Source organism: Cupriavidus numazuensis, assembly GCF_905397435.1.
Taxonomy (GTDB): domain Bacteria; phylum Pseudomonadota; class Gammaproteobacteria; order Burkholderiales; family Burkholderiaceae; genus Cupriavidus; species Cupriavidus numazuensis.
This window is the reverse complement of the sequence record NZ_CAJPVI010000006.1, coordinates 55,957-112,098: the sequence shown is the minus strand read 5'-3', so window position 1 is coordinate 112,098 and position 56,142 is coordinate 55,957. Positions and strand designations below refer to the sequence as shown.

At 65.1% G+C, this 56,142-nt stretch carries 52 protein-coding genes and 2 tRNA genes (2 of these 54 cut by a window edge); 20 read left to right on the top strand and 34 right to left on the bottom strand.

Annotated features, from left to right (window positions below; all coding sequences use genetic code 11):
• The 15 genes from KHO41_RS07110 to gloB all read right to left on the bottom strand — a co-directional run.
• Positions 1–52: the 5' end (the start) of a DUF4149 domain-containing protein gene (locus KHO41_RS07110; protein WP_211952591.1), read on the bottom strand. It extends 452 nt beyond the left edge of the window; the window shows 52 of its 504 coding nt (coding positions 1–52); it begins with the start codon at positions 50–52; its stop codon lies beyond the left edge, outside the window.
• Between the two features lie 26 nt (positions 53–78).
• On the bottom strand, positions 79–555 hold the full coding sequence (gene greA, locus KHO41_RS07105; protein WP_211952590.1) for a transcription elongation factor GreA: 477 nt from the start codon (positions 553–555) through the stop codon (positions 79–81).
• A gap of 222 nt (positions 556–777) precedes the next feature.
• Positions 778–4,026 (bottom strand): carbamoyl-phosphate synthase large subunit, encoded by a 3,249-nt coding sequence (gene carB / locus KHO41_RS07100; protein ID WP_211952589.1) that lies wholly within the window; start codon positions 4,024–4,026, stop codon positions 778–780.
• A 78-nt stretch (positions 4,027–4,104) separates the two neighbouring features.
• A complete protein-coding gene (gene leuE / locus KHO41_RS07095; RefSeq protein ID WP_211952588.1) occupies positions 4,105–4,788 on the bottom strand; it encodes a leucine efflux protein LeuE in 684 nt (227 codons plus the stop codon).
• A gap of 57 nt (positions 4,789–4,845) precedes the next feature.
• Positions 4,846–5,982 (bottom strand): glutamine-hydrolyzing carbamoyl-phosphate synthase small subunit, encoded by a 1,137-nt coding sequence (carA, locus tag KHO41_RS07090; RefSeq protein WP_211952587.1) that lies wholly within the window; start codon positions 5,980–5,982, stop codon positions 4,846–4,848.
• 331 nt (positions 5,983–6,313) lie between these two features.
• A complete protein-coding gene (locus KHO41_RS07085) occupies positions 6,314–6,724 on the bottom strand; it encodes a RidA family protein (RefSeq protein ID WP_211952586.1) in 411 nt (136 codons plus the stop codon).
• Positions 6,725–6,767: 43 nt separating this feature from the next.
• On the bottom strand, positions 6,768–7,217 hold the full coding sequence (locus tag KHO41_RS07080; protein ID WP_211952585.1) for an acyl-CoA thioesterase: 450 nt from the start codon (positions 7,215–7,217) through the stop codon (positions 6,768–6,770).
• On the bottom strand, positions 7,214–8,890 hold the full coding sequence (locus KHO41_RS07075; RefSeq protein WP_211952584.1) for an AMP-binding protein: 1,677 nt from the start codon (positions 8,888–8,890) through the stop codon (positions 7,214–7,216). The genes KHO41_RS07080 and KHO41_RS07075 overlap by 4 nt, the downstream gene beginning before the upstream one ends.
• 58 nt (positions 8,891–8,948) lie before the next feature.
• Positions 8,949–10,118: an acyl-CoA dehydrogenase family protein gene (locus KHO41_RS07070; protein WP_211952583.1), complete on the bottom strand. Its 1,170-nt coding sequence runs from the start codon at positions 10,116–10,118 to the stop codon at positions 8,949–8,951.
• A 33-nt stretch (positions 10,119–10,151) separates the two neighbouring features.
• A complete protein-coding gene (locus KHO41_RS07065) occupies positions 10,152–11,003 on the bottom strand; it encodes an enoyl-CoA hydratase family protein (RefSeq protein WP_211952582.1) in 852 nt (283 codons plus the stop codon).
• Between the two features lie 80 nt (positions 11,004–11,083).
• Positions 11,084–11,884 carry an SDR family NAD(P)-dependent oxidoreductase gene (locus tag KHO41_RS07060; protein ID WP_211952581.1) on the bottom strand — a complete coding sequence of 267 codons (801 nt, stop codon included), beginning with the start codon at positions 11,882–11,884 and terminating at the stop codon, positions 11,084–11,086.
• Positions 11,885–11,886: 2 nt separating this feature from the next.
• Positions 11,887–14,256: a bifunctional salicylyl-CoA 5-hydroxylase/oxidoreductase gene (locus KHO41_RS07055; protein ID WP_211952580.1), complete on the bottom strand. Its 2,370-nt coding sequence runs from the start codon at positions 14,254–14,256 to the stop codon at positions 11,887–11,889.
• Between the two features lie 176 nt (positions 14,257–14,432).
• Positions 14,433–16,325 (bottom strand): propionate--CoA ligase, encoded by a 1,893-nt coding sequence (locus tag KHO41_RS07050; protein ID WP_211952579.1) that lies wholly within the window; start codon positions 16,323–16,325, stop codon positions 14,433–14,435.
• 156 nt (positions 16,326–16,481) lie between these two features.
• A complete protein-coding gene (locus KHO41_RS07045) occupies positions 16,482–18,155 on the bottom strand; it encodes a transglycosylase SLT domain-containing protein (RefSeq protein ID WP_211952578.1) in 1,674 nt (557 codons plus the stop codon).
• A 154-nt stretch (positions 18,156–18,309) separates the two neighbouring features.
• Entirely contained in the window at positions 18,310–19,110 is an 801-nt protein-coding gene (gene gloB, locus KHO41_RS07040) for a hydroxyacylglutathione hydrolase (protein ID WP_211952577.1), read from the bottom strand.
• Positions 19,111–19,123: 13 nt separating this feature from the next.
• On the opposite strand from gloB, the gene KHO41_RS07035 reads away from it, so the two are divergent.
• The 6 genes from KHO41_RS07035 to KHO41_RS07010 all read left to right on the top strand — a co-directional run bounded on the left by KHO41_RS07035 (position 19,124) and on the right by KHO41_RS07010 (position 24,344).
• Complete coding sequence (locus KHO41_RS07035) at positions 19,124–19,918, top strand: class I SAM-dependent methyltransferase (protein WP_211952576.1); 795 nt, start codon at positions 19,124–19,126, stop codon at positions 19,916–19,918.
• 61 nt (positions 19,919–19,979) lie between these two features.
• Complete coding sequence (gene rnhA / locus KHO41_RS07030; RefSeq protein WP_211952575.1) at positions 19,980–20,417, top strand: ribonuclease HI; 438 nt, start codon at positions 19,980–19,982, stop codon at positions 20,415–20,417.
• A 31-nt stretch (positions 20,418–20,448) separates the two neighbouring features.
• Positions 20,449–21,162 (top strand): DNA polymerase III subunit epsilon, encoded by a 714-nt coding sequence (gene dnaQ, locus KHO41_RS07025; protein WP_211952574.1) that lies wholly within the window; start codon positions 20,449–20,451, stop codon positions 21,160–21,162.
• A gap of 120 nt (positions 21,163–21,282) precedes the next feature.
• Positions 21,283–21,357, top strand: a tRNA-Val gene (locus KHO41_RS07020).
• Between the two features lie 152 nt (positions 21,358–21,509).
• Positions 21,510–22,163 carry a hypothetical protein gene (locus KHO41_RS07015; RefSeq protein ID WP_211952573.1) on the top strand — a complete coding sequence of 218 codons (654 nt, stop codon included), beginning with the start codon at positions 21,510–21,512 and terminating at the stop codon, positions 22,161–22,163.
• Between the two features lie 231 nt (positions 22,164–22,394).
• Positions 22,395–24,344 (top strand): sensor domain-containing diguanylate cyclase, encoded by a 1,950-nt coding sequence (locus KHO41_RS07010; protein ID WP_211952572.1) that lies wholly within the window; start codon positions 22,395–22,397, stop codon positions 24,342–24,344.
• A 51-nt stretch (positions 24,345–24,395) separates the two neighbouring features.
• Here the strand turns inward: KHO41_RS07010 and KHO41_RS07005 are convergent, their stop codons facing one another.
• The 6 genes from KHO41_RS07005 to KHO41_RS06980 all read right to left on the bottom strand — a co-directional run bounded on the left by KHO41_RS07005 (position 24,396) and on the right by KHO41_RS06980 (position 30,514).
• Positions 24,396–26,111, bottom strand: a complete 1,716-nt coding sequence (locus tag KHO41_RS07005) for an ABC transporter substrate-binding protein (RefSeq protein ID WP_211952650.1) — start codon at positions 26,109–26,111, stop codon at positions 24,396–24,398.
• Between the two features lie 129 nt (positions 26,112–26,240).
• Positions 26,241–26,549: a DUF2160 domain-containing protein gene (locus KHO41_RS07000; protein ID WP_211952571.1), complete on the bottom strand. Its 309-nt coding sequence runs from the start codon at positions 26,547–26,549 to the stop codon at positions 26,241–26,243.
• Positions 26,550–26,577: 28 nt separating this feature from the next.
• Positions 26,578–27,399, bottom strand: a complete 822-nt coding sequence (locus KHO41_RS06995) for a carbohydrate ABC transporter permease (protein WP_211952570.1) — start codon at positions 27,397–27,399, stop codon at positions 26,578–26,580.
• Entirely contained in the window at positions 27,392–28,276 is an 885-nt protein-coding gene (locus KHO41_RS06990; protein WP_211952569.1) for a carbohydrate ABC transporter permease, read from the bottom strand. The genes KHO41_RS06995 and KHO41_RS06990 overlap by 8 nt, the downstream gene beginning before the upstream one ends.
• A complete protein-coding gene (locus tag KHO41_RS06985; protein WP_211952568.1) occupies positions 28,273–29,391 on the bottom strand; it encodes an ABC transporter ATP-binding protein in 1,119 nt (372 codons plus the stop codon). Before KHO41_RS06985 ends, KHO41_RS06990 begins: the two co-directional genes overlap by 4 nt.
• 1 nt (position 29,392) lies before the next feature.
• Positions 29,393–30,514 carry an ABC transporter ATP-binding protein gene (locus KHO41_RS06980; protein ID WP_211952567.1) on the bottom strand — a complete coding sequence of 374 codons (1,122 nt, stop codon included), beginning with the start codon at positions 30,512–30,514 and terminating at the stop codon, positions 29,393–29,395.
• A gap of 156 nt (positions 30,515–30,670) precedes the next feature.
• Here KHO41_RS06980 and KHO41_RS06975 point away from each other — a divergent pair, with 156 nt between their 5' ends.
• Positions 30,671–31,441: a DeoR/GlpR family DNA-binding transcription regulator gene (locus tag KHO41_RS06975; RefSeq protein WP_211952566.1), complete on the top strand. Its 771-nt coding sequence runs from the start codon at positions 30,671–30,673 to the stop codon at positions 31,439–31,441.
• A 76-nt stretch (positions 31,442–31,517) separates the two neighbouring features.
• On the opposite strand, the gene purU is transcribed toward KHO41_RS06975, so the two are convergent.
• Positions 31,518–32,384, bottom strand: coding sequence for a formyltetrahydrofolate deformylase (purU, locus tag KHO41_RS06970; RefSeq protein WP_211952565.1), 867 nt, complete (start codon positions 32,382–32,384; stop codon positions 31,518–31,520).
• 69 nt (positions 32,385–32,453) lie between these two features.
• Entirely contained in the window at positions 32,454–33,296 is an 843-nt protein-coding gene (locus KHO41_RS06965; RefSeq protein ID WP_211952564.1) for an NUDIX hydrolase, read from the bottom strand.
• Positions 33,297–33,343: 47 nt separating this feature from the next.
• Here KHO41_RS06965 and glpK point away from each other — a divergent pair, with 47 nt between their 5' ends.
• The 4 genes from glpK to KHO41_RS06945 all read left to right on the top strand — a co-directional run bounded on the left by glpK (position 33,344) and on the right by KHO41_RS06945 (position 37,438).
• A complete protein-coding gene (gene glpK, locus KHO41_RS06960) occupies positions 33,344–34,894 on the top strand; it encodes a glycerol kinase GlpK (protein WP_211952563.1) in 1,551 nt (516 codons plus the stop codon).
• A 46-nt stretch (positions 34,895–34,940) separates the two neighbouring features.
• On the top strand, positions 34,941–36,545 hold the full coding sequence (locus KHO41_RS06955) for a glycerol-3-phosphate dehydrogenase/oxidase (protein ID WP_211952562.1): 1,605 nt from the start codon (positions 34,941–34,943) through the stop codon (positions 36,543–36,545).
• A 42-nt stretch (positions 36,546–36,587) separates the two neighbouring features.
• Complete coding sequence (locus tag KHO41_RS06950; RefSeq protein WP_211952561.1) at positions 36,588–36,959, top strand: MliC family protein; 372 nt, start codon at positions 36,588–36,590, stop codon at positions 36,957–36,959.
• Between the two features lie 86 nt (positions 36,960–37,045).
• The gene (locus tag KHO41_RS06945) at positions 37,046–37,438 is read left to right on the top strand and encodes a hypothetical protein (RefSeq protein WP_211952560.1); all 393 of its coding nucleotides are present in this window, start codon (positions 37,046–37,048) and stop codon (positions 37,436–37,438) included.
• A gap of 23 nt (positions 37,439–37,461) precedes the next feature.
• On the opposite strand, the gene KHO41_RS06940 is transcribed toward KHO41_RS06945, so the two are convergent.
• The 4 genes from KHO41_RS06940 to KHO41_RS06925 all read right to left on the bottom strand — a co-directional run bounded on the left by KHO41_RS06940 (position 37,462) and on the right by KHO41_RS06925 (position 39,123).
• Positions 37,462–37,692, bottom strand: a complete 231-nt coding sequence (locus KHO41_RS06940; RefSeq protein WP_211952559.1) for a hypothetical protein — start codon at positions 37,690–37,692, stop codon at positions 37,462–37,464.
• Positions 37,693–37,834: 142 nt separating this feature from the next.
• Positions 37,835–38,236, bottom strand: a complete 402-nt coding sequence (locus KHO41_RS06935; RefSeq protein WP_211952558.1) for a YXWGXW repeat-containing protein — start codon at positions 38,234–38,236, stop codon at positions 37,835–37,837.
• Between the two features lie 118 nt (positions 38,237–38,354).
• Positions 38,355–38,558: a hypothetical protein gene (locus tag KHO41_RS06930; protein ID WP_211952557.1), complete on the bottom strand. Its 204-nt coding sequence runs from the start codon at positions 38,556–38,558 to the stop codon at positions 38,355–38,357.
• A gap of 103 nt (positions 38,559–38,661) precedes the next feature.
• A complete protein-coding gene (locus KHO41_RS06925) occupies positions 38,662–39,123 on the bottom strand; it encodes a DUF4149 domain-containing protein (RefSeq protein ID WP_211952556.1) in 462 nt (153 codons plus the stop codon).
• A gap of 359 nt (positions 39,124–39,482) precedes the next feature.
• Here KHO41_RS06925 and KHO41_RS06920 point away from each other — a divergent pair, with 359 nt between their 5' ends.
• The 3 genes from KHO41_RS06920 to KHO41_RS06910 are packed head-to-tail and all read left to right on the top strand — an operon-like array spanning position 39,483 to position 41,895.
• Entirely contained in the window at positions 39,483–40,070 is a 588-nt protein-coding gene (locus tag KHO41_RS06920; protein ID WP_244873738.1) for a YfiR family protein, read from the top strand.
• Complete coding sequence (locus KHO41_RS06915) at positions 40,067–41,341, top strand: diguanylate cyclase domain-containing protein (RefSeq protein WP_211952554.1); 1,275 nt, start codon at positions 40,067–40,069, stop codon at positions 41,339–41,341. Before KHO41_RS06920 ends, KHO41_RS06915 begins: the two co-directional genes overlap by 4 nt.
• Positions 41,338–41,895 carry an OmpA family protein gene (locus KHO41_RS06910; protein WP_211952553.1) on the top strand — a complete coding sequence of 186 codons (558 nt, stop codon included), beginning with the start codon at positions 41,338–41,340 and terminating at the stop codon, positions 41,893–41,895. The genes KHO41_RS06915 and KHO41_RS06910 overlap by 4 nt, the downstream gene beginning before the upstream one ends.
• Before the next feature lie 34 nt (positions 41,896–41,929).
• Here the strand turns inward: KHO41_RS06910 and KHO41_RS06905 are convergent, their stop codons facing one another.
• Both KHO41_RS06905 and KHO41_RS06900 read right to left on the bottom strand, forming a co-directional pair.
• Entirely contained in the window at positions 41,930–42,205 is a 276-nt protein-coding gene (locus KHO41_RS06905; RefSeq protein ID WP_211952552.1) for a hypothetical protein, read from the bottom strand.
• A gap of 55 nt (positions 42,206–42,260) precedes the next feature.
• On the bottom strand, positions 42,261–43,109 hold the full coding sequence (locus tag KHO41_RS06900) for a D-amino acid aminotransferase (RefSeq protein WP_211952551.1): 849 nt from the start codon (positions 43,107–43,109) through the stop codon (positions 42,261–42,263).
• A gap of 194 nt (positions 43,110–43,303) precedes the next feature.
• Between KHO41_RS06900 and KHO41_RS06895 the strand changes: the two genes are divergently transcribed.
• Positions 43,304–43,528: a DUF2188 domain-containing protein gene (locus tag KHO41_RS06895; protein WP_211952550.1), complete on the top strand. Its 225-nt coding sequence runs from the start codon at positions 43,304–43,306 to the stop codon at positions 43,526–43,528.
• A 30-nt stretch (positions 43,529–43,558) separates the two neighbouring features.
• Here KHO41_RS06895 and KHO41_RS06890 read toward each other — a convergent pair whose 3' ends face one another.
• The 4 genes from KHO41_RS06890 to acs all read right to left on the bottom strand — a co-directional run bounded on the left by KHO41_RS06890 (position 43,559) and on the right by acs (position 48,772).
• The gene (locus KHO41_RS06890; protein WP_211952549.1) at positions 43,559–44,212 is read right to left on the bottom strand and encodes an acetyltransferase; all 654 of its coding nucleotides are present in this window, start codon (positions 44,210–44,212) and stop codon (positions 43,559–43,561) included.
• Between the two features lie 272 nt (positions 44,213–44,484).
• Positions 44,485–44,575 (bottom strand) — tRNA-Ser (locus KHO41_RS06885).
• A gap of 59 nt (positions 44,576–44,634) precedes the next feature.
• A complete protein-coding gene (locus tag KHO41_RS06880; protein WP_211952548.1) occupies positions 44,635–46,686 on the bottom strand; it encodes a sodium:solute symporter family protein in 2,052 nt (683 codons plus the stop codon).
• Positions 46,687–46,789: 103 nt separating this feature from the next.
• Positions 46,790–48,772, bottom strand: a complete 1,983-nt coding sequence (gene acs, locus KHO41_RS06875) for an acetate--CoA ligase (protein WP_211952547.1) — start codon at positions 48,770–48,772, stop codon at positions 46,790–46,792.
• A gap of 305 nt (positions 48,773–49,077) precedes the next feature.
• Between acs and KHO41_RS06870 the strand changes: the two genes are divergently transcribed.
• From KHO41_RS06870 to murI, 4 genes are all read left to right on the top strand, one after another.
• Positions 49,078–49,986 carry a DMT family transporter gene (locus tag KHO41_RS06870; RefSeq protein ID WP_211952546.1) on the top strand — a complete coding sequence of 303 codons (909 nt, stop codon included), beginning with the start codon at positions 49,078–49,080 and terminating at the stop codon, positions 49,984–49,986.
• A gap of 104 nt (positions 49,987–50,090) precedes the next feature.
• Positions 50,091–50,624, top strand: coding sequence for a TIGR00645 family protein (locus tag KHO41_RS06865; RefSeq protein ID WP_211952545.1), 534 nt, complete (start codon positions 50,091–50,093; stop codon positions 50,622–50,624).
• A gap of 193 nt (positions 50,625–50,817) precedes the next feature.
• Positions 50,818–52,341, top strand: a complete 1,524-nt coding sequence (locus KHO41_RS06860) for a fumarate hydratase (protein ID WP_011298388.1) — start codon at positions 50,818–50,820, stop codon at positions 52,339–52,341.
• 165 nt (positions 52,342–52,506) lie between these two features.
• Positions 52,507–53,316, top strand: coding sequence for a glutamate racemase (gene murI, locus KHO41_RS06855; RefSeq protein WP_211952544.1), 810 nt, complete (start codon positions 52,507–52,509; stop codon positions 53,314–53,316).
• A 3-nt stretch (positions 53,317–53,319) separates the two neighbouring features.
• Here the strand turns inward: murI and KHO41_RS06850 are convergent, their stop codons facing one another.
• The gene (locus KHO41_RS06850) at positions 53,320–55,620 is read right to left on the bottom strand and encodes an AAA family ATPase (protein WP_211952543.1); all 2,301 of its coding nucleotides are present in this window, start codon (positions 55,618–55,620) and stop codon (positions 53,320–53,322) included.
• A gap of 412 nt (positions 55,621–56,032) precedes the next feature.
• Between KHO41_RS06850 and KHO41_RS06845 the strand changes: the two genes are divergently transcribed.
• On the top strand, positions 56,033–56,142 hold the beginning of the coding sequence (locus KHO41_RS06845) for an energy transducer TonB (protein ID WP_211952542.1). Its footprint extends 541 nt past the window's final position; only the first 110 of its 651 coding nucleotides appear in the window; its start codon is at positions 56,033–56,035; its stop codon lies off the right edge, out of view.

Genomic DNA, 56,142 nt, shown 5'->3' with positions numbered 1-56,142 from the left:
GGAAGATACGGTGGGGCAGCGGCGGCAGACTGGAGTAAGAGGACGAAAACACTATCCGGTTCCGTGAGCCTTGCGGCCTCAGACGTAACGGACGGTGATGACTTCGTACTCGCGTTCGCCGCCCGGGGCCAGCACGGTGGCCACGTCGCCTTCGAACTTGCCAATCAGCGCGCGCGCGATCGGCGAGCTGACGGAGATCTTGCCGCTATCCAGATCGGCCTCATCATCGCCGACGATCTGGTAGCTCACGGGCTTGCCGGATTCCAGGTCTTCCAGGTCAACGGTGGCGCCGAACACAATGCGGCCATCCGTGTCGAGCTGGGTCGGGTCGATCACCTGCGCGGTAGACAGCTTGGATTCGACTTCCAGGATGCGGCCCTCGATAAAGGCCTGCTTTTCCTTGGCGGCGTCGTACTCGGCATTTTCGGAAAGGTCGCCCTGCGCGCGGGCCTCGGAGATGGCATTGATCACCGCGGGACGTTCGACGGCCTTCAGGCGGTGAAGCTCTTCCTTCAGGAGCTCGGCGCCGCGCTTGGTAATCGGAATGGTGCTCATGTCTTCGTTCAACAAAAAAATGAGCCGCAGCGGAGCTGGAACCGTGCCTGGCAACTGGCCAGGGCACTCCCGCTCAACCGCGGCTTTCGGATGGGAAAGGCGCCCGGAATACGGGCGCCGATCGACGAATTCGGAGTAGTTTAGGCCAAGAAGCCCGCTGACAGCAACACCGGCGGGCTCAGTGGCCTTGACGGAGCGCAAGCGCCCCGCCGTGCCGCAATGTTACGCCAGCGACGCATGCAGACCTTGCAGGTCGTAGACCTCCAGGCTCTGCATGTGCTTCAGGCCCTCCACCGCGGCGCTCGCGCCGGCGATGGTGGTGTAGTACGGCACGCGGTTGGCCAGCGCGGAGGTACGGATCGAACGCGAATCGGCAATCGCGCCGCGGGTCTCGTCCACCGTGGTGAACACCAGCGCCAGTTCGCCGTTCTTGATCATGTCCACGATGTGCGGACGACCGTCCTTGACCTTGTTGACCACCTTGACCGGAATGCCGGCGGCTTCGATGGCCGAAGCCGTGCCGCGCGTGGCGACGATCGGGTAGCCCATGTCGTGCAGCATGCGGGCCACGGCGACGGCGCGAACCTTGTCACTGTCCTTCACGGTGATCAGCACGGTGCCCTTCTCGGGCAGGCGCGAACCGGCAGCCAGCTGGCTCTTGAACAGGGCCTCGCCGAAAGTCTTGCCCACGCCCATCACTTCGCCGGTGGAACGCATTTCAGGTCCGAGGACCGGATCCACGCCCGGGAACTTGTTGAACGGGAACACCGCTTCCTTGACGCTGAAGTACGGCGGCACCACCTCGGCGGCGACACCTTGCGAGTCCAGCGACTGGCCAGCCATGCAGCGCGCGGCGATCTTCGCGAGCTGCAGGCCGGTTGCCTTCGATACGTATGGCACGGTACGCGACGCACGCGGGTTCACTTCCAGCACGTAGACGGTGTCGACACCGTTGTTCTGCTGGATCGCGAACTGCACGTTCATCAGGCCGACCACGTTCAGCGCGCGGGCCATGGCGGCGGTCTGGCGCTTCAGTTCGGCCACGGTCTCGGCCGACAGCGAGTACGGCGGCAGCGAGCAAGCCGAGTCGCCCGAGTGCACGCCAGCCTGCTCGATGTGCTCCATCACGCCACCGATGAACACGCGCTTGCCATCCGACAGCGCGTCAACGTCGCATTCGATCGCGTCGTTCAGGAAGCGGTCCAGCAGCACCGGCGAGTCGTTCGACACCTTGACGGCCTCGCGCATGTAGCGCTCGAGGTCACGCGGCTCGTGCACGATTTCCATCGCGCGGCCACCCAGCACGTACGACGGGCGCACCACCAGCGGGTAACCGATTTCCTCGGCCAGGCGCAGCGCTTCGTCTTCGGCACGCGCGGTGCGGTTCGGCGGCTGGCGCAGGCCCAGGTCCTGCAGCAGCTTCTGGAAGCGCTCGCGGTCTTCCGCGGCGTCGATCATGTCCGGGGTCGTGCCGATGATGGGCACGCCATTGCGCTCGAGGTCCAGCGCCAGCTTCAGCGGGGTCTGGCCGCCGTACTGGACGATCACGCCGACCGGCTTCTCGATGGCCACGATTTCCAGCACGTCTTCCAGCGTCACCGGCTCGAAGTACAGGCGGTCCGAGGTGTCATAGTCGGTCGACACGGTTTCCGGGTTGCAGTTGACCATGATGGTCTCGTACCCGTCTTCGCGCAGCGCCAGCGCGGCGTGCACGCAGCAGTAGTCGAACTCGATGCCCTGGCCGATCCGGTTCGGGCCACCGCCCAGCACCATGATCTTCTTCTTGTCGGTCGGGTTCGCTTCGCATTCGCCATGCTCGGCCTCGTAGGTCGAGTACATGTAGGCGGTGTTGGTCGCGAACTCAGCCGCGCAGGTGTCCACGCGCTTGTAGACCGGACGCACGTTCTGGGCGATGCGCGCTTCGCGCACGGCCTTGGCGTCGGTCTTCAGCAGCTTGGCCAGGCGGCGGTCCGAGAAGCCCTTTTGCTTCACGTAGCGCAGCTCGGCAGCCGACAGGGCTTCCAGCGTACGGGCCTTGATCTGGCCTTCGGTCTTGACGATGTCCTCGATCTGGGCCAGGAACCAAGGATCGATATCGGTCTCGGCGTACACCTCTTCGAGCGACATGCCGATACGGAACGCGTCGCCGACGTACCAGATGCGGTCCGGGCCAGCCTCGCCGATTTCCTCGACGATCTCGTCGCGGTCGGTCGACTTCTCGTCCAGGCCGTCCACGCCGACTTCCAGGCCGCGCAGCGCCTTCTGGAACGATTCCTGGAAGGTACGGCCCATGGCCATCACTTCACCGACCGACTTCATCTGGGTGGTCAGGTGGCTGTCCGCCTGCGGGAACTTCTCGAAGGCGAAACGCGGGATCTTGGTGACCACGTAGTCGATCGACGGCTCGAACGAAGCCGGGGTCGCGCCGCCGGTGATCTCGTTCTTCAGCTCGTCCAGCGTGTAGCCGACGGCCAGCTTGGCCGCGACCTTGGCGATCGGGAAGCCCGTGGCCTTCGAGGCCAGTGCCGACGAACGCGATACACGCGGGTTCATCTCGATCACGATCATCCGGCCATCGGTCGGATTGATCGAGAACTGCACGTTCGAACCGCCGGTGTCGACGCCGATCTCGCGCAGCACGGCCAGCGAGGCATTGCGCAGGATCTGGTATTCCTTGTCGGTCAGCGTCTGGGCCGGGGCCACGGTGATCGAGTCGCCCGTGTGGATGCCCATCGGGTCCAGGTTTTCGATCGAGCAGATGATGATGCAGTTGTCCGCCTTGTCGCGGACCACTTCCATCTCGTATTCCTTCCAGCCCAGCAGCGACTCTTCGATCAGCAGCTCGCGCGTCGGCGACAGGTCCAGGCCGCGCTTGCAGATCTCTTCGAATTCCTCGCGGTTGTAGGCGATGCCGCCGCCCGTGCCGCCCAGCGTGAACGACGGGCGGATCACGATCGGATAGCCGCTGGTGCCGGTGTCCTGCGCGATGCGGGTCTGCACGGCCAGCGCTTCTTCCATCGAGTGCGCGATGCCGGACTTGGCCGAACCAAGACCGATCTTGGTCATCGCGTCCTTGAACTTCTGGCGGTCCTCGGCCTTGTCGATGGCTTCGGGCGACGCGCCGATCAGTTCGACCTTGTACTTGTCCAGCACGCCGTGGCGATGCAGATCCAGCGCGCAATTCAGCGCGGTCTGGCCGCCCATGGTCGGCAGGATCGCGTCCGGACGTTCCTTCTCGATGATGCGCTCGACCACTTCCCAGGTAATCGGCTCGATGTAGGTCACGTCGGCCGTGGCCGGGTCGGTCATGATGGTCGCCGGGTTCGAATTGACCAGGATGACCTTGAAGCCTTCTTCACGCAGCGCCTTGCAGGCCTGGGCGCCGGAGTAGTCGAACTCGCACGCCTGGCCGATGATGATGGGGCCGGCGCCGATAATCAGGATGCTCTTGATGTCTGTGCGTTTTGGCATTGCACTGTCTCTTTTTTGGTCCGGCGGCCACTTGGGCCGGCGGCCGGAAAATCAGGAATCCAGCAGGATTCGGAAAGTTCAGTTCAGGGTGGCCGTCGCCAGCTTCGCACCGAAGCCGATGAACATGGCCCCCACGCCGCTCGACACGCCCGCCGACAGGCGTCGGCGGCGGCGGAATGCGGCGGCCAGCTTCACGCCGACGAAGATCAGCGTCGTCAGGTACAGGAAGCTGAAGATCTGCACGACCACGCCCAGCGCCAGGAACGACAGCGCGGCATAGCCGAAGCCCGGGTCGACGAACTGGATGAAGAACGAGATGAAGAACAGGATGGCCTTCGGGTTCATCAGGCTGATGACCAGCGCCTTGCGGAACGGGTTGGACTGGTCCGCCGGCGCGGCCGTGGCAGCTTCCGCCGCAGCCCGCTCCGCCTTGCCGGCACTCGCCCAGTTACGGACGGCTCCGCGCAGCATGTTGAACCCGATCCAGCCCAGGTAGGCCGCGCCGATGTACTTCACCACGTAGAACAGCGCCGGGCTGGCCTTCAGCAGCGAGGCCACGCCCGCCGCCGACAGCACCATCAGCACCGCATCGCCGAGGAACACGCCGCACGCACCCTTGTAGCCCGCGCGCACGCCGCGCTGAGCCGCCACCGACAGCACATACATCGAGTTCGGGCCCGGCAGCAGCACGATGAAGATCGTGCCCAGCACATAGGTCCAGAAATCGGTGATGCCGAAGGCGGTATGCATGAAGGCGTTCATGGCGTGTCCTTGTTTCCTGCTCGTCTCTGTTCTTCGCTGCTCGTGATGGGCCCGCGCTTACTTGCGCGCGTCCGCCATCATCTTCGTGAAGCGGTCGAACAGGTAAGCCACGTCGTTCGGGCCAGGCGACGCTTCCGGGTGACCCTGGAAGCAGAACGCCGGCTTGTCGGTCAGCGCAAAGCCCTGCAGCGTGCCATCGAACAGCGACACGTGCGTCACGCGCGCGTTGGCGGGCAGCGTCTCGGCGTCCACCGCGAAACCGTGGTTCTGCGACGTGATCATCACGCGGCCATCGTCCAGGTCCTTGACCGGATGGTTGGCGCCGTGGTGGCCGGCCTTCATCTTCAGCGTCTTGGCGCCGATGGCCAGCGCCATGATCTGGTGGCCCAGGCAGATGCCGAAGGTCGGGATGCCGCGCTCGATGAACTCGCGCGTAGCCTTGATCGCGTAGTCGCACGGTTCCGGATCGCCGGGGCCGTTGGACAGGAACACGCCATCCGGATTCAGCGCCAGAGCGTCGGCTGCAGTGGCTTGCGCCGGCAGTACCGTCACCTTGCAGCCGCGCTCGGCCAGCATGCGCAGGATGTTGAACTTGACGCCGTAGTCATAGGCGACCACGTGGAACTGCGGCTTGTCCTGCTTGCCGTAGCCCTGGCCGAGTTCCCATTCCGACTGCGTCCAGTCATACGGCTCCTTGACCGACACCACCTTGGCCAGGTCCATGCCGGCCAGGCCGGGGAACGAGCGGGCCAGGTCGATGGCCTTCTGGACGTTGTCCTCGCCAGCCAGGATGCAGCCGTTCTGGGCGCCCTTCTCGCGCAGGATGCGGGTCAGCTTGCGGGTATCGATGCCGGCAATGGCGACGACCTTTTCCTGCTTCAGGTAATGGCCGAGCGTGTGCTCCTTGCGGAAATTCGAGGCCAGAATCGGCAGATCCTTGATGATCAGGCCGGCGGCATGGACTTTCGTGGCTTCAACATCCTCACGGTTGACGCCGTAATTCCCGATGTGCGGATACGTCAGCGTGACGATCTGCCGGGAATAGCTCGGGTCGGTGAGGATTTCCTGATAACCGGTGATGGCGGTGTTGAACACCACTTCGCCGATGGTATGGCCGGAAGCGCCGATGGAATAGCCACGAAAGACCGTGCCGTCTGCAAGCGCGAGAATGGCGGACGGGAAAGACGGTAACACGGGTAGGCTCCTGCTGGACTCACCCCGTGACCGACCTGATCAACGCCTCGTGCCCCATTGAGATCCCGGTACGGCTGCATTGGCACTGTGCCAAGCGGCGCAACTCGGTCGCTGCATGCTCTTTGCATCACATATCTCAATGCTGGCGAAGGCTGCGCGGACGGGGGCGGCGGAAGGTGGAAAGCGGTTGGCGCTAGGGTGAAGGGTTCTGAAAGCGAAACTTTCGGATTATATCCCGCGCCGGCCAATTTCTCAAGTTTTCAAGGACTTGCGTGCGACCGGGCAGCGCTCGCGCCGCCCGGTCCGCCCGCCATCGTCCTGGCGTCCCGCCCTATGCCGCCGGCGGCACAACCGCTGTCACTTCGATCTCCACCTTCGCGCGAGGCTCGACCAGATCGGCCACTTCCACTGCCGTCATCGCCGGGAAATGGCGGCCGATGATGTCCCGGTAATGCTGGCCGATGACAGGGTACGCGCCCACGTACTCAGCCTTGTCCTTCACATACCAGGTCATGCGCGTGATGTGCTCGGCCCTGGCGCCGCCGGCTTCCAGCACGGCGACGATATTGCGCAGCGCCTGCGCCACCTGCAGGCCAAAGTCGTCCGTCTCGAACTCGCACTGGCCGTTCCAGCCGATCTGGCCTCCGACGAAGATGAGCCGGCTGCCGGCCTGCATCTCGGTCATGATGCCGTTGGAATAGCCGCGCGGAGCGGCCCAGTCGGGCGGCTGCAGAATTTTCATGATTGCTTCCTGATATTTCGGTTACTCGAATTGCCTTGAATCTTCAGACGCCCAGGCCGCCGGGTGCGGCCAGGGTTGCATCCACGTACTGCGCCATCGCCTGCCGCACGGGTTCCGGCAGCGGTCGTGGCGCGATCTTGCCCGTATCGACGCAGACCAGCCGCTGCATCACTTCCAGCCGCAAGCCGCCGTCAGCGCCCACGAACCGCACCTGCACCGTGAAGCTGGACTGCCCGAGCTTCACCACGCGCAACTCCCGCGTGAGCAACTCCCCAAGGCGGCTCGGTGCGACAAAACGGCAATGCAGGTCGGCGGTCGGCACGCCAGCATGCCCTGCGCCATGCATCGCATCGAAGGGCCAGTCCAGCGCCTGCGCGAACCAGTCCTCAATGAAGTCGTTGAGCATCTCGAAGTAGCGCGGATAGAACACGATGCCGGCGGCATCGCAGTGCTTGAAGCGCACCAGCACGGTGTTGCGGAATACGGCGCTCATGGCTGGCCTGCCCCCGGCGCGGCGCCGTTGCCCTGCTCCGCCATCTGGCGCAGCCGGAAGCGCTGCAGCTTGCCGGTTTCTGTGCGCGGCAGCGCCGGCACGAAGACGATGCGCCGCGGATACTTGTACGGCGCGATCTCGCGCTTCACATAGTCCTGCAGCGCGGCGCGCGTGGCCTCACTGGCCTCCACGCCTTCGCGCAGCACGACGTAGGCCGTGACGACCTGCCCGCGCTCCGCGTCCGGTGCGCCGACCACGCCGCATTCGGCCACGTCCTTGTGCTGCATCAGCGTGCCCTCCACCTCGGGGCCGGCGATGTTGTAGCCAGCCGAGATGATCATGTCGTCGGAGCGCGCCTGGTAGAAGTAGTAGCCGTCCTCGTCCATGACGAAGGTGTCGCCGGGCAGGTTCCACCCGGCCTTCACGTAGTTGGCCTGGCGCGGGTCGTCCAGGTAGCGGCACCCCGTCGGTCCGCGCACTGCGAGCTTGCCCACGGTCCCGGGCGGCACGGGCTGCATGTTCTCGTCGACGATCTGGGCGACGTAGCCCGGCACGACCTTGCCGATGGATCCGGGCTTCACGTCGGCGCCCGCGCTGGAGATGAAGATGTGCATCATCTCCGTGCCGCCGATGCCGTCGGTCATCTCGATACCGGTTGCCGCCTTCCACGCCTGGCGCGTGGCATCGGGCAGCGCCTCGCCGGCCGACACGCTCTTCTTCAGGCTGCGCAAGTCGTAGCGTGACGCCAGCGCGGCCATCTGACGGTAGAAGGTCGGCGCAGTGCACACGATGGTCGCGCGGAAGTCCGCAATCAGCTGCAGCAGACTGTCCGGCGTGAGCTTCTCCGCCAGCACGGTGCTGGCGCCGATGCGCCATGGAAAGCACAGGATGCCGCCAAGCCCGAACGTGAAGGCGATCGGCGGTGTGCCGCAGAAGATATCGTCCGGTTCCGGGCGCAGCACGTGGCGCGGGAACAGGTCGCACATCGCCAGCACGTCGCGATGGAAGTGGACCGTGCCCTTGGGCTGGCCCGTGGTACCGCTGGTAAAGGCGATCAGGCAGATATCGTCGGACGCCGTATCGCACGCATCGAAGGTGTCCGGCTTGCCCGCCATGGCAGCTTCCAGCGATCCTTCGCCCTCGCCGTTGAAGTACAGCGCCTGAGCCAAGCTCGGGCAGTGATGCTCCACGCCCGGCTGCCGGTTCGCCTCCAGCTCCTCGCGCAGCCGCACATCGCACAGCGCCGCAGTGACCTGCGCCTTGTCGAGGATCTGCTTGAGCTCCTTGGCGCGCAGCAACGGCATGGTCGGCACCGCGATCAGGCCCGCTTTGATGGTCGCGAGCCAGCTCGCCGCCATCATCAGGTTGTTGGGCCCGCGCAGCAGCACGCGATTGCCCGGCACCAGCTTCATATCCTCGGTCAGCACATGGGCGATCCGGTTGCTCAGCGCCGCGAGCTGGGCGAAGGTGATCGTCTCGATGCCGTCGCCGCGCCGCTGGCGGATGGCTACGCGTTCGCCGCGCCCTTCTCGCACGTGCCGGTCAACCAGTTCCACGGCGCAGTTCAGGCGCTCGGGGTAGTCGGTATCCGCGTTGAAGCGGAACTCGGGCCACGCCTGCGGCGGGGGCAGCCGGTCGCGGGCGAAGGTATCGAGGTGGGCGGTGATCGCCATGACTTGTCTCCTGTCTGCTGTATCGCTGACTTGATGATGTGTGTCGGGCCGAGCCGGTTCAGACGGCCTGGGCCGCCAGCGTTTCGCGCGCGATGATGAGCTTCTGGACCTCCGTCGCGCCTTCGTAGATGCGCAGCGAGCGGATTTCGCGATAGAGCCCTTCCACGCGCGTGCCGACCTTGACACCGAGGCCGCCGAACATCTGCACCGCGCGGTCGATGACCTGCTGCGCGTTTTCGGTGGCCACCATCTTGGCCATGGCCGCTTCGCGCGTGGTGCGTACACCCTTCACATCGCGCAGCCATGCCGCACGGTAGGTCAGCAGCGCTGCCGCGTCGATGGCGGTGGCCATGTCGCCGATCGCCGCCTGCGTGAGCTGCAGGTCGGCCAGCACGCCGCCGAACATCGGCCGTGCACGCGCACGTGTCAGCGCCTCATCGAGTGCGGCGCGGCCGAAGCCGAGCGCGGCCGCCGCCACTGACGCGCGGAAGATGTCCAGCGTCATCATCGCCACCTTGAAACCCTGCCCCGCTTCGCCGAGGCGATTGCCCACCGGCACGCGGCAATTTTCGAAGCGCAGCGTGGCAAGCGGGTGCGGCGCCATGACGTCGATACGCTCCGCGATGCTCAGGCCCGGCGTGTTGGCATCGACCACGAACGCGGAGATGCCGCGCGCGCCCGGCGCCTCGCCGGTACGCACGAATACGCAGTAGAAATCGGCAATGCCGCCGTTGGAGATCCACGTCTTGGCGCCGTCGATCACATAGTGGGTGCCGTCGGCATCGAGCTTCGCGCTGCACTGCATTGCTGCCACATCGGAACCGGCGTCCGGCTCGGACAGCGCAAACGCTGCGATGGCCTCGCCACGCGCCACGCGCGGCAGGTAACGTTCGCGGATGGCGTCACTGCCAGCGAGCGAGATCGCACCCGATCCAAGCCCTTGCATGGCGAATGCAAAATCGGCCAACCCATCATGACGGGCCAGCGTTTCACGCAACAGGCACAGCGAACGCGAATCGAGCGCCGGCAACGCGCCGCCATGCGCGGCCGGCACGCAGTAACGGAGCCAGCCGGCCTGGCCAAGCTGACGCACCAGTGCGCGGCATGCGGCATCGGTATCGCTGTGGTCAACTTTCAGGTTCGCCGCGCACCAGGCGTCCAGGTCGCGTTCGAGCGTGCGGTGCGAATCGTCAAGCAGCGGCAGGTCGAGGTAAGTCTTGTCGGACATCGGAAATCCTTTTGGTTGCGCCTTCGTTTGCGCTCAGTCGCCCTCGAACACCGGCTTGTTCTTGGCGACGAACGCCTCATAGGCGCGCCGGAAGTCGCGTGTCTGCATGCAGATGGCCTGCGCTTCGGCTTCGGCCTCGATGGCTTCGTCTAGGCCCATGTTCCATTCCTGGTGCAGCAGCTTCTTGGTCACGCCGTGCGCAAAGGTCGGACCGGCGGAGAGTTGCGCAGCCAGCGCGTGCGCCTCGGCCAGCACCTTGTCTGACGCATGCAGCGCATTGAAGAAGCCCCACTGCAGGCCTTCTTCCGCGGTCATCACGCGGCCGGTGTAAAGCAGTTCGCTGGCCCGGCCCTGCCCGATCACGCGCGGCAGCAACGAGCACGCGCCCATGTCGGCACCCGCCAAACCCACGCGCACGAACAGGAAAGCGGTCTTGGCCTGTGCCGTGCCCACGCGCATGTCGGAAGCCAGTGCCATCATTGCCCCAGCTCCGGCGCAGATGCCGTCAATCGCGCTGATCACCGGCTGCGGGCACGCACGCATGGCCTTGACGAGGTCGCCGGTCATGCGCGTGAAGTCGAGCAGCTCCGGCATGGTCATCTTCGTGAGCGGCCCGATGATCTCGTGCACGTCGCCACCCGAGCAGAAATTGCCGCCCGCGCCAGTCACGACCACGGTCTTGATATCGCTCGCATAGCACAGCGCGCGGAACAGGTCGCGCAGCTCGGCATAGGAATCGAACGTGAGCGGGTTCTTGCGCTCCGGGCGGTTCAGCGTGATGGTGCCCACCTTGCCGTCGTCCGAGACGGACCACAGGAAGTGTTTCGGCGAGTAGTCCGCAAAGCTGCGCTTGTGGTGGCGCATGTCGAGCGCGATATCGGTCATGGTTTCTCTCTGTCTGATTCGGTCTGCAGCGCGTTCCGCTGCCCTGTTCGCTTGCGCTGCCGCATACCTGCGGCTTGCGTTCATCCGGTCATCACTTCGCCGCCCGCCACGGCGATCGCCTGCCCCGTCATCGCGCTCGCCGATGGCTGGCACAGCCATGCCACCGCGTCCGCGACTTCGTCGGGCTGCACCAGCCTGCGCTGCGGGTTGCGTGCCGCGAGCTCGGCGCGCGCCTCCGCCTCGCTACGGCCGGTCTTGTCGACGATATTGGCCACGGCGTCGCGCACGATGTCGGTCTCCGTATAACCCGGGCAGACCGCATTGACGGTCACGCCACTGCGCGCCGTTTCCAGCGCCAGCGAACGCGTGAGACCGATCACGCCATGCTTGGCCGCGCAGTAGGCGCTGACGTAGCCATAGCCGATCAGGCCCGCGGTGCTTGCGACATTGACGATGCGCCCCCACCCCGCTGCCGTCATCGCGGGCAGCGCAGCCTGCGTGCACAGGAAGGTGCCCGTCAGGTTGACGTCCAGCATGCGCTGCCACAGCGCCAGGCTGGTCTTGCCGAACGGCGCGCTATGCGCCTGGCCGGCGTTGTTCACAAGCACGCCTACCGGGCCGGCCTTGGCCACGGCCGCGGCAAACGCGGCCGCGACGCTGTCGGCATCGCTGATGTCGGCAGGCACCGCAGTCAGCACCGCAGCACCGACCAGCAGCGGACGCAGTTCATCGACGGCGCATTCCAGCACCTGCACGTCGCGTCCAACCAGCGTGACGCTCGCGCCGTCAGCCAGCAGCCGCCGCGCGATTGCCGCGCCGATGCCGCGCCCGCCACCGGTGACCAGTGCGTGCCGGCCTTGCAGGGAAAACTCGGCTGCCATCGTCAGTGCTCCACCACGGCGCGGGCCAAAGCCGCCGCGCGTTCCAGGTTGGTTTCGAGCTGGCGCTTGCCGGCCTCATACTGCCGCGGCCAGCTCACGTCGCGGTAGCCGAGCTTCGCCGCCTCATGCAGCGTCCACGCCGGATCGGCCAGATGCGGACGCGCCACGGCGCACAGGTCCGCACGACCCGCGGCGATGATGCTGTCGACATGGTCAGCCTCGAAGATCGCGCCCACCGCAATCGTCGGAATATCTGCCTCGTTACGGATGCGGTCAGCAAACGGCGTCTGGTACATCCGACCGTAGACCGGCGCCTGGTCCGGGCTGACCTGGCCCGATGAACAGTCGATCATGTCGGCGCCGGCTGCCTTGAACGCACGCGCGATCTCCACCGCATCATCGGGCGTGATGCCGCCTTCGACCCAGTCGTGCGCCGAGATGCGGACCGACATCGGCTTGTCGGCCGGCCATACCGCACGCACGGCCGCAAACACTTCGAGCGGGTAGCGCAGCCGGTTGGCGAGCGTGCCGCCGTATTCGTCGGCGCGCTGGTTGCTCAGCGGCGAGATGAAGCTCGACAGCAGGTAACCGTGCGCGCAGTGCAACTCAAGCCAGTCGAATCCGGCCTCTGCTGCGCGGTGTGCAGCAGCGACGAAATCATCGCGCACGCGGTCCATATCTTCACGCGTCATTTCACGCGGCACCTGCGATTCGCCGGGCAGATACGGAATCGGCGAGGCCGACAGCAGCGGCCAGTTGCCCTGCGGCAGCGGATGGTCCATCTTCTCCCATCCCAGTTGCGTCGACCCCTTGCGCCCGGCATGACCGATCTGCATGGCGATGCGCGCGTCGCTGTTCGCATGCACGAAATCGACGATGCGCTTCCACGCATCGCGCTGCGCGTCGTTCCACAAACCCGGGCACGCCGGCGTGATGCGCGCATCGGGCGACACGCAGGTCATCTCGGCCACGACCATGCCGGCCCCGCCGAGCGCGCGCGAGCCGAGATGCACCAGATGGAAATCGCCCGGCACGCCATCCACGCTCGAGTACATCGCCATCGGCGAGACCACCACGCGGTTCTTCAACGTGACACCTCGCACGCGGTACGGCGTGAACATCGGGGGAACGGGCTTGTCTTCGCGCAGTCGCAGCGATTCGGCAGGCACGCCGGCCTCTCCGGCCAGCCAGTGCTCGAACTTCTGCACGTAGCCAGCATCGCGCACACGCAGGTTCTCATGCGAGATGCGCTGAGAACGCGTCAGCAGCGAATATGCAAACTGCTCGGGCGCGAGTCCCGCATAGCGCTCGACATTCTCGAACCATTCGGTGGAATTGCGCGCGGCGTTCTGGATCTTCAGCACTTCCACGCTGCGGGTAGCCTCGTAGCGCTCCAGCGCCGCAGGCAGCGCGTCATGCGCGGACGGGCCCGAAGCCGCGATATCGGTGGCCAGATCGATCGCGTCTTCCAGCGCCAGTTTCGTACCCGAGCCAATGGAGAAATGCGCCGTGTGCGCGGCATCGCCCATCAGCACCACCGGCACGCGGCGGCCGTCGGGCAGCGTGTTCCAGTGCACCCAGTGCTTGCAGATCACGCGTGGGAAGCGGATCCAGTTGGCCGAGCCGCGCAGATGGGTGGCATTGCTGATCAGCTTGTTGCCGTCGAGGTATCTGGCGAAGAGCTTCTCGCAGTACGCGATGCCCTCTTCCTGGCTCATCTGCTCGATGCCTGCAGCGCGCCAGACCTCTTCCGGCGTCTCGACGATAAAGGTCGAGGTGTTGTCGTCAAAGCGGTACGCATGCGCCTGGAACCAGCCGTGTTCGGTCTTCTCGAACGCAAACGTGAACGCATCGAACAGCTTGTGCGTGCCGAGCCAGACGAAGCGGCACTGGCGCGTGTCGATATCCGGCTGGAAAGTGTCGGCGTAGCGGGTACGGATGCGGCTGTTCAGGCCGTCCGAGGCAATGACGAGATCGGCCTGGTACTGCATCGCCAGCGCCTGATCGTCCGAGACATCCGTCTCGAACACCAGCTTGACGCCGAGCGCTTCGCAGCGCGCCTGCAGGATGTTAAGCAGGCGCTTGCGGCCGATGCCGATAAAGCCGTGGCCACCCGAGCGGATGGTGCGGCCGCCGATATGGACATCGATGTCGTCCCAGTGGTTGAACGCCTCGTTGATCTCGGCGGCGCTGACGGGATCGGCAACCTTGAGGTTGTCCATGGTGGCGTCGGAGAACACCACGCCCCACCCAAAGGTGTCATAAGGCCGGTTGCGCTCCACCACGATGACTTCATTAGCCGGATCCTGCAGCTTCATCAACAGCCCGAAGTACAGTCCCGCTGGGCCGCCGCCAATACAAAGCACTCGCATCTGTCGTCTCCTGCCGGGCACCCCGCATAGGCAGGGAGCACATCTAAATCAGGTTTAAATATTTTATGCTTCAAATATTAGTCTGCATGCCCGGCCGTTGCAAGGTGTATCTGCAATGTGCCCCGACCGGCGCACATTGCAGATATCGTCGTCCGGGCGCGGACGCCCGGCCCTGTTCAGCCCTTCAAGGCTGAAACCAATTGCTCGAGCGCTGCGGGGTCTTCAATCGTCGTGAGGTCCCCCGGATCGCGCCCTTCCGCAACGGCCTGGATGGCGCGCCGCAGCAACTTGCCCGAGCGCGTCTTGGGCAGCACGTTCAGGAAAAGCACGCGTGACGGACGCGCCACCGCGCCCAGCTGTTGCTCGACAGTCTTCATCAGCTCGCCCTCGAACGCCAGCCGGGCCTCCGGCGTGGCCGTGCGCGCGGTGTCGCGAGCAATGCAGAAGCCCATTGCCACCTGCCCTTTGAGCGCGTCCTGCACGCCAACGACCGCGACTTCGGCCACGCCGGGGTGCGAAGACAGGCTCTCCTCGATCTCGCGCGTCCCCAGGCGGTGGCCGGCGACGTTGATGACATCGTCGGTCCGGCCGAGGATGAACACGTAGCCATCTTCGTCGCGCACGCCCCAGTCGAACGTCGAATAGCAGAGCCGGTTCGGCACCGCCGACCAGTACGTGCGCACGAAACGTTCGTCGTCACCCCATACCGTGCTCATGCATCCCGGCGGCAGCGGACCGTCGATGGCGACCACGCCCTTCTGACCGGGGGCGCACTCCTCGCCGGTGCTCTCATCAACGATGCGCAGGTCATAGCCATACGCTGGCACGCCCGGCGAGCCGAGCTTGGGCGGCAGCGCCTCGATGCCGCGCTGGATCGCAATGATCGGCCAGCCCGATTCCGTCTGCCAGTAGTTGTCGACCACCGGCTTGCCGATGCCATCCTGGATCCACTGCGCGGTGGGTTCGTCGAGCGGCTCGCCGGCCAGGAACAGCAGGCGCAGGCTCGACAGGTCGTATTGCGTCAGGAAGGCTGGATCCTGCTTCTTGAGCACACGGATCGCCGTGGGCGCGCTGAACATCAGGTTGACCTTGTACTGCTCCACCAGCCGCCACAGGATGCCGCCGTCCGGGCGGATCGGCGTGCCCTCGTACATCAGCGTGGTCATGCCCGCGAGCAGCGGGCCATAGACGATGTAGCTATGCCCCACGACCCAGCCGATGTCCGAGGCCGTGAACATGGTGTCGCCAGCCTTGCCGCAGAAGATGTAGTCCATCGAAGTGGCCAGCGCCACCGCATAGCCACCCGTGTCGCGCTGCACGCCTTTGGGCTTGCCGGTGGTGCCGGAGGTGTACAGCACGTAGGACGGCTCGGACGACTCCAGCCACGTGCACGGCACTTGCGTACCGGCCACGCGTTCGCGCCAGGCTGCGTAGTCTTCATCGCGACCATCGACGCGCGGCATGTCCGCCAGCTTGCGGTCGACCAGCAACACCTTCTCGGGCTTGTGGCCGGACAGGCGGATGGCTTCGTCGAGCAGCGGCTTGTACGGCACCACCTTGCCGGCGCGGGAACCGGCGTCGGCGCTGATCACCACGCGCGGCTGCGCATCATCGATGCGCGCGGCGAGGCTGACCGACGCAAAACCGCCGAACACGACCGAGTGGATCGCGCCGATGCGGGCACAGGCCAGCATCGCGAACGTAGCCTCCGGAATCATCGGCATATAGACCAGCACGCGGTCGCCCTTCTGCACGCCCAGCCCCTGCAGGATGGCCGCCATGCGGTTGACCTCGTCGTGCAGCTGCGCGTAGGTGTAGGTGCGTTGCTGGTCGGTTTCGGTGGACACCCAGACCAGCGCCGGCTGCTGCGCGCGGGCGGCCAGGTGCCGGTCCAGCGCGTTGTGGCACAGGTTGGTGCGTCCGCCAACGAACCAGCGCGTGAACGGTGCGCGGCTGTTGTCGAGCACTTGTCCGAACGGGGTTTCCCAGTCGATGCGCTGCGCCTGTTCGGCCCAGAACCCCTCGGGGTCGGCCAGCGAACGGGCATGCACGGCATGGCTTGCCGTCATGGCAGGTCTCCTCCGCGTCTGCGGTAGTTATCGTCCTGCTAGTTTGCCACCGGCACGGCCGCCTGTGCGCCTTCGGCCAGATGGGCAACCGCCGCGGCGCAATGAAAAACGGGGCGTGCCCCAGGCACGCCCCGTTTCATCCGGCCACGCCGACGCCTATCGCGCCTTGGCAGCCTTCGAAGTTCCCTTGGAGGAGGCCTTCACCGCCGGCGCGGACTTGGCGGCGGCCGAGCGCGAGGCACCGGCGCCCTTGCTTGCCGCCTGGCGCGGCGCGGCTTCCACCGTCATGCGCTTGCGGCCTTCGGCCTTGCCTTTGCCCTTGCCGGAAGCGGAGACGCGCACGACTTCGGGCTTGTCTGCCTCCGGTTCCGCGCGTGCCGTGCGCGTGGCCTTGCCCGCGCCGCCGGCGCGAACCGGCACCATCAGCACCAGGCTTTGCCCTGCGACCAGCTTGGTGCCCGAAAGCTTGTTCCACGACTGCACCTGGCCCGGCGATACACCGTAGCGGTGCGCCACCGAAGTCACCGTGTCCCGGCGCCCGGCACGCACCACGAGGCGGCGCGCATCGGGCAAGTCAGGCTCCATCGCCAGCATGGCGCTGTCGGCCAGCGTCGCGCTGATGTCCTGGTCGTGGTGACCCGAACGCGGAATCATCACCGTCGACCCGGCTTTCAGCCGCATGCCGCGCGGAATGCTGTTGATCTCGCGCAGCGTGTCCGGATCGACGTTCAGGCGCGCCGCGAGCGCTTCCACGCGTTCGCGGTTGTCCACGGTCACCGCGGTCCAGCTCGACAGCCCGCCACGATAGGTGTTCAGGTTGTACTGGAAGCGTTCGGCGTTATCGAACGGCAGCAGGATCTGCGGGTTGGATGCACCCAGGATCACCGGCCGGTTGAACGACGGGTTCAGCGCCTTGAATTCCTCGAGCGACATATTGGCGAGCTTGGCCGCCAGCGTGACGTCGATATCGCGGCTAGTCGTGACCGTGACGAAATACGGATGATCCGGAATCTCGGGCAGCCTGACGCCGTACGCGGCCGGATTGGCGATGATGTTCTTCACCGCCTGCAGCTTCGGCACGTAGTAGCGTGTCTCGTTCGGCATGGTCAGGCTGGCGTAGTCCGTCGGCAGGCCGCGCGCCTGGTTGCGCGCAATGGCGCGCGACACCGCGCCCTCGCCCCAGTTGTACGCGGCCAGCGCCAGATGCCAGTCGCCGAACATGTCATAGAGGCGCGCCAGGTAATCGAGCGCCGCGTCGGTCGACGCCAGCACATCGCGGCGCTCGTCCCGGAACATGTTCTGCTTCAGGTTGTAGGTCTTGCCCGTGCTCGGGATGAACTGCCACATGCCAGCCGCCTTGGCGCTCGACTGCGCCTGCGGGTTGAACGCGCTCTCGACGAACGGCAGCAACGCCAGCTCGGTCGGCATATTGCGCCGCTCCAGCTCTTCCACGATGTGATACAGATAGCGGCTCGAACGCGCCACCATGCGTTCCATGTATTCCGGTCGCTGCGAATACCACTGCGTGCGGTCGTCAACCAGCGTCCCTTCCAGGTCCTGCATGGCGAAGCCACGGCGGATGCGGTCCCAGATGTCGGAGGACGGGCCACGCAGCCAGTCCAGCCCGGGCTGGTCAGGGTTCATGCTGGCTGCGCCAGGGGCGAGCGTCTTGTCGACGCTGAGCGAGTTGAGCGGATCCTTACCGCTGCGCGTGGAGGTCAGGGCGGTCGGGGCGCCGGACGCATTGGCGCCGGGCGGTGTAGGCGTGCTGGCGCAGGCTGCGAGCAGCGCCACGCTTGCAAACACCGCCAGTAATCGACCAAATTTCATTAAGTTCTCGAATTGTGACGCTAAAAGGTTGCGTGATGCTAAAAAAAACAGGCTTTCACGTCAATGAGATTTTCCAGAAGACAATTGGCCTTCGACCTGTCGCAGACCCTTGCCGCACGGGCGCTAGCGCGCTCCTGGGGTAGGACAACCATACTCAGCGGAAATTGTCTTTCCAGCCGCGCAGTGCGCCAAAAGCTTCCGCATCGCCTGCCACGCTGCCGCCTTGGGCCTTGACCGCCGCCCGCACAGCGGGCTCGCGCGAGCGCAGGAATGGATTGACCTGGCGCTCGAGTTCGATCGTGGATGGCACAGTCGGCTGGCCCGCTTCACGCAGCGACTCGACGCGCGCTTCCCAGTCAGCCAACGCGGCGTTGCCGGGCTCCACTGCGCGCGCAAAGCGCACATTGCTGCGCGTGTATTCATGGGCGCAGTACACACGCGTCTCGCCCGGCAGCGACGCCAGCTTGTCCAGCGACGCGAGCATCTGCGCCGGCGTGCCCTCGAACAGGCGGCCGCAGCCGGTGGCGAACAGCGTATCACCACAGAACACCACCGGGCCAACGCCTGGGAGGTCGCCGGCGTAGGCAACATGGCCGGCGGTATGGCCGGGCACGTCAAGCACGCGAAATTGCAGCGCGGGCGCCGGCAGCGTCACCGTATCGCCCTCGCGCACGGCCTGTGTGCGTCCGTCGATGCGTTCCCCGGCCGGCCCGATCACGGGCATCGGCGCGCCGTCGTGCGTAGTCGGATGGGCCGAAAGCAACTCCGCCACGCCGCCCTGGTGATCACCATGGTGATGGGTGATTACAATAGCGCCCAGAGCCAGGCCCTTGTCCTTCAGGAACCGCTCCACCGGCGCCGCCTCGCCGGGATCGACCACGGCGGCACTGCGGCCGTCGTGGATGGCCCAGATATAGTTATCCTGGAATGCGGGGATCGGCTCCACTTTCAACATTGCGCGTGCTCCTATGGCTGACCGTCCGATTGTAAGCTGGGAAGACTGGCTGGCTTCGCCCCCCGGGCAATACATGCTCGAGTGGGAGGCGCGGCAATACGACCGGACCGTGCCGGATATTTTCGGCTATCACGCGGTCCAGATGGGCCTGCCCGCCATCGATACCCTGCGCGAGAACCGGATGCCGTTTTCGGCGCTCGCGCTCGACCCCGTCAGCGGCCCGCACGGGCCGCGCGCGGCACACCCGGACGCGCGCCAGCTGCTGTGCCGCTTCGACGAACTGCCGTTCGACACCCAGAGCATCGACCTCGCCACTCTGCCCCACGTACTCGAGTTCGCCGAGGACCCGCACGAAGTGCTGCGTGAGGTATCGCGCGTGCTGATGCCTGAAGGCCGCGTGGTGGTGACCTGCTTCAACCCGATGAGCCTGTGGGGCGCGCGCCAGGGCCTGAACCGCCTTGGTGCCATGCCGTTCCTGCCGACCGATGCGCAGTCGATCGGCTTCGTGCGCATCAAGGACTGGCTCAAGCTGCTTGGATTTGACATCATTCGCGGCCGGTTCGGCTGCTACTGCCCGCCCTACCGTACCGAGCGCTGGCTGCAGCGCGCCGCGTTCATGGAAAAGGCCGGCGACCGCTGGTGGCCGATCTTCGGCGCGGTTTACATGATTTCCGCGGTCAAGCGCGTGCGCAATATCCGCCTGGTCGGGCCGGCCTGGAAGACTGCCAAGGCGGCACTCGCGCCCGTCGCCGCGCCGGTGGCTACGCCTACGGGCACGCACGGCAAGACGCCGGACGACGAAAACTGACCTGGCCGGCGCACACATAACTCCTGTGGCAGCCCATACGGGCTGCCCTGACAAACGACACATGCAAGAAGTAATCATTTATTCCGATGGCGCCTGCAAGGGCAATCCCGGCCGTGGCGGCTGGGGCGCAGTGCTCGTCGCCGGCACGAACGAAAAAGAGCTGTTCGGCGGCGAGGCCAACACCACCAACAACCGCATGGAGATGACCGCGGTCATCGAGGCACTGCGCGCACTCAAGCGGCCGTGCACCGTGCAGGTGTACACCGACTCGCAATACGTGCAGAAGGGCATCAGCGAATGGCTGCCGGGCTGGAAGGCGCGCGGTTGGAAGACCGCCGACAAGAAGCCCGTGAAGAACGCGGACCTGTGGCAGGAACTCGATGCGCTCGTGCAGCCGCACAAGATCAGCTGGCACTGGGTGCGCGGCCATAATGGCCACCCTGGCAACGAGCGCGCCGACGCACTTGCCAACCGCGGCGTTGCATCGCTCGCCTCCTGACCTTGCCCTGCCGTCCGCTAGAATGCGCGCCATGCGACAAATCGTTCTCGACACCGAAACCACCGGCCTGAATGCCGCCACGGGCGACCGCCTGATCGAAATCGGGTGTGTCGAACTGGTCAACCGCCGCCTCACGGGCCGCCACCTGCACTTCTACGTCAACCCCGAGCGCGACATCGATGAAGGCGCCATCGCCGTGCACGGCATCACCGTCGAATTCCTGGCCGACAAGCCAAAGTTCGCCGAGGTCGTCAACGAGGTCCGCGACTTCGTGCAGGACGCCGAGCTGATCATCCACAACGCCCAGTTCGACCTTGGCTTCCTGGACATGGAGTTCCGGCGGCTGGACCTGCCGCCGTTCCGCGAACACATCGGCAGCGTGATCGATACCCTGCTCGAAGCGCGCCAGATGTTCCCCGGCAAGCGCAATTCGCTCGACGCGCTGTGCGACCGGCTTGGCGTGAGCAATGCGCACCGTACGCTGCACGGTGCGTTGCTCGATGCGGAACTGCTGGCCGAGGTCTACCTGGCCATGACGCGCGGCCAGAACTCGCTGGTCATCGACATGCTCGACGGCGCCGAAGCCGCAGACGGTTCCGTCGCGGAATCAGACCTTTCGCACATCGTCCTGCCCGTGCTGTATGCGAGCGAAGCCGAAGTGTCCGAGCATCTCGCGGTGCTCAAGCAACTGGACAAGGCAAGCGGCGGCAAGACGGTATGGCAGGAGCTTGCGGCCGCGCAGTAGCACGCTGGCATCCCTCTTTCAGAAAAAATCTGAGAAAAGGGCTTTACAAGATACAGGAACCTCTGCATAATCTCGTTTCTCAGCTGCACGACAGTGTCGACGCAAAATCGAAGCAGCCTGGGGTGGTTAGCTCAGCGGTAGAGCACTGCCTTCACACGGCAGGGGTCACAGGTTCAATCCCTGTACCACCCACCAGATTCCGGAAAAGCCAGCCTTGTGCTGGCTTTTTTCATTTCCGCCTCCCCTCTCTGCAACGCCCCGGTTCCAACTAAACGGCGTCGTCTCATTCCAGCTCCAATCCTGCGTCGATACGGTAGCCCCCTCCACCAACGAGCAGGAGCGGGTTCATGCCACAGCCTTCCCTTCCCTCACTCGCACAACGTGCCACACAACCAGCATTCGCCTGGGCCGGACGCTACCCCGTATCCCCTGGCTGGTTCGAAATCCGCCCCGTGCGCATTCCTCGCGACGCGAGGCCGGTCTACGACGAGGACTTCGACTGCATCACTGGCTACCACCGCCACTTCGGGCGAACCGCGCTCACGTATGACCTGCTTGGCGGTTTCGTGGCGATCGATGAAGTCGGCGAAGCGGGATTGCAGCAAGCCGGGGCGCCCTATCTCGCCATCGGCGCACTCTGGCAGCCCGGCGCCGCTGGCGTGACGCGCGCCGGCTTCCATGCCGAGGGCGCTGCACTGGGCGCGCGCACGGGCGCCAGCCTGCGCGAACGCGTCATCGAGCTATCGCGGCTGCCCCTGCATTTCTCCATGGCCGCCCTGGCCGACATGCAGCAGGCTGAGCGCTTCGTGCCCCTGCATATTCTTCGGCTCGCGATGCGATGCGGCTGCTGTGAGCCATCGACCGATCACGAAGACACCGCCACCGCGCGATACACGGCCGGCATCACGCGCAAACGGGTGCCTGCATTGCTGGAACTGGTCGTACGGGTCGCCGACCGAACCATCCTGCGCATCCGCCAATGGCCCATCGGCGGCGCATAGCGCACCCGACCGTCGCGTCGTTGCCACCCATTGGACAGACGGAGTGCCGCATGCCCCACAATGCCGCGCGGCGAGCATCCCGGTGCGTGGCGATGAGTAGGACATCTGCTACCCTGAACGCCTGGTTCCGTACAAATAGGGCGGGGTCGTCCTTCCATATGCCCTGGGACCGAAAAACGGGTCAGTGCGCAGAAGAAAAAGTAAATCATGCGTCACTCAATCAAGCTACGGATGGCAGTAGCAACCGCCATGGTGGTTACGTTGATCATCGTGCTGCGGGCCCTCTACTCGCAGTACTACGCCTACCACACCCTGAAGGATCTGCTGCAGAACCATCAGGACTCGCAGGTCAGGATGGTGGCCGAACAGCTCGATGGGAAGATCGAGATCCGGGCGTCGATGCTGCGCCACATGGCCCAGCAGTTCGCCCCCGTGCTTGGCAATCGCCCGTCGGAACTCCGGCGCATGGCGGCGCAGATGCCGGATTTGCCGGACACCTTCAACGCCATCTTCATGGCCGCGCCCACAGGCGAAATGATCTTCAGCACCGCCGTACCGGAAGGCGTGCGCATGAGCCTGAGTGACCGAGACTATTTCCGCGCGATCGTGCGCGGTGCCCCATTTGCCGTATCCGACCTGCTGCAGGGCAAGCTCACCAGGTCGCCCGGTGTCGTGCTGGCCGTTCCGCTGCGCGGCCCCGGCGGCGAGCTGCGCGCGGTGCTCGGCGGCGTGATCAACCTCTCCCTCGACAATTTCCTGCGCGAGCTGGCGCGAAGTCCGGTCGGCGTCACAGGCAGCTACTGCCTGGTTTCCGCCGGCCCCAGCCCCCGATACGCCATGCACCGGGATCCCGCCAGGCTGCTGACGCCAGCCCGGGCCAACGGCGAGGCGTGCGGCGCGGAGCAGCCCGATTCGTTCTGGGAGACTGTTCTTCCGCGCCAGCCGATCGTGGGGCGTTACCTGCTGGAATCGAATGGCTGGGAGCTGGTTGCCGTGCTGCCTGCCAACGAAGCCTATGCGGCGCTGCTCGACGCAAGGCGCCGGACGCTCGCCATTGCCGGCCTCTCGCTATTGGTTGCCGGTGCGCTGATGTGGCTGGCGATGTGGCGATTGCTGGCGCCGCTGCAGCGCCTGCACCGCGTCGTGCGCGGCATCGCCGCCAACCCCGCCGCCATCGCGGAATTGCCGGTCGGCCGCGAGGACGAAATTGGCGAGCTGGCTGCCACGTTCGCTGAAGTCATGCACCAGCTTTCCGAGCGCGAAGCCGCGCTGAAGGCGGCCAAGGATCATGCCGCCGAGAGCGAAAAGCGCATCGAGGCGATTGCCAACCATGTGCCGGACTTTGTCTCGTTCATCGACATGAACGAGCGCTTCGTCTTCGTCAACCAGGCCTACGCGCGCCATTTCGGCTTGCCAGCGCAGCAGATCACCGGCCTGACGTTGCGCGAGCTGTGGGGCACGCAAGCCTATCTGGCGTCGCGGCCCTACCTGGAGCAGGCGCTCGCGGGCAAGGTCGTCAAGTTTACGCGCGAGAGCCCGGACGGCTCCGAATGCATGCAGTTCACCTGCCAGCCTGCCTGGAACGACACGCATGACGCGATCCATGGCCTGCACCTGTTCGCACGCAATGTCACGAGCGAACGCCAGAAGCTGCGCAGCCTGGAAGCGCAGACCGTGTCGGACCACCTGACCGGACTGCTGAACCGCAAGGGCTTCGACCGGCGCTTTGCCGAAGCGCTGGCGCGCGCCAATGACAGCGGTCAGGCGGCAGCGCTATTGCTGGTTGACCTGGACGACTTCAAGGCCGTCAATGACGGCCACGGGCATTCGATCGGTGATCGCCTGCTGGTCGCTTTCGCGCAGCGCCTGACCCGCAGTGTGCGCAAGAACGATGCCGTGGCGCGCATCGGCGGCGACGAGTTCGCGGTGATCCTCGAAAACGTGGGCGATGTCCGCGCAGTCGAGCGCATCGCCAGCACCATCGTGCAGACTGCGCTGGCACCGGTTGTCATCGACGGGCATGAACATGCGGCCACGGTCAGCGTCGGCTCGGCGATCCAACGCCCCGGACAGGGCATGTCCGTGAGCGAGCTGTTCATGCGGGCCGACATGGCGCTGTATGAGGCCAAGCGCAATGGCAAGGCCCGCTACGCGGCGCCGCTGGAAGATTCGACGGCCTGATCCACTGCGACACCGGAGCCTGCCCATCCGGACAGGCCCCGCTTCCTCGCCTCAACGCACGCGCCCCTCCTTCCAGGCCTGCAGCAGCTTGTCGTAGGCGATGGTTTCGCCCTTCGGCTTCTCGTTGTCGAGCTTCTTCCACGGTGCGTGTTCACTCGACAGCCACTTCGACGGGTCGCTCTTCGCATTGAGCTTCGGCGCGCAGTTGGTCATGCCAGCACGCTGCAGCCGTGCCATGACCTGATCCATCTCCTCGGCCAGGTTGTCCATGGCCGCCTGCGGCGTCTTCTCGCCGGTCACGGCGGTGGCCACGTTCTTCCACCACAGTTGTGCGAGCTTCGGATAGTCAGGCACGTTGGTACCGGTCGGCGTCCACGCCACGCGCGCCGGGCTGCGATAGAACTCGATCAGCCCGCCATACTTGGCCGCGTTCTTGGTCAGGTACTCGTGATGGATATCGCTGTCGCGGATGAACGTCAGCCCGACCAGCGACTTCTTCAGCGACACCGTCTTGGCCGTCACGAACTGCGCATAGAGCCATGCTGCTGCCAGCCGGTTCGGATCGGTGTTCTTGAAGAATGTCCACGAACCCACGTCCTGGTAGCCGTTCTGCATGCCCTGCTTCCAGTACGGGCCATACGGCGACGGGGCCATGCGCCACTTGGGCGAACCGTCGGCGTTCACCACAGGCAACCCCTTCTTGGTCATGTCGGCGGTGAAGGCCGTGTACCAGAAGATCTGCTGGGCGACCTGGCCCTGTGCCGGCACCGGGCCAGCTTCCGAGAAGGTCATGCCCATGGCCTGCGACGGCGCGAACTTCTTCATCCAGTCGATGTACTTGGTCAGCGCATAGACTGCTGCCGGACTGTTGGTCGCGCCGCCGCGCGATACCGACGCACCCACCGGCGTGCACTTGTCCTCGGCCACGCGGATACCCCATTCATCGACCGGGATCCCGTTCGGCAGACCCTTGTCAGCGGTACCCGCCATCGACAGCCAGGCATCGGTGAAGCGCCAGCCGAGCGATGGGTCTTTCTTGCCGTAGTCCATGTGGCCGTACACCTTCTTGCCGTCGATCTCCTTCACGTCGTTCGTGAAGAAGTTGGCAATGTCCTCGTACGCGGACCAGTTGGTCGGCACGCCGAGGTCATAGCCATACTTGGCCTTGAACTTGTCCTGCAGGTCCTTGCGCGCGAACCAGTCCGCGCGGAACCAGTAGAGATTGGCGAACTGCTGGTCGGGAAGCTGGTACAGCTTGCCGTCGGGCGCGGTGGTGAACTTCGTGCCGATAAAGTCCTTCACGTCGAGCCCTGGATTGGTCCACTCCTTGCCGGCGCCGGCCATGTAGTCCGACAGCGGCAGGATGGCGCCGTAGCGGTAGTGCGTGCCGATCAGGTCTGAGTCGGAAATCCATCCGTCATAGATCGACTTGCCCGACTGCATCGAGGTCTGCAGTTTCTCCACGACATCGCCTTCCTGGATGATGTCGTGGTTCACCTTGATGCCGGTGATCTCCTCGAACGCCTTGGCGAGCGTCTTGGACTCGTACTCGTGCGTGGTAATGGTTTCCGACACCACGCTGATCTGCGTAACGCCCTTGGCCTTGAGCTTGGCGGCCGCGTCGATGAACCACTTCATCTCGGCCTGCTGCTTGTCCTTCGACAGCGACGAGGGCTGGAACTCGTTGTCGATCCACTTTTTCGCCTCGGCCTCGCCAGCCCAGGCGTGGCCGCATGCCAGCGCGGCCGCGCAGGCAAGGACTGTCATTCCTGACTTCACGTGCACGTTCATCAGTGTCTCCTCAAGAGTCCCCTCCCCGTTTGCTGTCCGGGCGCGGCCCCGGGGAAGGGATAAGCCGCATGTCCCATGATTACGGTCGCGTGTCGTGCTGCGCTTTCAGCCCTTGCGCATGACCAGCAGCAAGACCAGCATCGACAAGCCGAAGCTGATCCAGATAGACGGCTCCTCGGCCAGCGACAGCCATTGCGTGATCTTTTCACCCAGCCCCACCCACGCGAGGTTGATCCAGGCCGCGCACATCAGGCCGATGAACAGGCGATCGCCGCGCGTGGTGGCAATCGGCAGGAAGCCTTTGCGCATCACGGCCGGCGAGCGGACTTCCCAGACCGTCATGCCGATCAGCATGACCACGATGCAGGCGAAGAACACGGCCACGGGCGTGGTCCAGACCATCCAGCTCAGCATGGCGATCTCCTTTCGCTCGGCATCTACGCTACACGCGGCCCATCGCGAAGCCCTTCGCGATGTAGTGGCGCACGAACCAGATCACGATCCCGCCGGGCACGATCGTGAGCACGCCCGCTGCAGCCAGCACGCCCCAGTCCATGCCGGACGCCGACACCGTGCGCGTCATGGTCGCCACGATCGGCTTGGCGTTGACGGAGGTCAGCGTGCGCGCGAGCAGCAGTTCGACCCAACTGAACATGAAGCAGAAAAACGCCGCCACGCCGACACCGGCCTTGATCAGCGGCAGGAAGATGGTGAGGAAGAATCGCGGGAACGAGTACCCGTCGACATAGGCGGTCTCGTCGATCTCGCGCGGCACGCCGGACATGAAGCCTTCCAGGATCCATACCGCAAGTGGCACGTTGAATACGAGGTGGGCCAGTGCCACGCCAAGGTGCTTATCCATCAACCCGATGGTGCTGTAGAGCTGGAAGAACGGCAGCAGGAACACCGCCGGCGGCGTCATGCGGTTGGTCAGCAGCCAGAAGAACACATGCTTGTCGCCGATGAACTGGTAGCGCGAAAACGCATAGGCCGCGGGCAGCGCCACGCTGATCGAGATCACCGTGTTCATCGCGACATAGATCAGCGAATTGATATAGCCCGAGTACCACGACGCATCCGTGAAGATGGTCCGGTAGTGTTCGAGCGTGAATGCCGCGGGCCACAGCGACAATGTCGACAGGATTTCCTCGTTGGTCTTGAACGACATGTTCACCATCCAGTAGATCGGCAGGATGGCGAACAGCAGGTAGACCAGCAGGAAGACGGGGCGCCACCATGTGGCGCGATCGCTTTTATCAGCCATGGGGCATGTCCTCGCTGCCGGCGGTGCCCGCGCGCTGCATCCAGTTATAGAGGACGAAGCACAGGAGCAGGATGATCAGGAAGTAGACGATCGAGAAGGCCGCGGCGGGTCCCAGGTCGAACTGGCCGACGGCCTTCTGCGTCAGGTACTGCGACAGGAACGTGGTGGCATTGCCGGGACCGCCACCGGTCAGCACGAACGGCTCGGTATAGATCATGAAGCTGTCCATGAAGCGCAGCAGCACCGCGATCATCAGCACGCCGCGCAGCTTGGGCAGTTGGATGTAGCGGAACACGGCGAAGCGGCTCGCGCCATCGATCTGTGCGGCCTGGTAGTAGGCGTCGGGAATCGCGCGCAGGCCCGCGTAGCACAGTAGCGCGACCAGCGGCGTCCAGTGCCAGACGTCCATCACCAGCACGGTCACCCAGGCGTCGAAGGCGCTGCCGGTGTAGTTGTAGTCAAACCCCATGGCGTCGAGCGCGGCGCCGAGCAGGCCGATATCGGTGCGGCCGAAGATCTGCCAGATCGTGCCGACCACGTTCCACGGGATCAGCAGCGACAACGCGACGATGACGAGCACGGCCGATGCCCTCCATCCCTTCGCCGGCATCGACAGCGCCAGCAGGATGCCTAGCGGAATCTCCACGAGCAGCACCGCGAGCGAGAACCCGAGCTGGCGCAGCAGCGCGTCATGCAGTTCCCCATCGCGCAGCACCGTGCGGAACCACTCCGTGCCGACGAACACGCGCCGCTCGGGCGAGATAATGTCCTGCACCGAGTAGTTCACGATGGTCATCAGCGGCAGGATGGCCGAGAACGCCACGCACAGCACCACCGGCAACACCAGCAGCCAGGCCTTCTGGTTGATGGGTTTCATTGCGGACTCCCGGGCACCAGCACTTCGTTCACGTAGTAGCAGGTATGGCGGTTGAAGACGGACAGCCACGCGGTGTCGCCAGGACGCAGCGCCGCGGCCTCGGCGCCCAGCCGCGCGCGCAGCGTGCCGGCCTGCCCGCCGGCTTCCTGCAAGGTGCCGGTCACGAGCCAGTAGGTCCCGATATCCTGGGCGCGCTCGACGCGCACGGGCACTGCCTGCGCGTCTCCCTGGCCGGCCAGCCGCAAGTACTCGGGCCGCACGCCGACGCGGAAGCTGCCGGCTTCGCGCAAAGCCCCCGCCACCGCATCCGGCAGCGCGGGCAGATAGCGGCGCCCGGCCACCTCCACGCCACCATCGCGCCAGTCCGCCGGCAGGAAGTTCATGCCCGGCGAACCGATGAAGTGTCCGACAAAGGTGTGCGCGGGCCGCTCGAACAGCGCGTCGGCGGACCCAACCTGCACGGCCTTGCCGCGCGACATCACCACGACCTGGTCGGCAAACGTCAGTGCCTCGGTCTGGTCGTGCGTCACGTAGATCAGCGTCAGCCGGAATTCGTGATGGATCTCCTTGAGCTTGCGCCGTAGCTGCCATTTCAGCTGTGGATCGATCACGGTCAGCGGCTCATCGAACAGGATCGCCGACACATCCTGCCGCACAAGGCCGCGGCCCAGCGAGATTTTCTGCTTGGCGTCGGCTGCCAGCCCGCTTGCGCGCCGGTCCAGCGAGGCGGACAGTTCGAGCATCTCGGCCACGCGCCCTACCCGTTCGCGTACCTGTGCTGCCGGCACGCCGCGGTTGCGCAGCGGAAAAGCCAGGTTCTCGCCGACGGTCATGGTGTCGTAGATCACCGGGAACTGGAACACCTGCGCGATATTGCGCGCCTGCGGCGATTCGGCCGTGACGTCCCGCCCGTCGAACAGGATGCGGCCCTGCGACGGCCGCAGCAGCCCCGATATGCAATTCAGCAGCGTGGTCTTGCCACACCCCGATGGTCCCAGCAGCGCATAGGCGCCGCCATCCTCGAAGCTGAACCTGAGCGGCAGCAGCGCGTAGTCGTCATCGGAGCGTGGATCGGCCACATAGGAATGGGCGAGATCAAGATCGATGCGCGTCATCTCAGCCCCCCGTCACTGCGCCGGCAGGCAGAACATTGGCCGCCAGCCCGCCGGGCCGCCGCGGCGCGCACAGGCGCTGGCCGCTGTCATCGAACAGGTAGAGCTGCGCCGGGTCGAGATGCAGCGTCAGCGGCGCACCGAGCCGGAGATCGAACACGCCTGCGAACTGCGCCACCAGGTTGCCGACCGGCGTATCGGCGTGCACGAAGGTATCGGAGCCGGACAGCTCCGCCAGTGCCACGCGGCCAGGTACGGGCACCGATCCCGGCACGCCATCGAGCCGCAGTGCGGCCGCGCGCACCCCCACGGTAACGGGGCCGGCGTGGCGGCCAGCTTCCGGCACGGGCACCGAGATGTCGTCCGACAACGTGACCCAGCCGCCTTGCAGCGTGCCCTCTACGAGATTCATCGGCGGATCGCTGAACGCGCGCGCGACGCGCAGCGAATCGGGATAGTGGAAAACTTCGGGCGTCGGGCCGTATTGCAGCAGTTCGCCGGCGTCGAGCACTGCGGTGTAGCCGCCGAGCAGCAGCGCCTCGGCCGGCTCGGTGGTGGCGTAGACCACGGTAGCATCGCCTTGCGCGAACAGGTGGGTCAGTTCCTCGCGAAGCTCCTCGCGCAGCTTGTAGTCGAGATTGACCAGCGGCTCATCCAGCAGCATCAGCGGCGCGCCCTTGGCCAGCGCGCGCGCCAGCGCCACCCGCTGCTGCTGGCCGCCCGAGAGCTCGGCCGGGTAGCGGTCCAGCAGGTGGTCGATATGCAGCCTGGCAGCCAGCGACCGCACCCGTGCCCCGATGTCCTCGCGCTTGGCCTGCCGCTGCAGCCGCAGCGGAGACGCGATGTTGTCGAACACCCGCATCGACGGATAGTTGATGAACTGCTGGTACACCATCGAGACATTGCGCTCGCGTACCGGCACACCGGTCACGTCGGCGCCGTCCACCAGCACGCGGCCGGCGCTGGGACGATCCAGTCCGGCCATCACGCGCATCAGGGAAGTCTTGCCGGCTTGCGTGGCGCCAAGCAGCACTGTCACCGCACCCGGCACGGGCGCCAGCGACATCGGATAAAGGCAGGCTTGCGAGCCCGCCTGCTGCGCAATGCCCTCAAGACTCAGCTGCATCCGATCTCCATGTTCGACATGCCCTTCCACCCAGGGAGCCAGCGCGCTGCGGACGCACAATGTTTGGCTTATGCTCGTTTTAGTAAATGAACGAACAGAAAACAATAGTGCACCGCATCATTTGTTTTCGTTTGTGTTTGAACTAGAATGCCCCGCATGACCCTGAACCCCCGCCAGACCGCCCTTCTCGAAGAAGTCCGCAGCCAGGGCTTCGCCTCCATTGACGCGCTTGCGCGAAAGTTCGGCGTGACATTGCAGACGGTTCGCCGTGACGTGAATCTGCTGGCGGAAGGCGGCATGCTCGCGCGATTTCACGGCGGCGTGCGGGTCGAGGGTTCGACCACGGAAAACATCACCTACCGGCAGCGGCAGGTACTCAATGCCGAAAGCAAGGTGCGCATTGCGCGCGCGGTGGCCAAGGCAGTGCCCGAAGGCTGCTCGCTGATCCTGAACATCGGCACCACGGTGGAAGAGATTGCGCGCGCGCTGATGCATCACCGCGGCTTGCGCGTGATCACCAACAACCTGAACGTGGCCAATATCCTCGCCGACAACCCGGACTGCGAAGTGATCGTCGCCGGCGGCGTATTGCGCTCACGCGACCGCGGCATCGTCGGCGAAGCCACGGTGGAGTTCATTCGCCAGTTCAAGGTCGATATCGGCTTGATCGGCATCTCGGGCATCGAGGCCGACGGCACGCTGCGCGACTACGATTTCCGCGAGGTCAAGGTGGCGCGGACCATCATGGAACATGCGCGCGAGGTGTGGCTGGCCGCGGACGCCAGCAAGTTCCACCGCCAGGCGATGGTGGAACTCGCGCACCTGTCGCAGATCGACAGACTGTTCACCGATGAGCCGCTGGCGGCCCCGTTCGGGCAGATCGTGGCGGACAGCGGAGTGAAATGTGTGGTGGCGGACCAGGACTGACGCTGCCGCCGTGGCGGCGCACGCCAGTATCCGCATACCGGCCGGCGCGACGCGCGCCGGCGGCAAACTGCAGCAATTACTTGAAGACGACGGTCTTGTGGCCGTTCAGCAGGATGCGGTGTTCCGCATGCCACTTGACTGCGCGGGCGAGCGCCACGCATTCGACGTCGCGGCCCACGGACGTGAGCTGGTCCGGGTCCATGCTGTGGTCCACGCGCGCGATTTCCTGCTCGATGATCGGGCCTTCATCGAGGTCAGCCGTCACATAGTGCGCGGTCGCGCCGATCAGCTTCACACCGCGGTCATGGGCCTGGTAATACGGCTTGGCGCCCTTGAAGCTCGGCAGGAACGAGTGGTGGATATTGATCGCGCGACCGGCCAGCTTGCGGCACAGGTCGTTCGACAGCACCTGCATGTAGCGCGCGAGCACGACAAGGTCGATGTTCTGGTCGCGCACCACTTCAAAGACGCGCGCTTCCTGCGCGGCCTTCTGCTCGGCCGACGCGTTCATCAGCGGCAGGTGGATGAACGGCACGTCGTAGGACGCGGCGAGCTGGTAGAAGTCGCGGTGGTTCGAGACGATGGCCGCGATCTCGACCGGCAGGCCGCCCACCTTGGCACGGAACAGCAGGTCGTTCAGGCAGTGTCCGATCTTGGACACCATGATCATCACGCGCGGCTTGGCGGAGGCATCGAACAGTTCCCACTGCATGCCGAACTGGTCGCCGACCGGCGCGAACGCCGCCTTCAGCGCATCCAGGCCCGGACCGCCGGCCGACGGGGTGAAATGCACCCGCATGAAGAAGCGGCCGGTGAATTCATCACCATACTGGTCCGAATCGACGATATTGCAGCCGTGCTGGAACAGCAGGCCGGAGACGGAATGAACGATGCCCGGCTGGTCCGGGCACGAAAGAGTAAGAATGAATCCGGTGTTGCTCATCGTGTGTTGTTCTGTCGGGTGCGTGCGGCACGGGGCCGGGAGAGCGCAGGCGGGGCCCGGGGCCCCGCATCAGGCGGGATTGCCCGCCGGGGCCAGCCAGCCGCGTCGGCGGAGAGCATCCAGCGTCACCAGTGTCGCATCGACCGTCATGGCGCCGGCCGACATGATAGCAAGCAATGCGTCGGGACCGATGCGGCGGTGTTCGGCCACTTCGCCGTCCTGGTTATGCGGCTTGAAGTCCGCGGACAACTCCAGATCATAGACATAGACGTGCTCCCACTGCACGCCTTCCGGAATCTCGCGCAGCACTTCGATGCAGCCATGAGCCTGCACGCCGCGTGCCAGAGCGGCCGGGATGCCGGATTCTTCCTCGCATTCGCGCACCAGCGTGGCAAGCGGATCGCTGCCATGGGGCATGCCGCCGGCGACGAGGTTGTCCCACATGCCGGGATCTACCGCCTTGCTCGGGCTACGGCGCGAGATCCAGAACGTCGGCTCGCCCCGAACCACGCCGTTCATGTGAGAGGCAAACGTCAGCAGGCCCAGGAAACGCGCGGCGGCACGTTCGACCACCGCAAGCGCTGGCGCATCCAGGGACGGCGTCACCGCAAACAGCTCGTCGCGCCAGCCGCGCACATGGCCGCCCTCGGCCAGTTGCCTTGCCAGCGCCTCGAGCGCGGCACTGCGTACCTCGAAGTCGCCACGTCCCGGCAGCAGTTCGACGCTGGGGCCCGACGGCGTCTCCTCTTCCGGCCCGAGCACGCAACCCATGCCGCGCAGGACATCGGCATGGGCACGCGGCAGCCAGCCGACATGCTGCCCCGCTACCATCAGGCGCAGCTTGGTGGCGCGGTCGAACGGGCTGCGCGCGGCGATGGACGCTTCAATGGCGGCAAGGGTGTCGGTAGGCATCGGCGGACGCAAGTTACGCAAGTTGAGGATTTTCAGGGACGAAAGGCATGAACCAGCAGACCACGCAGGCCGCGCAGCAGCAGTTCGTACTGGCGCTCGACCAGGGCACGAGCAGTTCGCGGGCCATTCTGTTCGACCACGCCGGCAATGTGGTACGGCTTGCCCAACGGGAATTTCGCCAATATTACCCACATCCCGGCCACGTCGAGCACGACCCATACGAAATCTGGCAGACGCAGCTCGCCGTCGCGCACGAGGCCCTGAACGACGCAGGGATCTCGGCCTCGCAGTTGCGTGCCATCGGCATCACGAACCAGCGTGAAACCACAGTCCTGTGGGACCGCAAGACCGGCGAGCCCGTGGGCCGCGCGCTGGTCTGGCAGGACCGACGCACCGCGCCCATGTGCGAGGCGCTGCAGGCCGCCGGCCATGCCGACATGATCCGCGACAAGACCGGGCTCGTCATCGATGCCTACTTCTCCGGCACCAAGCTGCGCTGGATGCTCGACAACATCAAGGGCGCGCGCGAACGGGCCCAGCGCGGCGAACTGGCGTTCGGCACCGTCGACAGCTGGCTGATCTGGCAGCTCACCGACGGCGCGCGCCATGTGACCGACGTGTCCAACGCTTCGCGCACGATGCTGTTCAATATCCACAGCTTCGAATGGGACGATGCACTGCTCGCACTGCTGGACATCCCGCACAAGGTGCTGCCGGAAGTGGTGCCGTCCAGCGGTGAGGTCGCCCGTACTGTGCCGCGGCTGTTTGGCGTGGAAGTGCCCATTGCCGGCATCGCAGGCGACCAGCAGGCCGCCACGTTCGGGCAGGCGTGCCTGTCGCCGGGCATGGCCAAGAACACATATGGCACGGGCTGCTTCCTGCTGATGAATACCGGGCCGCAGCCCGTGGTCTCGCGCAACCGGTTGCTGACGACGGTCGGCTGGCAGATCGGCGGCCATACGCAATATTGCCTGGAAGGCGGGGTTTTCATGGGCGGCGCCACGATCCAGTGGCTGCGCGACGGCCTGAAGATCATCGCAAGCGCGCCGGAGGTCGAGCCGCTCGCGCGCCAGTGCGCGGACACGGGCGGCGTGGTGCTGGTGCCGGCCTTCGCCGGCCTGGGGGCGCCGCACTGGGATGCGTTCGCGCGCGGCACGCTGGTCGGCATGACGCGCGGCACCGGCCGCCCGCAGATCGCACGCGCCGCGCTGGAATCGATTGCGCTGCAGAGTGTTGATGTGCTCGATGCCATGCAGAAGGACGCCGGCATTGCGCTGGCCGAACTGCGCGTGGATGGCGGCGCGTCGCGCAGCGACCTGCTGATGCAGATGCAGGCCGACCTGCTGGGCACGACCGTGGTGCGTCCGCGCATCACCGAAACCACGGCGCTGGGCGCGGCCTACCTGGCGGGCCTGGCCACCGGGTACTGGAGCGATCAGGAGCAGATTTCCCGGCAATGGCAGGTGCAGCAGCGCTTCGAGCCCAACCTGTCCGCAGATGAACGCGCGCACCGGCTGTCGCGCTGGCACCGCGCCGTGGCACGGTCCCGCGACTGGGCCCGCGAGGATGACGAGGCCGCAGGCGGCAAGACAACCTGACACGCCTTCGCGCCCAACACCCTACGCAATCCCTTCAGAGAGAGTCATGCCGAAAGCCCCGACCCCGATCCAGCCGCCGTCCCGTGCCGCCCTGCTCGCGAGCCTGGAACGCGAGCCGCGCTGGGACGTGATCGTCATCGGGGGCGGCGCCACCGGCCTCGGCACAGCCGTCGATGCCGCGTCGCGCGGCTACCGCACGCTGCTGGTGGAGGCCGCCGACTTCGCCAAGGGCACGTCGAGCAAGGCCACCAAGCTCGTGCACGGCGGCGTGCGCTACCTGGCCCAGGGCAATATCAGCCTGGTGCGCGAAGCGCTGCATGAACGCGGGCTGCTCGCCCGCAATGCGCCGCATCTCGTGTGGCCCCTGGGCTTCGTCGTACCGGCCTACCAGCTCTTCGACCAGCCGTTCTACGGCATCGGCCTGAAGCTCTATGACATGCTGGCCGGCGGGCTGAATCTCGATGGCAGCCGCTGGCTCAACCACCGCGAGGTACTGGCCGCCGCGCCGACGCTGGCCGAGCACGTGGGCGGGCGCCCGCTACGCGGCGGCAACCTGTACTTCGACGGCCAGTTCGACGACGCGCGCCTCGCCATTGCACTGATGCGCACGCTGTTCGACGTTGGCGGCACCGCCATCAACTATCTGCCGGTGACCGGCCTGTCGCAGCAGGGCGGCGTAGTCAATGGCGTGACCGTGCGCGATGCGCTCGGCGATGCCACGTTCCGGCTGCGCGCCGACTGCGTGGTCAATGCCACCGGCGTATGGGTGGACGCCATCCGCCAGATGGAAGACGGCCAGGCGCGCACCATGGTCGCGCCGAGCCAGGGCGTGCACCTGACGCTGCCGCGCAGTTTCCTTCCCGGCGACCGCGCCGTCCTGATCCCGAAGACCGATGATGGCCGTGTGCTGTTCGTGGTGCCGTGGAATGGCCATGTCATCGTCGGCACCACCGACACGCCGCGAAAGGACCTGCCGCTGGAGCCCGGCGCGAGCACCGATGACGTCGATTTCATCCTCGATACGGCTTCGCGCTACCTGGCGCAAGATCCCACCCGCGCCGATGTCACCAGCGTCTGGGCCGGCCTGCGGCCACTGGTCAAGGCCACGGGCGAGGCATCGACGGCTTCGCTTTCGCGCGAGCACACCATCGTGGTCTCGCGCGCCGGGCTGATCACGGTCACCGGCGGCAAATGGACCACGTACCGCAAGATGGCAGAAGATGTCATCGAGACGGCCATCCAGCGCCAGATGCTGCGCGCCGCGCCTTGCGTGACCGCCGATCTGCCCCTTCACGGCGCGAGCGGCCTGCCAGCCGATCTGCCGGTGCCCAACTCGGTGTCGCCCGATCGCTACTATGGCAATGAGTTGCCCGCATTGCGCGCCTTGCCCGGCATGGACAATGTTCTGGCACCGACGTCCGGCCTGACCGAGTCCCACGTGCGCTTTGCGGCGCGCCACGAACTCGCACGCCGCGTCGAAGATGTGCTGGCGCGGCGCAACCGCGCGCTCTTTCTCGACGCCCGCGCGGCCGTGGAAGCCGCCCCGCATGTGGCAGCGATCCTGGCGGAAGAACTGGGCCACGACGAGGCCTGGCAGGCCGGCGAAGTCGAAAGCTTCCGCAAGCTCGCCGCCGGATACATGCTTGGCTGAACCTGCCGGGCCGCTCTCCACGTTTCCGACCTGAAAACCGATATGACCAAGCACCCGCAACCGCTCGTCCTCCCCGCCCTGCTTCTGGCCGTTTGCGCCAGCGCCAGCGCATTCGCCGCAGGTGCCCCCGGCATCGACAGCGTTCGCTTTCCTGACGTCCGTACCGTGCGGTACCAGTGCGACGGCGACAAGGACCTGACCGTGCGCTACTTCAACAGCCCGGACAACCAGGCAGCCATCCTGCGGCTCGAAGGCCAGCCGGTGCTGGCGGTAAGCGTCGTGAGCGGTTCCGGCGCGCGCTACGTGGGCGGCCGCTATGAATGGTGGACCAAGGGCGACGAGGGCACGCTGCGCGACCTGATGCAGACAGACGCCAATCCGCCGATGTTGGGCGGATGCCGCGCGGTGCGATAGCGCGCTCCGCCACTCCGCCATCATCCGGCTTTTGAGGCAACGGCATTCCGGGAGATAATGCGGGCAATTGCAATACGGAGAACACCATGGACGAGATTGAAGGCCTGTCCGACTTACCGATGCCACGCTTCATCTGGGGCTTCGCGGTCGCCGCGGGCAGGGACGGAGACGTTCTGCACGATGAATTCGAGTACCTGACCCATACGCGCATCCCGCGCTTCACGTGCCGCGTGGTCGAACTCGAAGACGTGCCGAGCGACAACGAGGAAGGCGACATCGACGGACGCATCGTCCACCCCGACGACCCGCGCCGGATGTTCTACATCACCGATGCCGGCATGGCGCTGGTCAACTTCGCGATGTTCGACAAGATGCCGGACCGCCAGAAGCTCAAGAAGATCTGCGACGACGCCATCGCCAACTGGATGCTGCGTCGCGAATTCCTCGAAGACGAGGAAGACGAGGACGACGAAGAGTAAGGCTCGTCCGCCATCCGGACCGGCTACGCCGGTTCGTCCCTCACCTCGATCAGGTCCGCCGCCACGCGCTGGATCTCTGCGTACACCGGAATGGCGTCAAGCGGGCCCGTACATCCCACGGCCGTTGCCTGGCGCGCATCGGCGCCTGGTGGCAGGAACACGAAAGCCATGCCGGGCCGCCAGCCCGGATGGTTGCGAAGGCTGTCGTTGAGGATATCGAGATACTGAGCACGCGTGAAAACATGCTTTGCCATTGTCCGTCTCTCCGTGTCCGCGGCCGGCGGACCGCATGGCCTGCGGGGCAGTTCGCAGGATTACCGCGGACGATCGTAGCATGGCATCCCGCACGCTAGTCATCGTGCGGGCCGAGGCGCCAGCCTGACTACAGTCAAGGCTTCAGCATTCCCCCTTCTTGGCGTGCCCCGGCGGGCAGTGATAGCCCTTGGGACCCTTGCCTTTGCCGTGGTGGTCGTCCCACCGGCCCGGCACCAGCACCCAGCCATCGCGCGACTGGATCCAGCGCGGCGACTCATAGACGTAACCCGGACGCTCGTGTTCCCAGCGACCTTTCTTCCACGCGTGCTTGTGGTGGTGGTCGTCCCAGTCCCAGTAGCCTGGTGCCCAGACATAGCCAGGGCGCGGCGCGGGCACGACCTCATAGACCGGTGCCGGCGGTGGCACGCCAATGGCAATATTGACCGAGACCTGAGCCTGCGCGGACTGGCCTACGGCAAGGCCACCGCAAACGAAGGACGCAAGCAGGATCGCGCGCGGCAAGACGCGGGAACGAATCTTCATGGAAACCCTTTCTTGTCTTGTAGATGTGGCCCAAGTCTAACGCTGGGATGGGCACACCCATTGTAAGAAAGGGTATCCGGGCACCGGCCGTCGCGCCGGGCTGCGCCGGTGCAACGGACTAGTGGTCCGCAGCCATGGCCTTCAGTTCGGCGTCGCCCGCCACGCGGGCAGCATCCGATGTCGTGAAGGTATCGTCGGACACAATGGTGCGCCGGATCTGCTGCGCACTGAAATCGACCAGTGAAATGATCCAGACATAGCGGCCCGCCTGGGGCGCGGTCTGCACGAAAGCCTTCAGTCCGGAACGGGACTCATTCGCCATGATCCACCTCCTCGCAATGCGTGTCTGAAAAGACTAGCACAGCGGTGCGACAGTTCCCCGACAGTCGCCGTGCGCTTGATCTGTCGATCCACCGGTCGATCCATCAGCCGGCCATGCGCCCCAAGGTCGCCACCGCGACATTGATCAGGCCCAGCACAAGATTGATACCGACCGCCTGACGAATCCGATTGAGCGCGGCGCCGGCAGCCGGCCATTCGCCGGCATCCACGGCCTGCCGCAAGACCGGATAGGGCTTGAAGAAAACAAACAGAAAAACCACGGCCATCACCACGCCGATGCCGGCCATCAGGTGCCAGTTTGGCGGTGCCGCAGCCATACCCGCATTGGCCATCATGGCGCCGCCGCTGGCCAGGATCAGCACCAGCGCCACCCAGACCCAGCGGAAAAACTTCTCGAAGACCCCACGCCAGAGCCGCAACCGTGACGGCGGGTCGAGCACCTGCCCCGCGACCGGGCGCAGGCACAGGTAAGCGAAGAACATGCCGCCCACCCATACGACGGCGGCCATCACATGCAGGAACAGGAGAATCGGCAGGAAAGTCATCGTGATGGTGTCGGATAGGCGCTGCGCGCTGAACCTGCATTCTAGGCGCCGCGCGCATTATTGGGCACAGGCAGCGGACGCCACTATCCGCCCGAATTCAGGATTCCGGCGTTTCTGCCGATAACCGGTCCTGACAGTGCCGGACCCGCCCCCACCCGCATCCCGGCACGATCAGAACCAGTACAACAACCGCGGCCTGGCGCCGGCCGGTGCATGGCTTGACCGCCCGACGCAGCCGCCGGGACAAATATTTTCGCCACGCCGCCTGCCCCTGGAACCATTCACGGAAGGAACGCACGTATCCTGCCATGAGTGGACCCCGGACAACCCGATCAGGCAGTACGCATACTCCGCCACCCATGGCTCGCGCCCCAGCCAGATTCCGCACCAGCCGCAACCGCAGCCCGCTTCGCTACTGGCTGCGGCTGCTGACGGCAGCCGTGCTTGCCATCGTGCCAGCCGTGCTGCCTCCGGGCGTCACCGCGCAACCGGCCCCGCAACGCACAGACATGGTGGCGCGCGTGGTCTTCAGCCTGCTTGGCTACGCGCGCTGGCCGTCGGAGCGCGAGTCGGTCCGCCTTTGCGTCGACAACACCAGCCGGTACCCGGCGCGCCTGCTGGAAGGCGGCACGCTCAGCAACGGCCGCCAGGTACGCACGCGCGAGGTCGACGTCATGACCGAGCCGCTCGCCAGCAACTGCGATGCGCTCTATCTTGGTGCCATGACCGACGCGCGGCGCCAGCGGCTGGGCGCAGAACTGACAGGGCGACCGGTGCTGGTGATCAGCGAAGAGGATTTCGAGTGTGAGGTTGGCAGCATGTTCTGCCTGAACATCCGCGAGAACCAGGTGTCGTTCCGCGTGAATCTCGATTCGCTGGCCCGCAGCGGCGTACACGTCCATCCGGCCGTGCTGCAGCTGGGCCGTCGCAGGGGCGCCTCGTCATGAAGCCCGGATCGAAGCCCGCCAGCGGCCGTCAACGCCCCACCCTCTACAGCACGCTGCGACGTATCCATCTTGGCGTAGCACTGCTGGCCGTCTGCACGGCGGGCCTCTCGCTGACCGCGCTGGGCTTTGCTGCACTGCGGGTCTATGCGGACCACAACCTGCGGCTCGTGGCACGGTCGATCGCCTATACGCTCGAAGCGCCCGTGGTCTTCCGCGACAAGGTCGCCACCGGCGAGACGCTGGCCGTGATCGCCGCATCCGAGGACGTCTCCCGCGCGACCGTCGTCGATCTCGACAACCGCGTGCTGGCCGACTGGCAGCGTCCCGGCCACGAACGTCGTGACGGCTTGCGGTACGCGCTTGGCGAATTGCTCAGCACCGGTGTGATCGAGCAGCCGATTCTGCACGATGCCCAACCGGTGGGTACCCTGCGCATGACCGGCGACCCGTCCAATCTGCTGCAGTTCCTGCTGCAAGGCGGGCTGGGCCTGCTGGCCTGCCTGCTGCTGACTGCCGTCAGCGCGCACTATATGTCGAGCCGTATGCTCGCGCAGATTGTCGAGCCGTTGCGCAACCTGATGCGCGTGGCCCACGCCGTACGTTCGGAGCGCGACTTTGCCCAGCGCACGCCGCCCGCCCGCATCGAGGAACTGAATGCACTGGGCGATGACTTCAACGGCCTGCTCGATGAGCTCGAAACCTGGCAGAACCAGTTGCAGCACGAGAACCGCTCGCTCGCGCACCGTGCCAGCCATGATTCCCTGACCGGCCTGGTCAACCGGTCCGCGTTCGAAGAACTGCTCGAGCTTGCCGTTCGTGCCGCGGCGGCGAGCGCCAGCTATGCGGCCCTGCTCTATCTCGACAGCGACGACTTCAAAGGCATCAACGACCGGTTCGGCCATGCCGCCGGAGATGAGGTGCTGGTCGCCCTGGCTCAGCGCATCCGCGCAAGCGTGCGCGAAGGCGATGTGGTCGCGCGCCTTGGCGGCGACGAGTTTGCCGTGCTCATCACGTCCTTGCGCGCGCCGGCGGATGTCGTGCCGATTGCCGAACAGATCCTGCGGCGAATTCCCGAACCTATCCTTTTGCCCGATGGCACATGCATTACGGCATCGCTTAGCATTGGCATAGCCGTGTTTCCGGTGCATGCGCAGGGCAGCCAGGGGTTGCTGCATGCGGCCGACGCGGCCATGTACGGCGCCAAGCGCCGATGCGGCGGGACCTGGCAGAGTGCCGAGCCACGCCTGGAGGCCAGCCGGGACCAGCGATGAGGCCTGCCTATCGTTCCGCTGCGGCAAGTCAGTTGCCGCATGCCGGCCCGCGGGATATCCGCAGGCTGGCGGCGGTTGCCCTGCTGGCGGCTCTGGCAGCGATGGTTCTGGCTTTGTCGGGCTGCAAGACGGCCCCTCCGGCTCAGGGCCTGACACCGGCGCAGGTGGCCGTGCTCCAGCAGGAAGGGTTTACGGAGACAGATATCGGCTGGGAACTCGGCCGGCCGGTCAAAGTCCTGTTTGGCTTCGACGAAGCCATCATCCCCCCGGATCGGATTGCGGACATCCGGCGTCTGGGCCACGTGCTGCTAGGCGTCGGCATCGACCATGTGCGCGTGGATGGCCACACCGATCACACGGGCAGCACGGAATACAACCTGCGGCTTTCGCTGCGGCGCGCGGAAGCCGTAGCCAGGGTACTGGTTACCGCCGGGTTCGAACCCACGAACATCGAAGTGCGCGGCATGGGCAAGAGCCGGCCAGTGGCAGACAACCGCACCGCCGCGGGCCGCGCCGAAAATCGGCGCGCGTCCATCGTGGTGACGGTGGAGTAGCCGCGCCGGACACATCGCGGCAATGCCGAAAGGCTCAGTCGCCGAATGGATTGGGTGCGCGGTTCTCGATGGAGTCGGACAAATCGAACTCGTCGCGCACTTTGTCGACGACGGCGCGAATGCTCGCCTCGTAGCCGGTGGACCGGCCGAAACCCTTCATGTCCCAGTTCCGTCCGCGTGCATCGCGTGGATGCGGCTCAGGCATTGGTGCGCGGATCTTCGCGCCATCCTCGCCGATTTCGTCGATCTGCTGCACCCGCCGGCTTACCTCGTCCTGCAAGGCGCGCCGGCCGCGCTCGCGCTTGGCCATGGCTGTCTCCCGGAAGCGGTCCGGCAGTCATGCTAGCACGGGCATGCCCGTGCGCTCAAAGCGCGGCCTTGGCGGCCTGGTAAGCGTCGTAGAGCTTGCGAAAGACCGGGCCGGGCGCTCCTGTTCCAATCGTCTGTCCATCGATGGACACCACTGGCAGCAGCTCCTTGCTCGCCGACGACAGCAATACCTCGTCCGCACCGAAGACCTCCTCGCGCGAGATGCGGCGGGCTTCCAGAGAGATATCGAGCGCGGCGCACAACTCTTCCATCAGCCCGTAGCGGATGCCCTCAAGGATCAGGTTGTCCTTGGGCGGCGCCGATACGCGGCCGCTCCGCACCACCCAGACATTGGACGCCGAGGCCTCCGTGAGCCAGCCATCGCGAAACTGGATCGCCTCGGTCACGCTTTGCTCGGCCGCATATTGCGCGGCCAGCACATTTCCGAGCAGCGACGTCGACTTGATCTGGCAATTGAGCCAGCGCCGATCCTCCATCGTCACGCACGCCACCCCCTGCGCCACCGCTTCCGCAGACGGAAGCACCATCGGATTGGTCATGATCAGCACGGTCGGCGTGACTGCCTTCGGAAACGCATGCGTGCGCCCTGCCACGCCCCGCGTGACCTGGATGTAGATCATCTGGTCGGACAGCCCGTTCGCCTCCACCACGCGCGCGATCAGCGCCTGCCATTCGGACGCGTGATGCGGATCGGGGATGCCGATGGCCGCCAGGCTACGCGCGAGACGTGCCAGGTGCTGAGCGCCCCGGAACGGCTTGCCGTTGTAGATCGGGATGACCTCGTAAATACCGTCACCAAAGATAAAACCGCGATCCAGGACGGGGATGCGGGCTTCGGACAATGGGGTCAGATCGCCGTTGAGATAGACGAGAGGCTCGGACATGGTAAGTGCTTGCTGAAGAGATGTCCGATTCTTTCACAAGCGCGTGGGGCGGCTTATGCAATATGCGCATAAGGTATCTGAACGCCGGGCCGAGTCGCTTCCGCACAGGGTCAGGCGCCCGCTGTCGGACGGCGCCTGATACCGGCGCACCGTTTACCCGTCGACACTGTCTTTATCGACCCAGGGAGACAGAGATGCCCAACAAGAATATCCACGTCGTACCTACCTACAACGGTTGGGCGGTGCAACTCGACGGTGGCGCAGGTCACGAGCATCGATTTACCTGCCAGAAGCATGCAATTGCCACCGGCACCGAAAGAGCCAGGCAGGCAAAAGTCGAGTTACTGATACATGGCCGGGACGGACAGATCGTGGAACGCAGTTCGTTTGAAACGGAAGCGCTCGACGTGAAGGTCTAAACCCGGCAAGCGGCTGCAGTCTGGCAGGTCCTAGAGATATCGCTCGCCATGCCGGCGTGTTCGGACAACCTTCGCCGGCACCCCATAGGCGACAGTCAGCGGCTCTATGTCTCTCGCAACCAACGATCCAGCGCCGATGATCACGTCGTCCCCGATGGTGATGCCGTGAATCAGGTTCGCACCTAGTCCAATCGCGGCAAAGGCGCCGATCTTGCATTCCCCGCCTGTAACAATGCCAGGCGCAAGACTGGCATAGTCGCCAACCTCGCAATCGTGATCCACGCATGCGCCGGTGTTGATAATGCAATGCCGGCCAAGGGTCGTACACGTATTGATCACCGCGCCGGCCATCACGACAGAGCCCTCGCCGATCGTGGTGCCTCTGCCGATACTGGTTGCCGGATGAATGGCCGCGGGAAACCGAAGCTCCGGGCAGAGCGCCCTGATTCTTTCGGCCACCTGGGCACGCACGCTGTTATCGCCGATTGCGATCAGCGCACCATCGATCCGATATTCCCTGACGATCATCGGCAAAGCCGTCTCATCACCGAGCACCCGATAACCCATCACTTCGCGCGGCGAAGTGTCGACCAGTCCGACTATGTGATGTTTGCGCTGCGTTTCAACCACATCGATGACGGACTTGGCATGGCCGCCCGCTCCGATGATGACAATGTTTTCCACAGCGGCCTTTCTGGTTGTCGGCGAGAGTGTCAGGCCAACAATATAATCCGGCAGTTCGTGCCGGGGCTTTCGCAGTGCCGTCCATAATGCAGGCCTTTCGAACGCCGATCATCGGGATTCGACTTGGGCGCCAAGATGGCAAGGCACCTTCCATCATTAAGCAGAAGTGTGGCACCCAGCAGGCAAACAAAAAGGGCCGGGGTCAAATGACCCAAGCCCTTTTTTACGGCCAGAGGTTAGCGATTGCCAACCTGCGAAGCCTTACAGAATCCTGGCGGAGAGAGGGGGATTCGAACCCCCGATAGGCTATTAACCTATACACGCTTTCCAGGCGTGCGACTTAAACCACTCATCCATCTCTCCGGGAAGTCCGCGATTATAGCAGAGCGCGGCGACGCGTCCAGTGTTTCATGAGCCGCCCCTTATCCCTTCCGCAAGTAGTTCACCAGCCTGTCGATGACAGGCGCATTCCTCGGTGTGACCAGACTGACCAGAATGGCAGCGGCGAACCCCGCAGGAACGCCGAAGGCACCTGACGCGATCGGATCCACGCCAAACCACCGGTCACCAAAGATCCCCGTCATCCGCGTGAAGAACGGATAGTTGACGAAGATGTAGTAGACCGAAATGCCCAAGCCCGCCGCCATCCCCGCCACCGCGCCAGCGGCCGTCGTACGGCGCCAGAAGATTCCAAGTACCAGCACCGGAAAGAAACTTGAGGCAGCCAGCGAGAAAGCCGCGCCAACCAGGAACAGGATGTTGCCCGGGCGTAGCGATGTGACGTACGACGCGAACAGCGCTACGCCGAGCAGCACGATCTTCGCGGTCGTCACACGCCGCTGGTGGCTCGCCTGGCGGTCGACCATGTGATAGAAGACGTCGTGCGACAGCGCATTGGCGATAGTCAGCAGCAGCCCGTCCGCCGTCGAGAGCGCAGCGGCCAGCGCGCCGGCGGCGATTAGCCCGGATATCACGTAAGGCAACCCCGCAATTTCGGGTGCTGCCAGTACGATCATGTCGGGCTGCAGCAGGATTTCGGCCCACTGCACGATGCCGTCGGCATTGACGTCGCGCAGCGCGAACACCGGTGGATCGACCTTGCGCCACTGCACGACCCACTGCGGCAGTTCCGCGTAAGGCGTGCCGACCACGTGCTGGAAGAATTCGTACTTGACCAGCGCCGCCAGCGTCGGGGCCGATACGTAAAGCAAGGCGATGCAAAACAGCGCCCACGCGACGGAGTTGCGCGTTTCCTTCACCGATGGTGTTGTGTACAGGCGCGTGAGGATATGCGGCAGACTGGCAGTTCCCAGCATCAGGCAGAACACCAGCAGCACGAAATTCAGGCGCTTGTTGCCTCGCTCCTTTTCGGAGGCCGAAGGATACGGCTCCGTCGATGGCGTGGAAGGCTTGCTGCGCGCAAGCGCATCTTCACGCATCTGGTTCCACTGCAGCTGCGCGGCGGCCGCGTCGGCGGGGAACTCGATCCGTTCGCGCTCCAGTGCCTTGATTTCGCGCAGCGGCGCGTTGCGAGCGCGCAAGTCGCGCAGGCGCACGTCGAGCGCGTCGCGTTCTTCGGCAAACGACTGGGGCAGACGGGCGATGCGCTCCTGCATCTGGATGGCCTGCTGCCGATAGAAATCGCGCACCGCCAATTCGGCCGGCTCGCGCTCAAGCTGCCGTTCGCGCTGGTCCAGTTGCGAAAGCAGCGGCCCGTAGCTCAGTTGCGGCACCACTTCATGATGATGCTTCCACGCAATCATCGAAACCGTTGTCAGGAAGGCGACGATCATCATGATGTACTGCGCGACCTGCGTCCACGTGACGGCGCGCATGCCGCCCAGGAACGAACAGACCAGGATGCCGGCCAGCCCGAAGAAGATGCCGACCGCGAACTCGACGCCGATGAAGCGTGTCACGACAAGGCCCACACCCTGGATCTGCGCGACCAGATAGACAAACGAACACAACGATGCCGCCAGGACCGCAATGGCGCGGACAGGCAGGTTGCCGCCCGGCTTGCCGTTGCCATAGCGTGCCGCGAGAAAATCGGGAATGGTGTAGCCGCCGTACTTGCGCAGGTATGGCGCGAGCAGGAACGCCACCAGGCAATAGCCGCCGGTCCATCCCATCACATACGCCAGCCCCTCATAGCCGGAGGCGAACAGAATGCCCGCCAGGCCGATGAACGATGCCGCGCTCATCCAGTCCGCCGCGATCGCCATGCCATTGAACATCGCCGGCACGCGCCGCGCGGCGACGTAGTATTCGTTGAGGTCGGACGTACGGCAGATCAGCCCGATGCAGGCGTAGATCGCAATGGTGACGAAGAGAAAGACATAGCCGAGCCACAGCGCATCGGCATTGGACTTTTCCAGCAGCCCCATCATGCCGACGAAGCCGAACAGACCCAGCGTGAACAGGCCGTAGTACAACATCAGCCGGCGGCGGAAACGCGACTGGGCGTCGGGCATAGGCGAGGATCTGGCGGTGAAGGAAATCTAGAGTAAAGAACCCGCCGGCGCGATTGACGCGGCGGCGGGTTCTGTCGGGACAAGCCGTTGCCGGAGGGTCCGGTTACTGCGCCTGCTTCAACTGATCAAGGATCGCAGGGTTTTCCAGCGTCGAGGTGTCCTGCGTGATTTCCTCATCCTTGGCCAGCGAACGAAGCAGGCGGCGCATGATCTTGCCCGAGCGCGTCTTCGGCAGGTTGTCGCCGAAGCGGATGTCCTTGGGCTTGGCGATCGGACCGATTTCCTTCGCAACCCAGTTGCGCAGCTCGGCGGCAATCTGCTGTGCCTCGGCATCGTTCGGACGCGCACGCTTGAGCACCACGAATGCGCAGATGGCCTCGCCCGTGGTGTCGTCCGGGCGGCCGACCACGGCGGCTTCGGCAACGATCGGGTTCGCGACCAGCGCCGACTCGATCTCCATCGTGCCCATGCGGTGGCCCGACACGTTCAGCACATCATCGATACGGCCCATGATGGTGAAGTAGCCGGTCTCCTTGTCGCGGATCGAGCCATCGCCGGCCAGGTACAGCGTACCGCCGAGTTCTTCCGGGAAGTAGCTCTTCTTGAAGCGCTCCGGATCGCCCCAGATCGTGCGGATCATCGACGGCCACGGACGCTTGACGACGAGGATGCCACCACTGCCGTTCGGCACATCCTGCCCGGTCTCATCGACGATCGCGGCCATGATGCCCGGCAGCGGCAGCGTGCACGAACCCGGCACCAGCGGCGTGGCGCCCGGCAGCGGCGTGATCATGTGGCCGCCGGTTTCGGTCTGCCAGAACGTATCGACGATCGGGCAGCGCTCGTTGCCGATGTTCTTGTAGTACCACATCCACGCTTCGGGGTTGATCGGCTCGCCCACGGTGCCGAGCAGTCGCAGGCTCGACAGGTCATATTGCTTCGGATGGATCTTCTCGTCAGCCTCGGCGGCCTTGATCAGCGAGCGGATTGCGGTCGGCGCGGTATAGAAGATGGTGACCTTGTGGCGCGCGATCATGTCCCAGAAACGGCCTGCGTTCGGGTAGGTCGGCACGCCTTCGAAAATGATCTGCGTGGCGCCGGCGGCCAGCGGGCCGTAGGCGATGTAGGTGTGGCCAGTGACCCAGCCGATATCGGCGGTACACCAGAACAGGTCGTCGGGCTTGATGTCGAAGGTCCACTGCATCGTCATCAGCGCCCACAGCAGGTAGCCGCCGGTGCTGTGCTGCACGCCCTTGGGCTTGCCGGTGGAGCCCGAGGTGTAGAGCACGAACAGCGGATGCTCGGCGCTGACGGGCACGGCCTCGCAGGTATCGGGCTGGCCGGCGGACACGTCTTCCATCCAGCGGTCACGACCTTCGACCCAGTTGACCTTGCCGCCGGTGCGGCGATAGACGATGACGTCCTTCACCGCCTCGCAGCCGCCGAGCGCCAGCGCATCGTCGGCAATCGCCTTGAGCGGCAGCGCCTTGCCGCCGCGCATCTGCTCGTCCGCGGTGATCAGCGCCACGGCGCCGACGTCGACGAGCCGCTCCTGCAGCGACTTGGCCGAGAAGCCGCCGAACACCACAGAATGCGTGGCGCCGAGACGCGCACACGCCTGCATGGCCACCACGCCTTCGACCGACATCGGCATGTAGATCACCACGCGATCGCCCTTCTTGATGCCAAGTCCCTTCAGGCCATTGGCGAAGCGGCAGACCTTGGCGTGCAGGTCGCGGTACGACACGCGCGTGGCGGTGCCGTCGTCCGCTTCGAACACGATCGCGGTCTTGTCGGCATTGCCGTTTTGCAGGTTGCGGTCCAGGCAGTTGTACGAGGCGTTCAGTTCACCATCCTCGAACCACTTGTAGAACGGGGCATTGCTCTCGTCCAGCACCTTGGTGAAGGGCTTGTTCCAGTGCAGCAGATCGCGCGCACGGCTGGCCCAGAAGCCCTCGTAGTCGCGCTCCGCCTCGGCGCACAGCGCACGGTAGGCGTCCATGCCTGGAATCGCGGCTTGCCGGACGAAGGATTCGGGCGGGTTGAAAACGCGATGCTCTTGCATCACCGATTCGATGGCGGACATAGGCGGGTCTCCTGGTATTTGACTGAACGGCTTGGCTGCAAAGTACGCCCGGCGGCTTACTTAAACCTGACGCTCCCTTGCGCGGCAAAAGCATGCCGGGTTCTTGCTGCAAAGCAACAAACCCGCATGAATGGGGCGCGGCGCAAGGAATGTGCAGCCTTCTTCATTAGGCTAGCACAGCTATAATGCCGCGGGCCCGATATTCGGCTGCCCATGCGCCCACGGCGCTTCCAATGCCGGCGTTTACGAAGCGCCCGCACCCGGCCCGCAAAACCGGCTGCGTGCATACTCCCGAGGCAGTATCCGTGTCCATCTACCCCTTCTTCCTGATCGCCTCGATGGCGCTCGTTGGCAGCAATGTCGGCCTGGGCAAATCGATCATCGTGCATGTGCCCGTGCTGCTGTTCGCACTGCTGCGCTTTGTCATCGCCATCATCTGCCTGTCGCCGTGGTACCGGCCGTCGCGCATGCGCAAGGTGTCGCGCGCGGAATGGCGCAACCTGTTCCTGCAGGCGTTCTTCGGCACCTTCCTGTTCACATTGCTGATGCTCAATGGCGTGCGGCTGACCAGCGCAATGGCCGCGGGCGTCATCACCAGCACCATTCCCGCCACGGTCGCCATCCTGTCGTGGCTGTGGCTGCGTGAACGGCTGTCGCGCCGCACGATTGGTTCGGTGCTGCTGGCCGTGGCCGGCGTCGCGGTGCTGAATATCGCGCGCGGCGGATCGCACGGCAGCGGTGGCGGCGGCCAGGCGCTGCTCGGCAACCTGATGATCCTTGGGGCCGTGGTCTGCGAATCGATCTACGTAATCCTGTCGCGCCGCCTCACGCAAACGCTCGCGGCCATCGAGATCTGCGCCTACACGCACCTGATCGGCGGCCTGCTGATGCTGCCGCTGGGCCTGATCCCGCTGCTTGGTTTCGATCCTTCCACGGTGCCCACGCAAACCTGGCTCATGCTGTTGTGGTACGCGCTGTCCGCCAGCGTGTTCTCGTTCTGGCTCTGGATGAAGGGCATCCGGCATGTGCCTGCACAACTCGCGGGCGTATTCACCTCGGTGCTGCCGGTGGCGGCGGCCGCCTACGGCATCGTCTTCCTTGGCGAGACACCGGGCTGGCCTCATGCGGTGGCACTGGCGTGCGTGCTGGGCGGCATCGTGCTGGCGAGCTGGCCGGGGCCGATTGCGCGCCGGGCATTGCGTGACATCACCTGAAGCGTTTCAGGAAGTGACAGGCGTCGCGGGACGCAAACAAGGCAAGGTACAATCCAGACCCGTTTCGAATGTCTGGCGACAAAGACCTTCCCACCTGCTTGCTTATGGCCCAAACCCCGATGCGTCCCATCCCCCGCCTTATCTTTGCCTCCCGCTGGCTCCAGCTGCCGCTGTATCTCGGCCTGATCGTCGCGCAGGGCGTCTACGTCTATCACTTCATGGTGGAGGTATGGCACCTGCTGTCGCATGTGACCGAGTACGACGAGAACAAGATCATGCTGGTCGTGCTGGGCCTGATCGACGTGGTGATGATCTCGAACCTGCTGATCATGGTGATCGTGGGCGGCTACGAAACCTTCGTTTCCCGCCTCGGGATCGACAACCACCCCGACGAGCCGGAATGGCTCGACCACGTCAACGCCGGAGTGCTGAAGGTCAAGCTGTCGATGGCGCTGATCGGCATTTCGTCGATCCACCTGCTCAAGACGTTTATCGACGCCGAGCAGCGCACGACCCATACGATCATGTGGCAGGTGGCGATCCACCTGGCGTTCCTGCTGTCAGCGGTGGCAATGGCCTGGGTCGACAGGATGGTGACGCATGGCCCCGCTCACCATGCGAAGCAAGAGGCACATTAAGACAGCGTCCGGCGCTGTGCAGTGCATGAACCGCGGCGCACCTGCCGCGGTTTTTTCTTTTGGGCGCCGCCATGGGCGCTTAGTGGCGCCCGCGACGCCTGCTGCCCTGTAGACGCTTGTATGCAGCCGGGCAGAGCGCCCCGGCTCGGTGTATGATTTCGGGCTGTGTTTCACCGCTGCCACCCCCCACAAAATGACCGTCATCAAGCAAGAAGACCTCATCCAGAGCGTCGCAGACTCCCTGCAGTACATCAGCTACTACCACCCGATGGACTACATCACCAGCCTGGGCCGCGCCTATGAGCTGGAGCAGAGTCCCGCCGCCAAGGATGCGATCGCGCAGATCCTGACCAACAGCCGCATGTGCGCCGAAGGCAAGCGCCCGATCTGCCAGGACACCGGTATCGTCACGGTCTTCGTCAAGGTGGGCATGGACGTGCGCTGGGATGGCGCCACCATGGGCCTGACCGACATGATCAACGAAGGCGTGCGCCGCGGTTATACGCACCCGGACAACGTGCTGCGCGCGTCGATCGTCAGCCCGCCCGAAGGTGGCCGCAAGAACACCAAGGACAACACCCCGGCCGTGATCCACTACGAAGTGGTGCCGGGCAACACGGTGGACATCCAGGTCGCGGCCAAGGGCGGCGGCTCGGAGAACAAGTCCAAGTTCGTGATGCTGAACCCGTCCGATTCGATCGTCGACTGGGTGCTGAAGACCGTGCCGACCATGGGCGCCGGCTGGTGCCCGCCGGGCATGCTGGGCATCGGCATCGGCGGTACCGCCGAGAAGGCCATGGTCATGGCCAAGGAATCGCTGATGGAGTCGATCGACATCCAGGACATCATCGCCCGCGGCCCGAAGGACTGGGTCGAGGAACTGCGCGTCGAGCTGTACGAGAAGGTCAACGCGCTGGGCATCGGCGCGCAGGGCCTGGGCGGCCTGGCCACCGTGCTGGACGTCAAGATCATGGCCTGCCCGACGCACGCCGCATCCAAGCCGGTCGCGATGATCCCGAACTGCGCCGCCACGCGTCACGTGCACTTCACGCTGGATGGCAGCGGCCCGGCCAAGCTGGAAGCGCCGGACCTGTCGCAATGGCCGAAGGTCGAGTGGGCACCGAACACCGAAACGTCCAAGCGCGTCGACCTGAACACGCTGACGCCGGAAGAAGTCGCCTCGTGGAAGCCGGGCCAGACCCTGCTGCTCAACGGCAAGATGCTGACCGGCCGCGACGCCGCACACAAGCGCATTGCCGACATGCTGGCCAAGGGCGAGAAGCTGCCGGTGGACTTCAAGAACCGCGTGATCTACTACGTCGGCCCGGTCGATCCGGTGCGTGACGAGGCCGTTGGTCCCGCAGGCCCGACTACCGCCACGCGCATGGACAAGTTCACCGAGATGATGCTGGCCGAAACCGGCCTGATCTCGATGATCGGCAAGGCCGAGCGCGGCCCGGTAGCCATCGAAGCCATCAAGAAGCACAAGTCGGCCTACCTGATGGCCGTGGGCGGTGCCGCTTACCTGGTGGCCAAGGCCATCAAGGAAGCCAAGGTGGTCGGCTTTGAAGACCTCGGCATGGAAGCCATCTACGAGTTCGACGTCAAGGACATGCCCGTGACCGTCGCCGTGGACAGCCAAGGCACCTCGGTCCACAAGACCGGCCCGGCGGAATGGCAGGCCAAGATCGGCAAGATTCCGGTCGCGGCGCTGTAAGTCGTACCGGCACGGCTCCCCTCTCCCGCCTGCGGGAGAGGGGTTGGGGGAGAGGGCAAGCGTTGGCAGCACTGATGACGCCAACGTCATGGAGACGCCTGCCCTCTCCCCCGCCCCTCTCCCATAAATGGGAGAGGGGAGAAAACAATCCCTTCATCCCGCCACGTGAACCCCGCACCCATCGGCGTCTTCGATTCCGGCCTCGGCGGCCTGTCCGTGCTGCGCGAGATCCGCGCGCTGCTGCCGCATGAATCGCTGCTCTACCTGGCCGACTCGAAGTACGCACCCTACGGCGAGAAGCCCGAAGCCTTCGTGCAGGCGCGCACGCTGCAGGCATGCGAATGGCTGCTAGCGCAAGGCTGCAAGGCTCTGGTGATCGCGTGCAACACTGCCACCGGCCATGCCGTGGAGCTGCTGCGCCAAACCCTGCCGGTGCCGATCATCGGCGTGGAGCCTGGGCTCAAGCCGGCTGCGGCGGCCAGCCGAAGCAAAGTCGTGGGCGTGCTGGCCACAGCCAACACACTCAAGAGCGGGAAGTTTGCGCGGCTGCTGGCATCACTCGATGGCGAAAGCCGCTTCATCTGCGAGGCCGGGCTGGGCCTGGTGCCGCTGATCGAGCAAGGCGACATCGATGGCCCCGACATCCGCGGGCGGCTCGACAATTACCTCACGCCGATGCTCGAGGCCGGCGCCGACACGCTGGTACTCGGCTGCACTCACTACCCTTTCCTGTCCGACACCATCCGCGACATGGTCGGCGATCAACTGACGCTGGTGGATACGGGCAGCGCGATTGCACGGCAGCTGGCGCGCAAGCTTGTCGAACACGACCTGGCCGCTGTGCCCGGTGCCGTGCCGCAAGACCGCTTCGTCTCGACCAAGGATGCCGCCCACCTCAGGCAGATGGCCGCCGCACTGCTGCATATCAAAACGCAGGCGGAAACGGTAGCCATCGAACCGGCGCCGGCTTTCTGACGCCTATCGCAGGAACCCCACCGGCCGGTGCGCGCGCACGTCGGGCTTGACCGCATGCTCGTGGCGCAACTGCACGAGAAACTCCTCAGGCGTCAGTGAATCCCCGAGCAGCACGCACTGGCGCTTGACCGTGGCGAAGTCGCCCGGAGTCAGGCAATCCATGGCATCGAGTTCGTGCCGCATGGAATCCGTCAGCCGGGTTTCATCGCCTTCGAGCGCTTCGTCGACGAACATCGTGACACGCTGCGCGGCCTTCAGCGGCAGGAAGCGGATCTTGAACGAGAACCTGCGCAAGGCCGCCTCGTCGATGCGGTCAAACAGGTTGGTCGTGCAGACGAAAATGCCGTTGAAGCGCTCCATGCCCTGCAGCATCTCGTTGACCTCGGACACCTCATAGTTGCGCACGGCCTGCTGGCGGCTCTGCATGAAACTGTCGGCCTCGTCGAGCAGCAACACGGCACCGTCTTCCTCGGCGCGCGCGAACATGGCGGCGATCTGCTGTTCGGTTTCGCCGACGTACTTGCTCATCAGGTCGGAGGCGCGCCGGATCATCAGCGGCATGTCGAGCGCCGCGGCCATGTGCTCGGCAAGCGCGGTCTTGCCCGTGCCCGGCGGGCCGTAGAAGCACAGCGTGCCACGCTCGCGCACGCGCAGCGCCTCGATGATCTTGGCGACTTCGTAGCGGGTTTCCAGGTGCAGATTGTCCAGGCGGTAATGCGTCACCACGGGTCTCGCCTCGGCCTCCGGACGCAGTCCCATGGCGCGGTCGGCGTGTTCGAGCTGGCGCAGGATCAGCGCTTCGACAGGCTCGTCCACATCAGGCCGCGCAAGCTGCACGAAGCGCGCGGCGGATTGCACCTGCGCCGGCGTAAGCGTCTTGCGCCCCGCCAGCGCGGTGATGAAGGCATCGCTGACATCGAGCCCGCCCAGATGCTTGCGGATGATGTTTTCGCGCACCAGCGGTGGCGGAATCTTCAGTTCGAGGTGGAACTGGAAGCGCCGCAGGTAGGCGGGATCGATCTGGCGAATCGAATTCGAGATCCAGATCACGGGCACCGGGTTCTGCTCCAGCGTCTGGTTGACCCAGGCCTTGCCGTTGACCGACGCACGCGGGTCTTCCTGGGCAAACAGGCTCATCAACTCGCGCGAGCTTCCGGGGAAAACGTCTTCGACTTCGTCGAACAGCAGCGCGGTACGTGGCCGCCCGCGCAGGAACGCTTGCGACACCTGCAGCGACCGGTAGCGGTCCTTGCCCGAAAGGCTGTTGCCGTCGCGGTCCAGGCAATCGACCTCATACAGCTCGCAGCCGGACTCGCCGGCCAGCAGCCGCGCGAACTCCGTCTTGCCGGTGCCCGGCGGGCCATAGATCAGCACGTTCACGCCAGCCGCATGCTGGCGCGTGGCATTGGAAAGCAATGCGGAAAGATAGCGCGCATCGGTTTCCACATGCGGATAGTCGGTCACGGTCAGCGTGGGCGGCGCGGCCGGCCGCGTGAAGACCGCCATCATCTCGGCTTCGTTTGCGTAGTTACCGAGCAGGACGTGCAGCAGGCGGTCGGACAGGCGCATCAGGTCGCCGAGATCGGTCACGCTGTTCTCGGGCAAGGGCTGCTCGATCAGGTTCAGCGTTTCCAGGCGGGAACCGGGGCGCAGCGAAGCGGCGACGTCCGCGGGGCTGGCGCCGGTCAGGCCGGACAGGATCTGGAACGCCTCCTGACTGTGCGCGACCTTGCAGTCGACCATCACCGCGCGCAGGTCGCGCTTGTACTTGGCGAGCGCGGCATACAGCAGCAGCTTGCGCTCGTGCTCGGGCAAGTCGAGCACATGGCAGAGCATGTCGATGTTGCGCACCAGCAGCACACGTTCACCATCCAGCCGGCTCGCGATGGCCGCGGCCGACGCATCGAACACCGCGAACATGTCCTTGGCGTGGTGCTTGACGTACTCGTCGAGGTAGTAGAACAGCGCGCTTTCGTCGAAGGCGCTGTTCCACTGGCCGTGGCGTTCCAGGAATTCCTCGGGCGTCAGGCGCCCCGCCCCTTTCCACGCCGGCATGTCGGCGCAGCGGGCCGACAAGAAACGCTGCACGCGCAGCACGACACCGTACGGCCAAACCATCTCCGGAGCGCTGACCGTCAGGACGTCATTGATATTGCTGCGTAGATTGAACCGGGGGCCCAACGCGCACACGACGCGCAGGGCAAACTGGGCACACATCCAGTCCAGCGCCGAACTGGCCGAGATGCCCGGACCGGAGCGCAGTATCCGCGAGCGGTCCTCTTCAGCAAAACGTGTGAAGTCCATCGCATCGTCCCCGTGTGCCCGCGGGCGGCGCCGCAACCGGCCCCACCGCCACGCTTGCAGTCTTTTTCCTATGCTACGCGCTTTGCTGCTTGCGGCGCATTCGGCCGCCCTGCCAGTTGCCGGTCATTGTGGTACCGGCCACCAACACGAAAATACTGTCTGGATTTGGGGGTATAACTGCGCTTTGGACAAATTTCCAGCTGCGACGCACAAATCACAACAAATAAGAATCATTATCGTTTATACTGACCAGCTGATACGCCGCCCCAGAGTGGCGCTCCCCGGCAAACCCTGTTGCAGGAGCGTTTATCATGGAATTGCTTGTTAGCTTGCTGGTCGGATGTGGTATCTCGCTGATTCTGTTCTATCGCAAGTGACTCTTTGCCGGCCGGCAGACCCTGTTGTTCATCCCATGTTCGATCAACGCTTCTTCAAGATTACGCTCGCCGTCCTGCTGTTCCACGCCGGCCTGCTTTACCTGATCCAGAGCGGCCTGGGCCGCAAGATGACCGAGGCGGTGAT

What these genes read in the sequence shown, in the direction of transcription:
- KHO41_RS06975 (WP_211952566.1), top strand. Translation starts at nt 30,671, where the DNA reads ATGACCCTGAACCCCCGCCAGACCGCCCTTCTCGAAGAAGTCCGCAGC.
- KHO41_RS07065 (WP_211952582.1), bottom strand. Translation starts at nt 11,003, where the DNA reads ATGACCGATATCGCGCTCGACATGCGCCACCACAAGCGCAGCTTTGCG.
- glpK (WP_211952563.1), top strand. Translation starts at nt 33,344, where the DNA reads ATGAACCAGCAGACCACGCAGGCCGCGCAGCAGCAGTTCGTACTGGCG.
- KHO41_RS07015 (WP_211952573.1), top strand. Translation starts at nt 21,510, where the DNA reads ATGCCACAGCCTTCCCTTCCCTCACTCGCACAACGTGCCACACAACCA.
- KHO41_RS07080 (WP_211952585.1), bottom strand. Translation starts at nt 7,217, where the DNA reads ATGAGCGCCGTATTCCGCAACACCGTGCTGGTGCGCTTCAAGCACTGC.
- KHO41_RS06955 (WP_211952562.1), top strand. Translation starts at nt 34,941, where the DNA reads ATGCCGAAAGCCCCGACCCCGATCCAGCCGCCGTCCCGTGCCGCCCTG.
- KHO41_RS07060 (WP_211952581.1), bottom strand. Translation starts at nt 11,884, where the DNA reads ATGGCAGCCGAGTTTTCCCTGCAAGGCCGGCACGCACTGGTCACCGGT.
- greA (WP_211952590.1), bottom strand. Translation starts at nt 555, where the DNA reads ATGAGCACCATTCCGATTACCAAGCGCGGCGCCGAGCTCCTGAAGGAA.
- rnhA (WP_211952575.1), top strand. Translation starts at nt 19,980, where the DNA reads ATGCAAGAAGTAATCATTTATTCCGATGGCGCCTGCAAGGGCAATCCC.
- KHO41_RS06950 (WP_211952561.1), top strand. Translation starts at nt 36,588, where the DNA reads ATGACCAAGCACCCGCAACCGCTCGTCCTCCCCGCCCTGCTTCTGGCC.
- KHO41_RS06930 (WP_211952557.1), bottom strand. Translation starts at nt 38,558, where the DNA reads ATGGCGAATGAGTCCCGTTCCGGACTGAAGGCTTTCGTGCAGACCGCG.
- KHO41_RS07070 (WP_211952583.1), bottom strand. Translation starts at nt 10,118, where the DNA reads ATGTCCGACAAGACTTACCTCGACCTGCCGCTGCTTGACGATTCGCAC.
- KHO41_RS07055 (WP_211952580.1), bottom strand. Translation starts at nt 14,256, where the DNA reads ATGCGAGTGCTTTGTATTGGCGGCGGCCCAGCGGGACTGTACTTCGGG.
- KHO41_RS07005 (WP_211952650.1), bottom strand. Translation starts at nt 26,111, where the DNA reads ATGACAGTCCTTGCCTGCGCGGCCGCGCTGGCATGCGGCCACGCCTGG.
- KHO41_RS07000 (WP_211952571.1), bottom strand. Translation starts at nt 26,549, where the DNA reads ATGCTGAGCTGGATGGTCTGGACCACGCCCGTGGCCGTGTTCTTCGCC.
- KHO41_RS06945 (WP_211952560.1), top strand. Translation starts at nt 37,046, where the DNA reads ATGGACGAGATTGAAGGCCTGTCCGACTTACCGATGCCACGCTTCATC.
- KHO41_RS06920 (WP_244873738.1), top strand. Translation starts at nt 39,483, where the DNA reads ATGGCTCGCGCCCCAGCCAGATTCCGCACCAGCCGCAACCGCAGCCCG.
- KHO41_RS06905 (WP_211952552.1), bottom strand. Translation starts at nt 42,205, where the DNA reads ATGGCCAAGCGCGAGCGCGGCCGGCGCGCCTTGCAGGACGAGGTAAGC.
- gloB (WP_211952577.1), bottom strand. Translation starts at nt 19,110, where the DNA reads ATGTTGAAAGTGGAGCCGATCCCCGCATTCCAGGATAACTATATCTGG.
- dnaQ (WP_211952574.1), top strand. Translation starts at nt 20,449, where the DNA reads ATGCGACAAATCGTTCTCGACACCGAAACCACCGGCCTGAATGCCGCC.
- KHO41_RS06915 (WP_211952554.1), top strand. Translation starts at nt 40,067, where the DNA reads ATGAAGCCCGGATCGAAGCCCGCCAGCGGCCGTCAACGCCCCACCCTC.
- KHO41_RS06985 (WP_211952568.1), bottom strand. Translation starts at nt 29,391, where the DNA reads ATGACGCGCATCGATCTTGATCTCGCCCATTCCTATGTGGCCGATCCA.
- KHO41_RS07075 (WP_211952584.1), bottom strand. Translation starts at nt 8,890, where the DNA reads ATGGCGATCACCGCCCACCTCGATACCTTCGCCCGCGACCGGCTGCCC.
- KHO41_RS06895 (WP_211952550.1), top strand. Translation starts at nt 43,304, where the DNA reads ATGCCCAACAAGAATATCCACGTCGTACCTACCTACAACGGTTGGGCG.
- KHO41_RS06865 (WP_211952545.1), top strand. Translation starts at nt 50,091, where the DNA reads ATGGCCCAAACCCCGATGCGTCCCATCCCCCGCCTTATCTTTGCCTCC.
- KHO41_RS06940 (WP_211952559.1), bottom strand. Translation starts at nt 37,692, where the DNA reads ATGGCAAAGCATGTTTTCACGCGTGCTCAGTATCTCGATATCCTCAAC.
- acs (WP_211952547.1), bottom strand. Translation starts at nt 48,772, where the DNA reads ATGTCCGCCATCGAATCGGTGATGCAAGAGCATCGCGTTTTCAACCCG.
- KHO41_RS06935 (WP_211952558.1), bottom strand. Translation starts at nt 38,236, where the DNA reads ATGAAGATTCGTTCCCGCGTCTTGCCGCGCGCGATCCTGCTTGCGTCC.
- KHO41_RS06880 (WP_211952548.1), bottom strand. Translation starts at nt 46,686, where the DNA reads ATGCCCGACGCCCAGTCGCGTTTCCGCCGCCGGCTGATGTTGTACTAC.
- KHO41_RS07085 (WP_211952586.1), bottom strand. Translation starts at nt 6,724, where the DNA reads ATGAAAATTCTGCAGCCGCCCGACTGGGCCGCTCCGCGCGGCTATTCC.
- KHO41_RS07050 (WP_211952579.1), bottom strand. Translation starts at nt 16,325, where the DNA reads ATGACGGCAAGCCATGCCGTGCATGCCCGTTCGCTGGCCGACCCCGAG.
- KHO41_RS06965 (WP_211952564.1), bottom strand. Translation starts at nt 33,296, where the DNA reads ATGCCTACCGACACCCTTGCCGCCATTGAAGCGTCCATCGCCGCGCGC.
- KHO41_RS07010 (WP_211952572.1), top strand. Translation starts at nt 22,395, where the DNA reads ATGGCAGTAGCAACCGCCATGGTGGTTACGTTGATCATCGTGCTGCGG.
- KHO41_RS07035 (WP_211952576.1), top strand. Translation starts at nt 19,124, where the DNA reads ATGGCTGACCGTCCGATTGTAAGCTGGGAAGACTGGCTGGCTTCGCCC.
- KHO41_RS06860 (WP_011298388.1), top strand. Translation starts at nt 50,818, where the DNA reads ATGACCGTCATCAAGCAAGAAGACCTCATCCAGAGCGTCGCAGACTCC.
- carB (WP_211952589.1), bottom strand. Translation starts at nt 4,026, where the DNA reads ATGCCAAAACGCACAGACATCAAGAGCATCCTGATTATCGGCGCCGGC.
- KHO41_RS06900 (WP_211952551.1), bottom strand. Translation starts at nt 43,109, where the DNA reads ATGTCCGAGCCTCTCGTCTATCTCAACGGCGATCTGACCCCATTGTCC.
- KHO41_RS06850 (WP_211952543.1), bottom strand. Translation starts at nt 55,620, where the DNA reads ATGGACTTCACACGTTTTGCTGAAGAGGACCGCTCGCGGATACTGCGC.
- purU (WP_211952565.1), bottom strand. Translation starts at nt 32,384, where the DNA reads ATGAGCAACACCGGATTCATTCTTACTCTTTCGTGCCCGGACCAGCCG.
- KHO41_RS06925 (WP_211952556.1), bottom strand. Translation starts at nt 39,123, where the DNA reads ATGACTTTCCTGCCGATTCTCCTGTTCCTGCATGTGATGGCCGCCGTC.
- KHO41_RS07045 (WP_211952578.1), bottom strand. Translation starts at nt 18,155, where the DNA reads ATGAAATTTGGTCGATTACTGGCGGTGTTTGCAAGCGTGGCGCTGCTC.
- KHO41_RS06990 (WP_211952569.1), bottom strand. Translation starts at nt 28,276, where the DNA reads ATGAAACCCATCAACCAGAAGGCCTGGCTGCTGGTGTTGCCGGTGGTG.
- KHO41_RS06995 (WP_211952570.1), bottom strand. Translation starts at nt 27,399, where the DNA reads ATGGCTGATAAAAGCGATCGCGCCACATGGTGGCGCCCCGTCTTCCTG.
- KHO41_RS06910 (WP_211952553.1), top strand. Translation starts at nt 41,338, where the DNA reads ATGAGGCCTGCCTATCGTTCCGCTGCGGCAAGTCAGTTGCCGCATGCC.
- KHO41_RS06980 (WP_211952567.1), bottom strand. Translation starts at nt 30,514, where the DNA reads ATGCAGCTGAGTCTTGAGGGCATTGCGCAGCAGGCGGGCTCGCAAGCC.
- leuE (WP_211952588.1), bottom strand. Translation starts at nt 4,788, where the DNA reads ATGAACGCCTTCATGCATACCGCCTTCGGCATCACCGATTTCTGGACC.